This is a genomic window from Pseudomonas sp. HY13-MNA-CIBAN-0226 (genome assembly GCF_040310305.1).
Taxonomy (GTDB): Bacteria; Pseudomonadota; Gammaproteobacteria; order Pseudomonadales; family Pseudomonadaceae; genus Aquipseudomonas; species Aquipseudomonas gregormendelii.
In genome coordinates this window covers 56,310-112,744 of record NZ_JBEOPS010000010.1, presented here as the reverse complement: position 1 = coordinate 112,744, position 56,435 = coordinate 56,310, and the positions used below count along the sequence as shown (strand labels likewise).

52 protein-coding genes (2 of these 52 cut by a window edge) are annotated in these 56,435 nt (G+C 61.2%); 22 read left to right on the top strand and 30 right to left on the bottom strand.

Annotated features, from left to right (window positions below; all coding sequences use genetic code 11):
- From AAEZ05_RS13045 to AAEZ05_RS13000, 10 genes are all read right to left on the bottom strand, one after another.
- Window positions 1-757, bottom strand: the beginning of a protein-coding gene (locus tag AAEZ05_RS13045; RefSeq protein WP_045057980.1) for a multidrug efflux RND transporter permease subunit. The gene continues 2,270 nt to the left of window position 1, outside the view; the window shows 757 of its 3,027 coding nt (coding positions 1-757); it begins with the start codon at window positions 755-757; the stop codon falls past the left edge of the window.
- A gap of 13 nt (window positions 758-770) precedes the next feature.
- Entirely contained in the window at window positions 771-1,919 is a 1,149-nt protein-coding gene (locus AAEZ05_RS13040) for an efflux RND transporter periplasmic adaptor subunit (protein ID WP_350647696.1), read from the bottom strand.
- A 201-nt stretch (window positions 1,920-2,120) separates the two neighbouring features.
- Complete coding sequence (locus AAEZ05_RS13035; RefSeq protein ID WP_205891669.1) at window positions 2,121-3,221, bottom strand: DUF1513 domain-containing protein; 1,101 nt, start codon at window positions 3,219-3,221, stop codon at window positions 2,121-2,123.
- Window positions 3,222-3,235: 14 nt separating this feature from the next.
- The gene (locus AAEZ05_RS13030; RefSeq protein WP_045057977.1) at window positions 3,236-4,300 is read right to left on the bottom strand and encodes an imelysin family protein; all 1,065 of its coding nucleotides are present in this window, start codon (window positions 4,298-4,300) and stop codon (window positions 3,236-3,238) included.
- Between the two features lie 27 nt (window positions 4,301-4,327).
- Window positions 4,328-5,755, bottom strand: a complete 1,428-nt coding sequence (locus AAEZ05_RS13025) for a di-heme oxidoreductase family protein (protein ID WP_350647693.1) — start codon at window positions 5,753-5,755, stop codon at window positions 4,328-4,330.
- A gap of 248 nt (window positions 5,756-6,003) precedes the next feature.
- On the bottom strand, window positions 6,004-7,341 hold the full coding sequence (locus AAEZ05_RS13020; RefSeq protein WP_350647691.1) for an imelysin family protein: 1,338 nt from the start codon (window positions 7,339-7,341) through the stop codon (window positions 6,004-6,006).
- Window positions 7,342-7,465: 124 nt separating this feature from the next.
- Window positions 7,466-9,517 (bottom strand): putative bifunctional diguanylate cyclase/phosphodiesterase, encoded by a 2,052-nt coding sequence (locus AAEZ05_RS13015; protein ID WP_045057974.1) that lies wholly within the window; start codon window positions 9,515-9,517, stop codon window positions 7,466-7,468.
- Window positions 9,518-9,798: 281 nt separating this feature from the next.
- Complete coding sequence (locus tag AAEZ05_RS13010; RefSeq protein WP_008034365.1) at window positions 9,799-10,395, bottom strand: superoxide dismutase; 597 nt, start codon at window positions 10,393-10,395, stop codon at window positions 9,799-9,801.
- Window positions 10,396-10,572: 177 nt separating this feature from the next.
- Window positions 10,573-11,175, bottom strand: coding sequence for a LysE/ArgO family amino acid transporter (locus AAEZ05_RS13005; RefSeq protein ID WP_045057973.1), 603 nt, complete (start codon window positions 11,173-11,175; stop codon window positions 10,573-10,575).
- A 6-nt stretch (window positions 11,176-11,181) separates the two neighbouring features.
- Window positions 11,182-11,583, bottom strand: coding sequence for an ACT domain-containing protein (locus AAEZ05_RS13000; protein WP_045057972.1), 402 nt, complete (start codon window positions 11,581-11,583; stop codon window positions 11,182-11,184).
- Between the two features lie 96 nt (window positions 11,584-11,679).
- Here AAEZ05_RS13000 and AAEZ05_RS12995 point away from each other — a divergent pair, with 96 nt between their 5' ends.
- The 4 genes from AAEZ05_RS12995 (at window position 11,680) to AAEZ05_RS12980 (ending at window position 15,517) form a co-directional block, all read left to right on the top strand.
- On the top strand, window positions 11,680-12,573 hold the full coding sequence (locus AAEZ05_RS12995; RefSeq protein ID WP_045057971.1) for a LysR family transcriptional regulator ArgP: 894 nt from the start codon (window positions 11,680-11,682) through the stop codon (window positions 12,571-12,573).
- Between the two features lie 54 nt (window positions 12,574-12,627).
- Window positions 12,628-13,620 (top strand): NAD-dependent epimerase/dehydratase family protein, encoded by a 993-nt coding sequence (locus AAEZ05_RS12990; RefSeq protein ID WP_350647689.1) that lies wholly within the window; start codon window positions 12,628-12,630, stop codon window positions 13,618-13,620.
- Between the two features lie 106 nt (window positions 13,621-13,726).
- A complete protein-coding gene (locus tag AAEZ05_RS12985) occupies window positions 13,727-14,596 on the top strand; it encodes an ATPase (protein WP_045057969.1) in 870 nt (289 codons plus the stop codon).
- Between the two features lie 72 nt (window positions 14,597-14,668).
- Entirely contained in the window at window positions 14,669-15,517 is an 849-nt protein-coding gene (locus tag AAEZ05_RS12980; RefSeq protein ID WP_205891673.1) for a cache domain-containing protein, read from the top strand.
- Window positions 15,518-15,576: 59 nt separating this feature from the next.
- Here the strand turns inward: AAEZ05_RS12980 and AAEZ05_RS12975 are convergent, their stop codons facing one another.
- Window positions 15,577-17,094, bottom strand: a complete 1,518-nt coding sequence (locus tag AAEZ05_RS12975) for an MDR family MFS transporter (RefSeq protein WP_350647686.1) — start codon at window positions 17,092-17,094, stop codon at window positions 15,577-15,579.
- Window positions 17,095-17,170: 76 nt separating this feature from the next.
- A complete protein-coding gene (pobA, locus tag AAEZ05_RS12970) occupies window positions 17,171-18,355 on the bottom strand; it encodes a 4-hydroxybenzoate 3-monooxygenase (RefSeq protein ID WP_502947769.1) in 1,185 nt (394 codons plus the stop codon).
- Window positions 18,356-18,544: 189 nt separating this feature from the next.
- Between pobA and AAEZ05_RS12965 the strand changes: the two genes are divergently transcribed.
- Complete coding sequence (locus AAEZ05_RS12965) at window positions 18,545-19,441, top strand: helix-turn-helix domain-containing protein (protein WP_045057965.1); 897 nt, start codon at window positions 18,545-18,547, stop codon at window positions 19,439-19,441.
- Window positions 19,442-19,450: 9 nt separating this feature from the next.
- On the opposite strand, the gene AAEZ05_RS12960 is transcribed toward AAEZ05_RS12965, so the two are convergent.
- Together AAEZ05_RS12960 and AAEZ05_RS12955 are read right to left on the bottom strand one after the other, a co-directional pair.
- The gene (locus tag AAEZ05_RS12960; protein ID WP_163019474.1) at window positions 19,451-19,627 is read right to left on the bottom strand and encodes a hypothetical protein; all 177 of its coding nucleotides are present in this window, start codon (window positions 19,625-19,627) and stop codon (window positions 19,451-19,453) included.
- A gap of 182 nt (window positions 19,628-19,809) precedes the next feature.
- Window positions 19,810-20,724: a LysR family transcriptional regulator gene (locus AAEZ05_RS12955; protein ID WP_350647682.1), complete on the bottom strand. Its 915-nt coding sequence runs from the start codon at window positions 20,722-20,724 to the stop codon at window positions 19,810-19,812.
- A 113-nt stretch (window positions 20,725-20,837) separates the two neighbouring features.
- Here AAEZ05_RS12955 and AAEZ05_RS12950 point away from each other — a divergent pair, with 113 nt between their 5' ends.
- The gene (locus AAEZ05_RS12950; RefSeq protein WP_350599930.1) at window positions 20,838-21,716 is read left to right on the top strand and encodes an MBL fold metallo-hydrolase; all 879 of its coding nucleotides are present in this window, start codon (window positions 20,838-20,840) and stop codon (window positions 21,714-21,716) included.
- 181 nt (window positions 21,717-21,897) lie between these two features.
- Here the strand turns inward: AAEZ05_RS12950 and AAEZ05_RS12945 are convergent, their stop codons facing one another.
- Window positions 21,898-22,779: a LysR substrate-binding domain-containing protein gene (locus AAEZ05_RS12945; RefSeq protein ID WP_350647680.1), complete on the bottom strand. Its 882-nt coding sequence runs from the start codon at window positions 22,777-22,779 to the stop codon at window positions 21,898-21,900.
- Between the two features lie 159 nt (window positions 22,780-22,938).
- Between AAEZ05_RS12945 and AAEZ05_RS12940 the strand changes: the two genes are divergently transcribed.
- From AAEZ05_RS12940 to AAEZ05_RS12915, 6 genes are all read left to right on the top strand, one after another.
- Window positions 22,939-24,576, top strand: a complete 1,638-nt coding sequence (locus AAEZ05_RS12940; protein WP_350647678.1) for a 5-guanidino-2-oxopentanoate decarboxylase — start codon at window positions 22,939-22,941, stop codon at window positions 24,574-24,576.
- On the top strand, window positions 24,573-26,021 hold the full coding sequence (locus tag AAEZ05_RS12935; RefSeq protein ID WP_350647676.1) for an aldehyde dehydrogenase family protein: 1,449 nt from the start codon (window positions 24,573-24,575) through the stop codon (window positions 26,019-26,021). The genes AAEZ05_RS12940 and AAEZ05_RS12935 overlap by 4 nt, the downstream gene beginning before the upstream one ends.
- 214 nt (window positions 26,022-26,235) lie before the next feature.
- A complete protein-coding gene (locus tag AAEZ05_RS12930; protein ID WP_350647674.1) occupies window positions 26,236-27,339 on the top strand; it encodes an extracellular solute-binding protein in 1,104 nt (367 codons plus the stop codon).
- Between the two features lie 156 nt (window positions 27,340-27,495).
- Window positions 27,496-28,404: an ABC transporter permease gene (locus AAEZ05_RS12925; protein WP_350599933.1), complete on the top strand. Its 909-nt coding sequence runs from the start codon at window positions 27,496-27,498 to the stop codon at window positions 28,402-28,404.
- Window positions 28,401-29,249 (top strand): ABC transporter permease, encoded by an 849-nt coding sequence (locus tag AAEZ05_RS12920; protein ID WP_045058275.1) that lies wholly within the window; start codon window positions 28,401-28,403, stop codon window positions 29,247-29,249. The genes AAEZ05_RS12925 and AAEZ05_RS12920 overlap by 4 nt, the downstream gene beginning before the upstream one ends.
- Before the next feature lie 13 nt (window positions 29,250-29,262).
- On the top strand, window positions 29,263-30,318 hold the full coding sequence (locus tag AAEZ05_RS12915) for an ABC transporter ATP-binding protein (RefSeq protein WP_045058274.1): 1,056 nt from the start codon (window positions 29,263-29,265) through the stop codon (window positions 30,316-30,318).
- A 169-nt stretch (window positions 30,319-30,487) separates the two neighbouring features.
- Here AAEZ05_RS12915 and AAEZ05_RS12910 read toward each other — a convergent pair whose 3' ends face one another.
- Window positions 30,488-31,417, bottom strand: a complete 930-nt coding sequence (locus tag AAEZ05_RS12910) for an AraC family transcriptional regulator (RefSeq protein WP_205891682.1) — start codon at window positions 31,415-31,417, stop codon at window positions 30,488-30,490.
- A gap of 334 nt (window positions 31,418-31,751) precedes the next feature.
- Between AAEZ05_RS12910 and AAEZ05_RS12905 the strand changes: the two genes are divergently transcribed.
- Together AAEZ05_RS12905 and AAEZ05_RS12900 are read left to right on the top strand one after the other, a co-directional pair.
- A complete protein-coding gene (locus AAEZ05_RS12905) occupies window positions 31,752-32,105 on the top strand; it encodes a putative quinol monooxygenase (RefSeq protein WP_045058272.1) in 354 nt (117 codons plus the stop codon).
- A 41-nt stretch (window positions 32,106-32,146) separates the two neighbouring features.
- Complete coding sequence (locus tag AAEZ05_RS12900) at window positions 32,147-32,377, top strand: hypothetical protein (protein WP_045058271.1); 231 nt, start codon at window positions 32,147-32,149, stop codon at window positions 32,375-32,377.
- 15 nt (window positions 32,378-32,392) lie between these two features.
- On the opposite strand, the gene AAEZ05_RS12895 is transcribed toward AAEZ05_RS12900, so the two are convergent.
- Window positions 32,393-33,022 carry a flavin reductase family protein gene (locus AAEZ05_RS12895; protein WP_350647672.1) on the bottom strand — a complete coding sequence of 210 codons (630 nt, stop codon included), beginning with the start codon at window positions 33,020-33,022 and terminating at the stop codon, window positions 32,393-32,395.
- A gap of 219 nt (window positions 33,023-33,241) precedes the next feature.
- Here AAEZ05_RS12895 and AAEZ05_RS12890 point away from each other — a divergent pair, with 219 nt between their 5' ends.
- Complete coding sequence (locus AAEZ05_RS12890) at window positions 33,242-33,997, top strand: COG4705 family protein (RefSeq protein WP_350647670.1); 756 nt, start codon at window positions 33,242-33,244, stop codon at window positions 33,995-33,997.
- A gap of 99 nt (window positions 33,998-34,096) precedes the next feature.
- Here AAEZ05_RS12890 and AAEZ05_RS12885 read toward each other — a convergent pair whose 3' ends face one another.
- The 4 genes from AAEZ05_RS12885 to AAEZ05_RS12870 all read right to left on the bottom strand — a co-directional run bounded on the left by AAEZ05_RS12885 (window position 34,097) and on the right by AAEZ05_RS12870 (window position 40,441).
- Window positions 34,097-35,416, bottom strand: a complete 1,320-nt coding sequence (locus AAEZ05_RS12885; RefSeq protein ID WP_045058268.1) for an MFS transporter — start codon at window positions 35,414-35,416, stop codon at window positions 34,097-34,099.
- Window positions 35,417-35,725: 309 nt separating this feature from the next.
- A complete protein-coding gene (mifR, locus tag AAEZ05_RS12880) occupies window positions 35,726-37,051 on the bottom strand; it encodes a two-component system response regulator MifR (RefSeq protein WP_350647668.1) in 1,326 nt (441 codons plus the stop codon).
- Window positions 37,036-38,811 (bottom strand): sensor histidine kinase, encoded by a 1,776-nt coding sequence (locus tag AAEZ05_RS12875; RefSeq protein WP_350647666.1) that lies wholly within the window; start codon window positions 38,809-38,811, stop codon window positions 37,036-37,038. Before AAEZ05_RS12875 ends, mifR begins: the two co-directional genes overlap by 16 nt.
- Before the next feature lie 106 nt (window positions 38,812-38,917).
- Window positions 38,918-40,441, bottom strand: coding sequence for a fumarate hydratase (locus AAEZ05_RS12870; RefSeq protein WP_045058265.1), 1,524 nt, complete (start codon window positions 40,439-40,441; stop codon window positions 38,918-38,920).
- A gap of 353 nt (window positions 40,442-40,794) precedes the next feature.
- Here AAEZ05_RS12870 and AAEZ05_RS12865 point away from each other — a divergent pair, with 353 nt between their 5' ends.
- Together AAEZ05_RS12865 and AAEZ05_RS12860 are read left to right on the top strand one after the other, a co-directional pair.
- On the top strand, window positions 40,795-41,901 hold the full coding sequence (locus tag AAEZ05_RS12865; RefSeq protein WP_045058263.1) for a GGDEF domain-containing protein: 1,107 nt from the start codon (window positions 40,795-40,797) through the stop codon (window positions 41,899-41,901).
- The gene (locus AAEZ05_RS12860) at window positions 41,894-42,829 is read left to right on the top strand and encodes an iron-sulfur-binding ferredoxin reductase (RefSeq protein WP_350647664.1); all 936 of its coding nucleotides are present in this window, start codon (window positions 41,894-41,896) and stop codon (window positions 42,827-42,829) included. Before AAEZ05_RS12865 ends, AAEZ05_RS12860 begins: the two co-directional genes overlap by 8 nt.
- Window positions 42,830-42,918: 89 nt before the next feature.
- Here the strand turns inward: AAEZ05_RS12860 and pyk are convergent, their stop codons facing one another.
- Window positions 42,919-44,370: a pyruvate kinase gene (gene pyk / locus AAEZ05_RS12855; RefSeq protein ID WP_045058261.1), complete on the bottom strand. Its 1,452-nt coding sequence runs from the start codon at window positions 44,368-44,370 to the stop codon at window positions 42,919-42,921.
- A 157-nt stretch (window positions 44,371-44,527) separates the two neighbouring features.
- Between pyk and AAEZ05_RS12850 the strand changes: the two genes are divergently transcribed.
- Window positions 44,528-44,908 carry a tetratricopeptide repeat protein gene (locus tag AAEZ05_RS12850; protein WP_045058260.1) on the top strand — a complete coding sequence of 127 codons (381 nt, stop codon included), beginning with the start codon at window positions 44,528-44,530 and terminating at the stop codon, window positions 44,906-44,908.
- 237 nt (window positions 44,909-45,145) lie between these two features.
- Window positions 45,146-45,505, top strand: coding sequence for a PilZ domain-containing protein (locus tag AAEZ05_RS12845; protein WP_045058259.1), 360 nt, complete (start codon window positions 45,146-45,148; stop codon window positions 45,503-45,505).
- Between the two features lie 15 nt (window positions 45,506-45,520).
- On the opposite strand, the gene AAEZ05_RS12840 is transcribed toward AAEZ05_RS12845, so the two are convergent.
- Genes AAEZ05_RS12840 through AAEZ05_RS12815 form a run of 6 tightly spaced genes read right to left on the bottom strand, consistent with a single transcriptional unit; the run spans window position 45,521 to window position 52,237 of the window.
- The gene (locus tag AAEZ05_RS12840) at window positions 45,521-46,852 is read right to left on the bottom strand and encodes a DUF58 domain-containing protein (protein WP_350647662.1); all 1,332 of its coding nucleotides are present in this window, start codon (window positions 46,850-46,852) and stop codon (window positions 45,521-45,523) included.
- Entirely contained in the window at window positions 46,849-47,850 is a 1,002-nt protein-coding gene (locus AAEZ05_RS12835; RefSeq protein WP_122840238.1) for an AAA family ATPase, read from the bottom strand. The genes AAEZ05_RS12840 and AAEZ05_RS12835 overlap by 4 nt, the downstream gene beginning before the upstream one ends.
- Entirely contained in the window at window positions 47,850-49,013 is a 1,164-nt protein-coding gene (locus AAEZ05_RS12830) for a DUF4350 domain-containing protein (protein WP_350647660.1), read from the bottom strand. The genes AAEZ05_RS12835 and AAEZ05_RS12830 overlap by 1 nt, the downstream gene beginning before the upstream one ends.
- Window positions 49,010-50,551 carry a DUF4129 domain-containing protein gene (locus tag AAEZ05_RS12825; protein ID WP_350647658.1) on the bottom strand — a complete coding sequence of 514 codons (1,542 nt, stop codon included), beginning with the start codon at window positions 50,549-50,551 and terminating at the stop codon, window positions 49,010-49,012. Before AAEZ05_RS12825 ends, AAEZ05_RS12830 begins: the two co-directional genes overlap by 4 nt.
- A complete protein-coding gene (locus tag AAEZ05_RS12820) occupies window positions 50,538-51,515 on the bottom strand; it encodes a stage II sporulation protein M (RefSeq protein WP_350647656.1) in 978 nt (325 codons plus the stop codon). Before AAEZ05_RS12820 ends, AAEZ05_RS12825 begins: the two co-directional genes overlap by 14 nt.
- Entirely contained in the window at window positions 51,512-52,237 is a 726-nt protein-coding gene (locus AAEZ05_RS12815; protein WP_045058254.1) for an RDD family protein, read from the bottom strand. Before AAEZ05_RS12815 ends, AAEZ05_RS12820 begins: the two co-directional genes overlap by 4 nt.
- 181 nt (window positions 52,238-52,418) lie before the next feature.
- On the opposite strand from AAEZ05_RS12815, the gene sbcB reads away from it, so the two are divergent.
- Window positions 52,419-53,849: an exodeoxyribonuclease I gene (gene sbcB / locus AAEZ05_RS12810; protein ID WP_350647654.1), complete on the top strand. Its 1,431-nt coding sequence runs from the start codon at window positions 52,419-52,421 to the stop codon at window positions 53,847-53,849.
- A 99-nt stretch (window positions 53,850-53,948) separates the two neighbouring features.
- Here the strand turns inward: sbcB and mvaT are convergent, their stop codons facing one another.
- Window positions 53,949-54,326, bottom strand: a complete 378-nt coding sequence (gene mvaT, locus AAEZ05_RS12805) for a histone-like nucleoid-structuring protein MvaT (protein WP_007933316.1) — start codon at window positions 54,324-54,326, stop codon at window positions 53,949-53,951.
- A gap of 336 nt (window positions 54,327-54,662) precedes the next feature.
- Between mvaT and purU the strand changes: the two genes are divergently transcribed.
- Window positions 54,663-55,511: a formyltetrahydrofolate deformylase gene (gene purU / locus AAEZ05_RS12800; RefSeq protein ID WP_045058252.1), complete on the top strand. Its 849-nt coding sequence runs from the start codon at window positions 54,663-54,665 to the stop codon at window positions 55,509-55,511.
- Window positions 55,512-55,597: 86 nt separating this feature from the next.
- Window positions 55,598-55,804, top strand: coding sequence for a hypothetical protein (locus AAEZ05_RS12795; RefSeq protein WP_045058251.1), 207 nt, complete (start codon window positions 55,598-55,600; stop codon window positions 55,802-55,804).
- Here AAEZ05_RS12795 and gpgF read toward each other — a convergent pair.
- Window positions 55,791-56,435, bottom strand: partial view of a glucosaminyl phosphatidylglycerol flippase gene (gpgF, locus tag AAEZ05_RS12790; protein ID WP_350647652.1) — the 3' portion only. Its footprint extends 351 nt past the window's final position; the window shows 645 of its 996 coding nt (coding positions 352-996); the start codon falls outside the window, past its right edge — the gene reads right to left on this strand; the stop codon is at window positions 55,791-55,793. The two genes, AAEZ05_RS12795 and gpgF, sit on opposite strands and share 14 nt — an antisense overlap.

Here is a 56,435-nt window from a genome sequence, read left to right as displayed (position 1 = left end):
CGCGGCTGTCGCCGTCGATCTTCAACGCAATCGCGGCGAAGGCTTCAGCAGACTTGAGCTCGGTGTTGGCGTTGATGCTGGTGACTACATACTCGCCTTTCACTTCACCGGCGGCGGAAAGAAAGTTGTATTGCCGAACCGCGTTGGTCACGTCGCTGGCGGTCAGGCCGAAGCCGGCCAGCTTCACCGGGTCCAGCCACAGGCGCATGGCGAACACCTGGTTGCCGAGAATCTCGGCTTCGGCCATGCCGGGCAGGGTGGCCAGCTTCGGCTGGATCACCCGCGACAGGTAGTCGGTGATCTGCGGGTTGTTCAGTTCCTTGCTGAAGAAGCTGATGTACATCAAGGCCGAAGCGTCGGCGGCTTCCTTGCTCAGCACCGGGTCTTCAGCGTCCTGGGGCAGCTGGTTCTTGACCTCGTTGGCCTTGGCCAGCAGTTCGGTGAACAGGCGGTCGCTGTTGGCGCCGATGCGCGCATAAATCGAGATGACCGAGAAGTTCTGGCGACTGACCGAGGTCATGTAGTCAATGCCTTCGGCGCTGGCCAGGCTTTGTTGCATTGGCTGGGTGATGTAGCCCTGGATAGTTTCGGCGTTCGCCCCGGGGTAGGCGGTGGTCACCGTGATCAGTGCGTTTTCCATCTGCGGGTACTGGCGCAGGGGCAGTTTGCTCCAGGCCTGGAAGCCCAGCAGCACAATCAACAGGCTGACCACGGTGGCGAGCACCGGGCGGCGGATGAACGGGTCGGTAAAAGCCATGGGGATTCCTTGATCAGTCCGCGCGCGGCGTGCTGTTCTGCTCGGCTAACGTCTTGTCGTCGCTGATTGCGATGGGTGCGCCGTTGTCCAGTTTGATCTGGCCGGCGGTGACCACTTTTTCACCCTTTTGCACACCTTTGTTAATTATCACCAGGCCGTCGCGGCGCTCGCCGGTTTCGATGAAACGCCGCTCGGCGATGAGGATCGGCTGATTCTTGTCGTCTTTCTCGACTGTGCCGTCTTCGGCTTTTTTCTGCGCCACCACGTACAGCGAGTTGCCGTAGAGGGTATAGGTGATAGCACTCTCCGGCACGACGATGCGCAGCTGCGGATCCGGCAGCAGGACCTGCAGGCTGGCGAACATGCCTGGCAGCAGCTTGCCCTCGGGGTTGGCCAGGGTGGCGCGCACTTGCACGTTACGGGTGGTGTTCTCGACTTTCGGGTTGATCGCGCTGATGGTGCCGGGGAACGTCTGGGCCGGGTAGGCGGAAACCACGATCTGCACCGCCTGGCCCGCCGCGATTTTCGGTACCGATTGCTCAGGCAGGAAAAAGTCGACGTACAGGCTGGTAAGATCCTGCAAAGTGGCGATCACCGTGCCGCTGGCCACATAGTCGCCAACGTCCACCTGGCGGATGCCGATGGTGCCGCTGAAGGGCGCAAGAATGCGCTTCTTCGCCAGTGAAGCCTTGAGCTGATTGACCGTGGCCTTGTTCTTCTTGAACACGGCAGAGAGCCTGTCGAACTCGCCTTTGGAGATGGCCTGGCTGCCCACCAGCTGGCTGCCGCGGTTGTAGTCGACCTGGGCCAGCCCGAGGTCAGCCTGTGCGGTTTCCAGCAGTGCGCTTTCGACGGCGCTGTCGAGTTGCACAATCGGCTGGCCGGCCTTGACCTTCTGTCCAGACTCAAACTGCACCTCGGTGACGGTGCCGGCGATTTCCAGGCTCAGGTCTACGCCCTGCAGCGCCTTGAGGGTGCCAACGGTAGGCAGGCGGGCTTGCCAGGGCTGCTCGGTGGCGGTGGCCACGGCGACGCTGGTCGGCGGTTTAGGCGCAGAGAAGCCTTGGATCATCGTGTAGATGGAGAAGGCCTTGTAGGCAGCCAGGACCAACACGATCAACAGCACAACACCCAACATGATCAGCATGCGACGGCGCAGCATATTTCCACTTCCTTGGAGAAAATCAGAGCATACAGATCGGCACATTACTCCGAGTGGCGGGGGGATTCCAACTGATAGAACTTACAGGGGGTACGGCTTTCGACGGGCGTTGGCCTGAAAAGATCGCAGCCTTCGGCAGCTCCTGCAGGGTGTGCGCATTCCAGTGCAGGAGTTGCCGAAGGCTGCGATCTTTTGGCGTTATTACGTCATCAGGTGCAGATGGTTATCCCAGAGCCCTGCAGGCAGTTCCAGGGGTTTTGCCAGCAGGTCCGCCTGGCGGCAGTCGTAGTACCGGCAGCGGCCCTGGCCCGAGGTCACGACAAAACCATCAGCCACCGCACCGACCCCGGCGCAATCTGGAAGCGGCGCATCCAGGCGCACTTCGCCGCTGTCCAGGTCCCAGATGAAAAAGCGGTTGCCCCGTGGCGCAGTCAGCGCCACCAGGCGCAAGTCACTGTGCACCGCCACGCTTGCGGTGTAATGACCCATCGCCTGCAACTGGTGTTCAGGCACAGGGAACGCCACGAATGGCTGGCCGGGCCGCTTGATCGCCAACAACTCCGAGGATTCGTGGGACGGTCCCATGAATTGCTGGCCGGCGACGATGGTGCCGTCGTTGGCGATGCCCAGGTGTCGCACGCTGTTCATTTGCTGGGCGAGGGTTTCCTTGCTCAGCAGGGTCCCGTCGCGTTGCATCAGCACCAGGCTCGGCTCCATGGCGTTCAGATTCATCTCGACCCGGCTCTCGGCCTCGGTGCGAATGCCGCCGTTGGCCACCACCAGGGTCTCGCCATCGGGCATCCATGACACTTGGTGCGGACCGATACCGTGGGTAGAGATCTCGCCGCTGTGGACCAGACGCTGGCCCTCGAAACGGTACACCCCGAGCAGGCCTCGACCGGGATCGGAGGTATCGTTTTCGGTGGCGTACAGCCAGTCGCCGCTGCTGTGGATCACTGCGTGGCCGTAGAAGTGCCGGTTGGACAGCGAGGTCACGGTTTGCAGCACAGTGCCGTCGCGCAGGTCGATCAGGTAACTCTCGGTACCTGGGCGACGGGCCACGAACAAGGCCATCGGCTCTGTCGGATGATTGATGATGTCATGGCAACGCTGGCCAACCTGCGTGGCGAACACCTGCGTGCCGTCCAGACGATAACCGACCGCATAGTGCTTGCCATCGGTATCGTCCCGCGCCGAGAGCAGCAGAGGGCTCTTGTCCTTTTGCTTGAACAGCGTCCAGCCGCCCAGTGTCACTGCTCCCAGCAGCAAGCTACCTAAAGTCAGAGCCTGACGTCGCAGCATCGCAGTCGCCCTCATCAGTCACCGTCGTTGGCGTTAAAGCCCAGTTGGATGCCCAGCGCCTTGGCCAGTTCGCCTTCGTGCAGGCGATGGACGACGTTGAGGCTGTCGTAGATATCGTTGAGTTGCTGGCGACCGGCGTCGTCGCCAAGCATTTCGGCCAACGTGCGCTGATTGCTGGCGAACAGTTTCAGGGATGCAGCGTAAGCGGCGTCGATCTTGTCGGCCAGGGGTTTCTGCTCGCTCGGCAGCAGGCCGCGCAGGCCTTTGTTGTCGACACCTTCCCAGACGGTCTTGGCGGCGGCAAGGCTGGCTTCCAGACCACTGAGGGAGGAATGGCTACGCCATGCATCGGCCTGGAACGGTTGTGGCACGCCTTTACTCTGGCGGCCCATCGGTGTGCCGAGTTTTTTCTTCAGGCTGTCGAGGGCGGTCACCTGCACTCGCAGCAGATCGGCGATGGCCTCATGGGAGTCGGCGTAGCGCTGGTTGGGGAATTTGCTCATTTGCGCGAGCATGCCGTCGGTGTTGTTCCAGCTTTTGAGAATGTCTTCGGCCAGCAGTTTCTGATGTTCGCCGATCGCCTTGAGCAATGGGCAGTATTTGGCTTTCTGCGCATCGTTGGCAACGTCAGGCTTGCTGTCGAACAGGATGTATTCGTAGGCCGACAGTCCTTGCACCACAACACTCGACTTGGCGAGGGTAGCTGCGTCGATCTGCGGCTGCGCGGTGACCAGTTGCTCGACCTGCCGGCCGACCAGGTTTTTCTTGTCCGGCCAGAACTGCACGGACCAGGCACGATTGCCCTCGGCCAGGGGGCCGATCAGCAGCGGCTGCAACTCGGCCCAGGCCTTTTGCGCATGCAGGAAGTCCTTGCGTGCCGTGTCGAGATTTTCCTTGCCTTCGCAGTAGGCGAGGGCACTGACAGCCAATTGGCGATCGGCTTCCACCCAGCGGGTGTACGTTGGCAGGATCACCGATTTGGCGATTGCCGCCGACGTGACGGCCTGCGGGTCCTGCGGGGAGCAGGCGCCCAGGGCGAGGGCGGCAAGACTGGTGAACAACAATTTGGGACGGAACATGTAAGGCTCCCGCTGAGTAGACGCTTATTAAAGGGAATTCAGGAACGCCAGCAACGCAGCGCGCTGCTCGGCGTTGAAAGACAACACCTGTTGCTGCGCCGCCTTGGCTTCGCCGCCATGCCAGAGCACGGCTTCGAGCAGACTGCGGGCGCGGCCGTCATGCAAAAACTGGGTATGGCCACTGACCGCCTGCGTGAGGCCGATGCCCCACAACGGCGGGGTGCGCCATTGGCGGCCACTGGCCTGGAATTCGGTACGGTTGTCGGCAAGGCCTTCGCCCATGTCATGCAGCAGCAGGTCGCTGTAGGGGCGGATCACCTGATTGGCCAGTTCAGGTTCTGCGGCCGTCGCTGCGGTGGTGTATTTGGGGGTGTGGCAGGACTGGCACCCGGCCTGGAAAAACAGGCTCTTGCCCGCCAGCACCTCGGGCGCGCTGACATCACGACGGGCTGGAACGGCCAGGTTGCGGCTGTAGAACAGCACCAGGCGCAGGATGTTGTCGCTGACTTCCGGCTCGCCATCGGGGCCATTACCGTTGGGCGCCTGCCTGCACGCGGTTTGCGCGTCGGTGCAGTCATCGATGGGCTTTAGGCTGGTCGTGAGGCCCATGTCACCGGAAAACGCGTGGACGTTCTGCTGATTCAGATTCGGTTGCCCGGCTTTCCAGCCAAATCGACCCAGAACGGCTTTTTGCTGCACGTCGTCCCAGACCCAATTGGGCTGTCCGCTGATGCCCCGGTTCTCCTTGGCCTGCGCTTGGGCGTTGGCCAGGATGGCGGCTTGCGGGATGGCTTCGAGCAGGCCCAGGCCGATCATCGGCGGAGCGACCCGTGCCGAGAAGCGCGTGTCGGGGTGCATCGGGCCGTAGCCGAGCTGGCTGATCTGCAAACTGGGTTTGCGCAGCTCGATCTCAGTGCCGTCCTTGAAACGCACAGGCACTGGTGTGTAATCGACTCGCACCTTGCCTTCGGGAACCACGCCCGGTACTGACATGTCCTGCAACTGACCGCCGTAGACGGGCTCCGGGACCACGCCGAGCTGCTCAATGACCTTGGCATAAGCCGGCGCATCCGGGATCGACAGGCGCACCAGCATTGACACGGCATTGGCCGCACCCGGCGTGGGCGGGTGGCCGCGACCGTCCTTGATGTGGCAGTTCTGGCAGGCGTTAGTGTTGAACAGGGGCCCCAAGCCGTCGCGTGCGGTGGTGGTCGAAGGGGCGATCACCCAGGGGTTGCGGAAGAAGCTGTTGCCGACGCTGAAGTCCACGCGCCGTGAGGGCGCAAGGTTGGCGGAGGGCAGGGAAAAGGCATTCTGATCTGTCTTGCGCACAGTCGCGCTGCCACCGGAACGGGCTTCACCGGGTTCGGCCTTGGTAAAACGCGGGGCGTCATCGCAGGCACTCAGGCACAGGGCCAGAAACAGTGCGGATAAGCGAAGAGGCAGCGAGAGCATCAGACATCCTGCAGAACGAGCAAAACACGGGCGCAAAGTCTAACAGGGCGGTGAAGATTGAATAAGAGGAATTATCGTTTGGTTGATGTGGCGCAGGAAAAGATCGCAGCCTTCCGCAGCTCCTACGGGTTTACGCCGATCAATTTAGGAGCTGCCGAAGGCTGCGATCTTTTATGGACTAGCGCACAACATTAAGCGAAAACAAAAAAGGCGACCCTGAGGTCGCCTTTTGATCCAGCCAGCGTTGATCAGAACTCGTGATCAGCGTTGTCCGGGTTCAGGTCGCTGATGCCCAGCTTGCCAGCAGCGGCTTCGATCGAACCGGTCTGCTTGACCAGCGAAGCGATGGCGTCGCGAACGATCTGGTTGCCGGCGGTGTTGCCGGCCGCGATCAACTGGTCGTAGTGCTCACCCTTGTTGGCGTGGTCGACGATGACCTGCATCTTGGCTTCAGTGGCTTCCAGGTCAGCTTTCAACGCGCTGTCGGCAGCCGGATCAGCCTTGGCCACCAGGGACGACAGGCTCGCGCCGGTCATCTTGGTACCGTCGACGCGGGTGTATTCGCCCAGGTATACGTTACGGATGCCTTTGGCGTCGTAGAACTGCGAGTTGTGGGTGTTATCGCTGAAGCAATCGTGCTCGTCTTCAGGGGAGTTGGCTTCCAGGGAAACCTTCATGCGCTCGCCCGCCAGTTCGCCCAGGGACAGGGACCCCATGCCGAACAGCATTTTGCGCAGGCCGGTTTCACCCGGCTCGGCTTCCAGCGTCGCGCGGTAGTTGTCGGTCACGTTCGGCTTCCAGTTGCCGACCATCTCTTCCAGGTCGCTGACCAGCAGTTGGGTCACGGACTTGAGGTAGGCACGACGACGATCGTTGTGACCACCGGTGGCGCCAGTGCCTTCGAGGTAGTCGGAAGCCGGACGGTTGCCAGCGCCAGGGCCGGTGCCGTTCAGGTCCTGGCCCCACAACAGGAATTCGATGGCGTGGTAGCCGGTGGCGACGTTGGCCTCGGAACCGCCCAGCTCATTGAGGCTGGCGAGTTTTTCCGGGGTGATGTCCTTGACGTCGATCTTGTCTTCGCCGACCTGAACTTCAGTGTTGGCGATGATGTTGGCCGTCGCCCCCGGGTTGCCCAGTGCGTGCTCGTAGGACTTGTCGACATAGTCGATCAGGCCTTCGTCCAGTGGCCAGGCGTTCACCTGACCTTCCCAGTCGTCGATGATGGTGTTGCCGAAGCGGAATACTTCGCTCTGCAGGTAAGGTACGCGAGCAGCTACCCAGGCAGCTTTGGCCGCTTTCAGGGTGTCGGCGTTCGGCTTGGCGAGGAAGGCGTCGACAGCGCTCTGCAGGGTTTTCGCGGTGGATTCGGCATCGCTGTAGACGGCGAAGACGATGTCGGCGTAATGCGCGACAACGGCTTTGGCGGCGGCTTCGTCGACCTTGCCGGCAGCAGCAGGCGCCGGGGCTGTGGCAGTGGCGGCTGGAGTCGGCGCCGGAGCGGCAGCTTTGTCTTTGCCTTCGCCACAACCGGCGAGGGAAATAGCGATGGCCAACAGACTGGCGGTAGCCAGAGGCATACGAATCATGGCGAACATCCTGCTTCGAGAAGGGGGTGGAATGGCGCAGCAAGCGCGCAAAACTGCGACATAATGCAAATCTTTCGCATTATCTGTAAAGGGTTGTGACTGTAAATATTTCTTGTTCACGCACCTACAGGATCACAGCATTGCTGCGCTGCGCCTGCTTGAGGTAGGCGCTCAACTCTCGCGCCGGCAATGGCTTGCTGTAGAAATAGCCCTGCCCCTCGTGGCAACCCTCGGAGATGATGTAGGCCTCCTGCTCTGCCGTTTCCACGCCCTCGGCAATCACCTGCATGCCCAGGCTTTTGCCCAGCTGGATAATCGCCCGGACGATCGTGGCATCGTCGTCATCGTCCAGCAGGTCCTGGACGAAGCTCTTGTCGATCTTGATCTTGTCCAGCGGCAGGCTCTTGAGGTAACTGAGCGACGAGTACCCGGTACCGAAATCGTCGATCGCGATCAACGCGCCGGAGCGACGCAGGCTCAGCAGGTGCTGGGCGGCGGTGCTGATGTCTTCCATCAGGCCGGTTTCCGTGACTTCCAGTTCCAGGCTGCGCGGTGGCAGGCGGTACATCTGCAGCAGGTTGTTGACCACCCTTGGCAGTTCGGCGTGGTGCAATTGCACGGTGGACAGGTTGACCGCCATGCGCAGGTCGATGAAGCCTTGGTCATGCCAGTCGCGTAGTTGCTTGCAGGCTTGATCCAGTACCCACTCGCCGATGGCGATAATGGTGCCGTTCTGCTCTGCCAGCGGGATGAACAGGTCTGGCGGGACCAGGCCGTGCTCGGGATGCTGCCAGCGAATCAACGCCTCGACACCCACCACGCGGTTTTCCCGGTAGCTGATCTGGGGTTGGTAAACCAGATAGAACTGGTCGCGGGCCAGGGCATCGCGCAGGTCTTTTTCCAGCTCGCGACGGCGGCGCATCTCGGTGTCGACGCTGGCGATGTAAAACTGGTAGCGGTTGCGCGAGCGGGTCTTGGCCAGGGTCATGGTCTGCTCGGCTTTCTGCAGCAGCTTTTCAGTGCTGTCGCCATCCTCGGGAAACAGGGTGATGCCGATGGTCGCGCGCAGGCGAATTTCCTGATGATCAAGAGCAAACGCGGCTTCGAGATCGTCGAGAATGCTCTGGGCCAGTTCCGCCGCTTCATAGGGCTGTTCGATGTCGGCCTGGACCAGGGCGAACTGGTCGCCGCCGAGACGGGCCAGTGCGCCAAGGCGTCCGCTATGGGCCCGCAGGCGATCGGCAAGGGCCAGCAACAGTTGGTCGCCGGTCTGGTAGCTGAACTGTTCGTTGATACCCTTGAAGTCATCGAGGCCCACGCACAGCACCGCCACCCGGCGCTGCAACTTGCCGGCGTCCACCAGGATCTTGTCGAGTTGATGCTGCAGCTGCTGGCGGTTTGGCAGGCCGGTCAGGAAATCGTACTGCGACATGCGCAGCAGGCTGTTTTCCGCTTCGTGGCGCAGGTGCGTGTTGCGCTCGATGGACTCCAGCAACTGGTTGGCGGTGTTGATCCAGATACCCAGTTCGTTGTTCTCGTGCCCCTTGAGCTGGGGAATCTTGTGTTCGCTGGGTCGGTCCGGGTTGATTTCAGTCAGGTGCTCGATGATCCGCGACAGTGGTTTGGTCAGCAGCCAGTGATAGACCAGGTACAACACCAGGCCCATGGCCAGTGCCCGCAAGACCCCGGAGATGAAGATGATCACCGAGCTGACGATAAACCCCTGGCCATAGGTGGCGGTGTCGAGGGTGATACTCAGGTCGCCGTAATACTCGCTGTACGGGCCGCGCCCCACCAGTTGCGTGGTGAAAGTGCGTTCCTTGCCAAGAATCAGGTCAGTCAGCCAACGGCTCTCGGAATGCTGCAGGTCGCGGGATTTCTGCGCGAGCATCGCCTCGTTGGGATGGCCGATGGAGGCCTGGCGCACGGCGTCGTCCTGAAAAAGACCTTCGATGACCTGCATGCCCATCTCGCGGTCCAGGCTGTAGACGGCCTGGGTGGAGGGGTCACGAAACATGTCGAGGATGCGCTCGGCATCATTGGCCACGGCCTGGCGTGTCTTATAGGCATCGAAGACGATCTGCGCGCAGCTCAAGACCACGCCGACGATCAATGCCGACAGGAGCACGACCCGGAGCAACTTCACCGACAAGCTGTTCTTGAGTTCCAGCTTCAAAAGGCTATTCCTTGTTCCGTGCGGGTAGCATCAAGTTGCCATGAGTATTGGCAATCCCGTGATGGCAGTCAAAGGGACATTCATCCGCGGGAGATTTTGCCTGCTGCCTGGCGAAAATGCAGTTGCCTGAGGTTTTCTGCTGATCAGCACTGTGTCGTCAGGCGGGCCCTGGAACTTGAGGGCGGCTGGATGATTTTTTCCACGGGTCGATGTTAGACCGGTCTTTTGCGCACCCATAAAAAAACCCGGCCGAAGCCGGGTTTTCTTTACCGGTGTCGATCTTAAGCGGTGAAGGTTTTGCCTTCGAACTGCTCAGCCACGAATTTCCAGTTGACCAGGTTCCAGAACGCTTCGACGTATTTCGGACGAACGTTGCGGTAGTCGATGTAGTAAGCATGTTCCCAGACGTCGCAGGTCAGCAGCGGGGTATCGCCATTGGTCAGCGGGTTGCCGGCGCCGATGGTGCTGGCCAGGGCCAGGGAACCGTCAGCCTTTTTCACCAGCCAGCCCCAACCGGAACCGAAGGTGCCGATGGACGTCTTGCTGAACTCTTCCTTGAACTTGTCGAACGAACCGAACGAAGCGTTGATGGCTTCAGCCAGGGCGCCGGTTGGTTGACCGCCGGCGTTTGGCGCCAGGCAGTTCCAGTAGAAAGTGTGGTTCCAGACCTGAGCGGCGTTGTTGAAGATACCGCCCGAGGAAGACTTGACGATTTCTTCCAGGGTCTTGCCTTCGAACTCGGTGCCTGGCACCAGGTTGTTCAGGTTCACGACGTAGGTGTTGTGGTGCTTGTCGTGGTGGTATTCCAGTGTTTCCTTGGAAATGTGCGGCTGCAGGGCATCGTGTGCGTAAGGCAGCGGCGGCAATTCGAAAGCCATGATGATTCTCCTAATCAGGTCAGTTGCGGTGAGCGCAAGGCCGATCACGGGCGGCCAGACAAGCGCCGGGGAGTTTGTACTCTTTGCGGCGCATCGGACCGGATCATAGCACCGGGGGTGCGGCATAACCACGCAACAACTGTGTGGGATAGAGGTTCCAGAGCCTTTTGGAATAAATCAGGGGCTGGTGATGAGTTGCACCGCTACCGTGAACATCATCACCGCCACCAGCAGGTCGAGGATCCGCCAGGTACTCGGCCGGGCCAGCCACGGCGCCAGCCATGCGGCGCCCAGTGCCAGAGTGAAAAACCACAGCAATGACGCGCTCGCTGCGCCCACTACGTAAGCGCCCGGTTCGGTCTGCTGCGCGCCGAGCGAGCCGATCAGCAGGACGGTGTCCAGGTAGACATGCGGGTTGAGCAAGGTCACGGCCAACGCGCTGAGCATGACCGCCCGCAGCGAACGCACGGTCTGGCCCTCGCCCTGTTGCAGGCTCTGTTTTGAACAGGCCCGGCGCAGCGCCAGGCTGCCATACCAGAGCAGGAATATCGCGCCACCCCAACGGGCTACCGCCAGCAAGGTCGGGTTGTGCGCCAATACCGTCGCCAGGCCAAACACTCCGGCGGCAACCAGCAATGCATCACACACCACGCACAATGCAGCGACCGGCAGGTGGTGTTCACGCCGCAGGCTCTGGGCCAGCACAAACGCATTCTGGGTGCCGATCGCCATGATCAGCCCTGCGGCCACTAGCAGGCCGTTGACATAGCTTTGCCACATTGATGGTTACTCCGCGTTAGCTGCCAGGTCCCGCAACACGCCCATGGCGCGCTCTGCATCGGCCTGGCCGACGAATAGATGGTCGTGGTAGTAACCTGCGATCACATTGCAACTGATTCCGGCCTGTCCCAGTGCGGTTGCGAAGGCCGCTGTCAGGCCGACGGCCTGCAGCGCCGAATGCACGTTCAGAGTGATCCAGGCGGCGACGTAGTCAAAGTGCAGGCCGGCTTTTTCGGCGTGGCGACGCTCCAGGATCACCGTCAGCCCTTCTTGCTCGCGAAAGCTGCCGATCAACTCAAGACCTGCCGGCAGCTGGCTGTCGTGAAGGGTACAGAAAACGTATTCGCCGGCGTTGAGTTGCGGGCTCATGCTGCGCAGCAGGGTTACCAATGAAGTTTCGCCAGCCATGTGGGTGATCCTTGTCGAAGAGTTCTTGCTGGCCATTCTCCCCGTGGAAGCGGTATAAGAAAAACCAATCTTGCTGATCGCTCATTAGGAAAACTGATGTTTGACTATAAATTACTGTCAGCCCTGGCAGCTGTGGTTGAGCAGGCCGGCTTCGAACGCGCCGCACAGGTGCTGGGTCTGTCGCAATCGGCGATTTCCCAGCGCATCAAATTGCTCGAAGCCCGGGTCGGCCAGCCGGTTCTGGTGCGGGTCACGCCGCCGGCGCCTACCGAGATCGGACGGCGCCTGCTGAACCATGTGCAGCAGGTGCGGCTGCTGGAGCGCGACTTGCAGACCCTGGTGCCGGCGCTGGACGAAGAAGGCCTGCCGGAGCGTCTGCGCATCGCCCTCAATGCCGACAGCCTGGCCACCTGGTGGGCCGCCGCCGTCAGCGATTTCTGCGCCGAGCAACACCTGCTGCTGGACCTGGTGGTTGAGGACCAGACGGTTGGCCTCAAGCGCATGCGCGCCGGCGAAGTGGCCGCCTGTATCTGCGCCAGTGAGCGCCCGGTGGCGGGCGCGCGCAGCGTGTTGTTGGGTGCGATGCGCTACAGGGCCCTGGCCAGTCCCGCGTTCATTGCTCGGCATTTCCCGCAAGGGGTGCGCGCAGGTCAGTTGGCGAAGACCCCGGCGCTGGTGTTTGGGCCGGACGATTTCCTGCAGCATCGCTACCTGGCTTCCCTGGGTGTCGATGGGGGTTTCGAACACCATTTGTGCCCGTCCTCCGAAGGTTTTATCCGCCTGACCGAAGCCGGACTTGGCTGGGGCCTGGTGCCTGAACTGCAGGTGCGCGAGCAACTGGAACGCGGTGTGTTGCTCGAGCTGTTACCAGATAAGCCCATCGATGTGCCGCTGTACTGGCATCATTGGCGCAATGGCGGGCAGTTGCTGGGGTTACTGACCGAACAATTGGTGCGTTCATCCAGGCAATGGCTGGTGCCGTTGGACTGACGGGCAGCGTCAAGGCTTACGCATTACGCAAAATGAAACACATCGGAGCACTACATGAAGATTCTGGTCACCGGCGCAAGCGGCTTCATTGGCGGGCGCTTTGCGCGTTTCGCCCTGGAGCAGGGCCTGGACGTACGGGTCAATGGTCGCCGGGCCGAAAGCGTCGAACACCTGGTGCGCCGTGGCGCCGAGTTTATCCAGGGTGATCTCGGCGACCCGCTGCTGGCCCGTGACCTGTGCATGGATGTCGACGCTGTGGTCCATTGCGCCGGTGCCGTGGGGTTGTGGGGCCGTTATCAAGATTTCCACCAGGGCAATGTCCAGGTCACCGAGAACGTGGTCGAAGCCTGCCTGAAGCAGCGGGTGCGGCGCCTGGTGCACCTGTCTTCGCCCTCGATCTATTTTGACGGCCGCGATCACCTTGGTCTGACCGAAGAGCAAGTGCCCAAGCGCTTCAAGCACCCCTACGCGGCGACCAAGTACCTGGCCGAGCAAAAAGTATTTGGCGCCCAGGAATTTGGTCTGGAGACCATCGCCCTGCGTCCGCGATTCGTGACCGGCGCCGGTGACATGAGTATTTTTCCGCGGCTGCTGAAAATGCAGCGCAAGGGGCGGTTGTCGATCATCGGCAACGGTTTGAACAAGGTGGATTTCACCAGCGTGCAAAACCTCAACGAAGCCTTGCTCAGCAGCTTGCTGGCCACGGGCTCGGCGTTGGGCAAGGCCTACAACATCAGTAATGGGACCCCGGTTCCGCTGTGGGATGTGGTCAATTACGTGATGCGCAGGATGGACGTCCCGCAGGTCACCCGCTACCGTTCCTATGGGCTGGCCTACAGCGCTGCCGCGTTGAATGAAGGCGTATGCAAGCTCTGGCCGGGCCGCCCCGAGCCAACCCTGTCGCGCCTGGGCATGCAAGTGATGACCCGGGATTTCACCCTGGACATCAGCCGCGCGCGGCATTATCTGGATTACGATCCAAAGGTCAGTCTCTGGACCGCCCTGGACGAGTTCTGCAGCTGGTGGAAGGCCCAGGACATCCGCTGACGGGCTCGTCACTGAACCGAGTTGGGGGTTCAAGGTCAATCGATGCGGTTGTGGGGGGTATACTGCGCCGCATCAAGCCATCACCGCGTTCACAAAGGTTGACTCAATGTCCATGCGTAACGATGCCAACGACGACTTCGATGTACCGAGCTTGCGTGCCGACAGCCTCGACGACGATGATTTTGTGCCTGCCGCGCGTCATTCCGGGCACTCGCGCACGCCCCCGGTGGTCAAGGTCAAAGGTCCGAGCACCGGTCCTCTGTGGGCACTGGTCGGTGCTTTGTTCATCGCCTTTGGCGGCCTTGCCTGGTGGAGCTTCCAGCAGATTTCGCTGATGGAGCAACAGCTGGTGGCGACCCAGGAAAGCTTTGCTCGCATCAGCGAGGAAGCGGCAGGGCGCCTGCAGGATATTTCCGGCAAGGTGGTCGCCAGCCAGACCAACGTATCCAGTGACAGCGAGGCGTTGAAGCTGCAGATCAGGCAGTTGGAAAGCAAACTCCTGGATCAGGGCAAGCAGCAGCAGGGCGTTGTCGGCCAGACCACCGAACTGGACAAGCGCCTGGCGCAGATGACGGCGCAAACCGCCGAGCTCGACAAACGCCTGGTCGAGGCGAGCGCGCAAACCACTGAACAGCAGAGCGCCAACACCCAGTTGCAGGCCCAGGTCAAAGCCCTGAGCAGCGAACTGGCAGCACTGAAAAGCGCCCCAGCCGATACCAGCAAGGTCGACGCCCAGCTCAAGAGCCTCGGTGCCGATATCGCTGCATTGAAGAAGCAGGGCAATCCAGGCGCGGCCATCGACCGCCTGGAACAGGACATGATCGTGCTCAAGGCCCAGCAGGATAATCGTCCACCCGCCAGCGCCAGTGGCAATACTGCCGAATTCGATGCGTTCCGCACTCAGGTCAGCCGCAACATCAACACCCTGCAGGCGCAGATCCAGAATCTGCAAAAGCAACTCAACGCCCGACCGTGAGGACGCCGTGCGCTCCTTGGCGGCTGTGCTCGTCTACGCTGCTTGAACACCAACAGGAATGAGGAACGCGCAATGGGGGTTTGGCATAAATTGATGTTACTGGGGGGGCTGCTGTTGTTAGGCCTTGGCCAGGCACAGGCGGCCGGCACGGAAAAAGACGACAGCCAGGCCGCCAAGGCTCTGCTGGAAAAGGCCTTGGCCTACTACCATGAGAATGGCGACAAGGCGTTTGCCGCCTTCAGTCGCCAGGGTGAGTTTGTCGACAAGGACCGTTATGTGTTCGTGGTCGACACCAAGGGCGTCATGCTCGCCAGCGGCGGGCCTTCTTCGGCGTTGATCGGGCGGGATGTGTCGGATGTGCTCGGGCCGGATTTGCAGAAAGCCTTCAAGGACGCGTTGAAAGTGCCTGAGGGCAACGGCATTCAGCAGGCCGAATATCGCTGGCAGAACTGGTCCGACGGCAAGGTCGAGCGCAAGCACGTGTTCTACCAGCGTGTCGGCCAGCGCATTCTGGCAGTGGGCTATTACCTGCCTCGCGCGTCAGCGGAGCAGGCCATGGCGTTGCTGAACAAGGCGGCCGGCGATCTGGCCAAGGATGAGAAAGGCACCCTGAGCGCGATCAATTCGCTCAAGGGCGGGTACCTGCAGGATGACCTGTATGTATTCGTGGTGGACCTGGACACCGGTCGTTACGTTGCCCATGGCACCAACCTGCGCTTGATCAATACCGACTTCAGCAAGATCAAGGATCCCGAAGGCAAGCCGGTGGGCGAGCCGATCCTGGCGTTGATCGCCAAACAGGATTATGGCGAATACGAATATCGCTGGAAGAACCCGGTGACTGGCAAGGTTGAGGCCAAGCATGCGTACCTGAAAAAGGTCGGGCATTTCCTGGTGGCTGTGGGGTATTACAGTCCATAAGATCAAAAATCAAAAGATCGCAGCCTTCGGCAGCTCCTACGAAACTGCGATCTTTTGCTTTAACGAGCCTTATCGTCCCGCCCGCGCAATAACAGGTTCGGCATCGCAATCGCCGCCGCCAACCCCAGCAGTGATACCGCCGCACTGACCATCAGCAAGTGCCGAAACGTCAGCAGCAACTCTGCCCGCAGGGCATTTTGCGCATCCCCCGGCGCGGCGTTCAAACCGTCCAGCAGGACATTTCCCGAACCGCCTTCGCCAATCAGCGTCGAGCTGCCCAGGTGGGCGAAGCTTGAGTCCTGCAACAGCGCCAGCAGCAATGCCGACATCAAGGCTACCCCCACCGCGCCACCCAGGGAGCGGAACAAATTGGTCGTGCTGGTGGCCACGCCAATGTCCCGCTGTTCTACCGAATTTTGCGTCCCCACCAGCGAGGTCGGGAATTGCATGCCGCCCGCAATACCACTGAGCAACATGAACAGGCTGCTCCAGATCATCGCCTGGGGCGGGCTGAACGCCATGCCGAGAATTGAAATCGGCATCAGCGCCGCGCCGGTCAGGATCATCGGTTTGTAGCGTCCGGTCACCGAGGTGCGACGACCGGCAAAATAGGCGCCTATCGGCAGCCCCATGGCCAGCGGTAACAGGTGCAGGGCGGCACTGTCGGCGCCTGCACCGGTGACGCTCTGAAAGCGCAGGGGCATCAGGACGATCAGCGAGATCGCCTGGAAACTGGTGAAGAAAATCGTGCACCAGCAGAGCAGGGCATTGCGGTTGGCAAACAGGTGCATCGGCAGCAACGGTTCCCGCGCCCGGCGTTCGTGCCAGACGAACAGCCCCAGTATCACTACCGCACACGCGAGCAGCCCCATGACTTCGAGGCTGTTCCAGGCATGGCCCTGGCCGACTTCGGTAATGCCGAGCAGCAAGGCCGTCAGGCCGATAATCATCAGCACGGTGCCAAGGTAATCGATCACCGGTTTGCGCTGCGGCACCGGCAGACCGACCAGGGTGCGATGGGCGACCACCAGGGCGCCCACTCCCAGTGGCAGATTGATCAGGAACACCCAGCGCCACGACAGGTACTCGGTCATGTAGCCACCCAGCACCGGTCCGGCGACACTCGCCACCGCGTACATGCTACTGAAATACCCCTGGTAGCGACCGCGTTCGCGCGGCGGCACGATGTCGCCGATGATCGCCTGGCTGACCGAAATCATCCCCCCGGCACCAATGCCCTGGAGAATTCGCGCCAAGACCAACTGCTCCATGCTCTGGGCCATACCGCAGAACAGCGAAGCCAGCGTGAACAGCCCCATGCCGAACAGCATCAACTTGCGGCGCCCGTACAGGTCGCCGAGCTTGCCGTAGATCGGTACGGCCACCGTCATGGCCACCATGTACCCGGAAATCACCCAGGCCAGCAGGCTGACATCCTTGAATTGTGCGGAGATGGCCGGCATCGAGACTGCCACGATGGTCTGGTCCAGCGCGCCAAGGAAGATCGCCAGCATCAGGGCAATCAGCACGCTGCGAATCGCCGGTTTCGGCGCGTCGGGCTGGGTGAGGTGGGTCACGGTAAAACCTGCGGCAATGGATGATCCGCAGGCAAGAGGCGAGCGGGAATGCTCGCCAGTGTAAGTCGATAGCAGGCTATTCGATAGGCTCGTAGGGAAGGCCGACGTAATTTTCTGCAATGGTCTTGCGACCGGCTTCGGAGTCGACGAAGTACGCCAGCTCTGATTCGGCGATGCGCTGGCTGAAACCGTCGTGGTCGTCGAAGCGGTGCAGCATCGACGTCATCCACCAGGAAAAACGCTCGGCCTTCCAGACCCGTCGCAGGCAAATTTGCGAGTACTTTTCCAACAGATCGAGGCGGTCTTCGCGGTACACCTTCAGCAGAATATCAAACAGCGTACTGACATCGCTGGCCGCCAGGTTCAGGCCTTTGGCTCCTGTGGGTGGGACGATGTGCGCGGCGTCGCCGACCAGGAACAGTCGCCCGTACTGCATCGGCTCGACCACAAAACTGCGCAGCGGCGCGATGCTTTTCTCAATGGACGGCCCGGTGACCAGCGTTTCGGCCAATTCCGCTGGCAGACGGGATTTGAGCTCCTCCCAGAATCGCTGATCGGACCATTGCTCCACCGTCTCCCCGGTGGGCACCTGCAGGTAATAACGGGTGCGGGTTGACGAGCGCATGCTGCACAGGGCGAACCCGCGTGGATGGCGGGCATAGACCAGCTCTTCGTGCACCGGCGGGGTGTCGGCGAGGATGCCCAGCCAGCCGAACGGATAAACCCGTTCGAAAATCTTCAGGCTGTCGGCGGGGATCGATTGCCGTGACACGCCATGGAAGCCGTCGCAGCCGGCGATGTAGTCGCAGTCGAGTCGATAGCTCTCGCCGTCTTTTTCAAACGTGACGAAGGGTTCAGCGGTCTTCATTGCATGGGGAACGACGTTCTCGACGCCGTAGAGGGTCGTGGCGCCTGCAATCTGACGAGCGGCCATCAGGTCGCGAGTGACTTCGGTCTGGCCGTAGATCATCACGGTTTTTCCGCCGGTAAGGGCGTGCAGATCGATGTGCACCTGGCGACCGTCGAGCGACAATTCAAAGCCGTTGTGGATCAGCCCTTCGGCATCCATGCGTTGTCCCGCACCGGCCTTGCGCAGCAGCTCTACCATGCCCTGTTCAAGCACCCCGGCACGGATGCGCCCGAGGACGTAGTCCGGGGTCTGGCGTTCCAGGATGAGGGTGTCGATTCCGGCGTTGTGCAGCAGCTGGCCGAGGAGCAATCCGGATGGACCTGCACCAATGATGGCGACTTGGGTTTTCAGCGTTTTCATTGTTTTTATGGCTCGCAAGCTGCACTCGGCCAGGGCCGGTGAGTAATTGTTATGGATCGAGTGCTTGCATTTTTCACTTGCGAGTCTGTCAATTGAAGGTGAAAACTGAGCCGATACCTGTACATTCTGCCAATCGGTGCGATTATCGCCCGCTACCATCTCCGAGGCCTGATTGAAGTTATGAACAAGCCTGCCCTGCCTTCCATTCCGGTGTTCAAGCTTTACGGAGAAAGCCTGGACTGGCCCACCCCGGATCTGTTGCATTGTGAAACCATATCCAAACGCAGCCGTGAGCATCAGTGGGAAATCAAGCCCCATCGCCACGCTGATTTGTGCCAGTTGCTCTTCGTCTTCCAAGGTCAGGCAGAGCTTGAGATCGAAGGGCAACGCACACTGCTCACAGAGTCGGCGATCCAGATCCTGCCGCCTTTATCCGTGCACGGCTTTCGTTTTTCCGAGGACGTCGAAGGGTTTATCGTCACGCTGGCTGCGCCGCTGGTCGCGCACCTGCAGGCGCAGCTGGGCAGTTCGATGAATGCCCTGGGCCAGGCCGAGAGTTATCCGGCGGGCAAGGACAGTGAATATCTAAACAGCCTGTTTACTGCGCTGCAGGACGAGTACACCGGTCATCAACCGGCGCGGGAAATGCTTATGCATTCGCTGGTCAGCGTGATCATGGTGTGGGCCAGCCGCCAGGCCCTGCAGCGACGGTCTGCCAGTCAGCGTCCGCAGCGGGCGCGCGAGTACCTGAACGGCTTTATTCAGCTGGTGGAAGAAACCTATCGCCAGCATGTCAAGGTTGAAGACCTGGCGCATCGGCTGGGCATCTCTGTTTCCCACCTCAACGGCACTTGCCGCGAGTTGGCCGGGCAACCGGCGCTGCAGATCATGCACGAGCGCCAACTGCTCGAAGCCAAGCGCCTGCTGACCTATACCAGCATGACGATCTACGAGATGTCCGACGTGTTGGGGTTTTCCGATCCAACCAATTTCACCCGGCTGTTTCGACGTCGGGTAGGCATTTCGCCCAAGGCGTTTCGCGACCGTTTAAAGGCCGATCAGGACAACGAAACCTGACGCCTTTCGTCAGCGAAGGGCGTTGAGGGTGGCGTTGTGGGGAATACAGCGCTCGAAGTTGCAGCTCGCAAAATCGCGGGGCAGCTGCCGCAGCTGTTCGACCCGCCACGCAGCGGTGCCATAAAGCGCCAACGTTGCTGCGCAGGTGACAAAAATGGCGAGGTATCTTCTTGTTTTGATGTTCATGGCGCTCACCTCTGAACGACTACCCGGGGGTACTACGTTGAGCATAGTAGGAGCTGCCGAAGGCTGCGATCTTTTGATCTTGTATTTGCTTTTGATCTTCCAAAGAGCGCCACCCACAGCTGAAAATCAACAGATCCTCCGATCAAAAGCCCCCCAACTGCCCCCCAAACCCCCGCCAGCCCCTACAGTCGATCCAACTCGACATCCCACACCGGCTCTTGCGGAAACCGCAGCACCAGGAAATCCAGCATGCAGCGCAACGTCGTCGGCATGTGCTTGCGGGACGCGTACACCGCGTAGATGTTCATCTGCCGCGGTTCGGCTTGGGGTAACAAGCGGATCAACTCGCCACTGACAATGTGCACGCCCGCCTGGTAGCTCGGCAACATCGCCACCCCGGCGCCGGCCAGGGTGGCGCGCAGCAGGGTGCTTGCCTCGTTGGCGCTGATGTTGCCCTGCACCGTCACCGACTGCGACTCGCCGTCCTGCTCGAAGTGCCAGAGGCTTTTGCCGAAGTAGGAGTGGGTCAGGCAATTGTGTTCGCTCAAGTCCTCGACCCGCTGCGGCGCCGGGTGCTCGTGCAGATACGCCGGAGAGGCGCAGATGACCGAACGGCAAACTGTCAGCCGCCGCGCGATCAGGTTCGGGTCCAGGTCGTTGCTGGTGCGGATGGCCAGGTCGATGCGTTCGTCCACCAGGTTGACCGTGCGATCGAGCATCTGCAGGTCGATGCTGACGCCAGGGTAGCGCTTGACGAACGCCGCCATGGCGTCCGCCAATTGCGCCTGGCCGAACGAGGTGCTGACGCTGATGCGCAGCAAACCACGGGGCGCCTCGTCCGGCTCGGTGACCGCCGCCTGCATGTCGCTGGACAGCTCGAGCATTTGCCGACAGCGCGGCAGTATCTCGCTGCCCGCCGCCGTCAGGCTCAGTTTGCGCGTGGTACGGTGCATCAGCCGCGCGCCGACCCAATCCTCCAGCTCCGCCAGATAACGTGAGACCACCGGCCGCGAAAGGTCCAGTTGATCGGCTGCAGCCGACTGGCTGCCGAGGTCGACCACCGAGACGAACACCCGCATTGCTTGAAGTCGATCCATGATTTGCCCGATTTTAGAAACAAACTATGTCGCAGCATCGCATTTTTTGTACCAGTGCAGGCAACTAAGCTCTGTCGGATCGCCACATACGGCAATCGGCATCGGAGCCCTACATGATCGGTTTCACTTCCCTCAAACGTATTCTGCTGGCCAGCGTCACGTTCGGCCTGGCAGCCCACGCCCTCGCGGCGCCCCTTACGCTGGACGTCTACAACCCGGGTACCGAGGCTATTTTCCCGGTCAGTTCGGTGCTCGTCAGCGGCGAGAAAGACGCGGTGCTGGTGGACGCGCAATTCGGCAAATCCCAGGCCGAACAAGTGGTGCAGAAAATTCGCACCAGCGGCAAGCAACTGACCACGATCTACATCAGCCACGGTGATCCCGATTACTACTTTGGCCTCGACACCCTGACCGCCGCGTTTCCGAAAGCCCGGGTGCTGGCGTCGCAGGCGACTGTGGATCACATCACGCAGACGGTCGACGCAAAACTGGCCTTCTGGGGGCCGAAAATGGGTGCGGATGTGCCGGCCAAAACCATCGTCCCGCAGGTGCTCAAGGGCGACAGCCTGATGCTTGAGGGGCACAAACTGCAGGTGATCGGCCTCGACGGCAGGCAACCGGATCGCAGCTTCGTGTGGATCCCGTCGATCAAGGCGGTGGTAGGCGGCGTGGTGGTGGCGCAGAACATCCATGTGTGGATGGCCGACACCCAAACCCCACAGTCCCATGCCGATTGGCTGGCGACGCTGCAGTCCATCGAGACGCTCAAGCCGCAGACTTTGGTGCCCGGCCATTACCTGGGCGAGAGCACCCGGTCGCTGGCGGCTGTGCAGTTTACCGCTGACTATATCCGGGCCTTCGACGAAGAAACCGCCAAGGCCAAGGACTCGGTTGCGCTGATCGCCGCCATGAAAAAACGTTACCCGACCCTGGGCGAAGAGAGTTCGCTGGAGCTCAGTGCCAAGGTCGCCAAGGGTGAGATGCAGTGGTAATACGCTAACCCTTGCACCTGTAGGAGCTGACGAGTGAAACGAGGCTGCGATCTTTTGATCTTGATCTTGATCTTGATCTTGATCTTGATCTTGATCTTGATTTTAGACGCCAAAAGATCGCAGCCTCGTTTCACTCGACAGCTCCTACGCAGCTCCTACGCAGCTCCTGCCGGCTTTTGCGTTACCGCGACTGAGCCTGCTCCACCAACCACCCCATCAGCTCGCGCAGCTTGGGCGACGGCTCGGGTTTCTGCGGGAACACCAGGTAGTAGGCCAGACCGGTTTTAACCTTCAGCGCGAAGGGCATCACCAGCCTGCCCGCGCTCAGGTCATCCCCGATCAGCGACCAGTCTCCAATCGCCACGCCCGTCCCTTGGGACGCCATCGACATGGCCAGGTCCAGGGTTTCGAAATGCTGGCCCTTGCCCACGTTGTTCAAGCGTATCCCGGCGCTGGCCAGCCAGGCTTTCCAGTCGCGTTCGTCCCGGGTGGGGTGCAACAGCAAATGCTGTTGCAGGTCATCCGGGGACTGCAACGGTACCGGGCCTTCGAGCAGCGGCCTGGAGCAGACCGGGGTCAGTTGTTCGTCGAACAGGTGCAGGGAGGCCAGCGCATTGTCCGGTAGCGCTCCGTACATCACTGCGGCGTCGAACTGTTCGCGATGAAAATCCACTCCGTGCTTCACCGTGGTGGTCAACTCTACCGGCACGTCCGGACGCTCCCTTTGCCACTGCAACAGCCGTGGCAGCAACCAGCGCATGACGCAGGTCGGCGCCTTCAACTGCAGGGTCTCGCGCTTCTCACCGATCTGGTCCACGGCTTCGTCGATCAAGCGGAAAATCTTCTGCACCCGCGGCAGCCATTCGCGCCCCTGCGCCGTCAACTCCAGGCCCCGGGCCTGGCGAATGAACAGCTCATAACCCAGATGATCCTCCAGCCCGGCGACTTGCCGGCTCACCGCGCCCTGGGTGATGTGCAACTGCTCGGCGGCACGGGTGAAGTTGCAGCACTGCGCGGTGATCAGAAAAGTGTGCAGCGCCGGCAGGGGAGGCAATCGTTTCATGGGGATCCAAGGTATGACGTAAGGACATGGCTAGTATGACTTTTTATCCATTGTTGAGGCGACGTGTCGCCCGTTCCAATGAGGCCATCCCTGGACCTGCCCACGCATCATAAACACTGCGCAGGTCCGGCGTCTCAAACGAACAGGAAGGGCAATGACATGGCGACGTGTGGCGAAGTATTGGTCAAGTTACTCGAAGGTTACGGGGTCGAGCAGGTGTTCGGCATTCCCGGGGTTCACACCGTGGAGCTGTACCGTGGGCTGGCCCGTTCGAGCATCAACCATGTCACTCCGCGTCATGAGCAGGGCGCCGGTTTCATGGCTGACGGCTATGCGCGCACCAGCGGCAAGCCCGGTGTGTGCTTCATCATCACCGGCCCTGGCATGACCAACATCACCACTGCCATGGGGCAGGCCTACGCCGATTCGATCCCGATGCTGGTGATCTCCAGCGTGCAATCGCGCAGTCAGTTGGGCGGTGGCCGGGGCAAGCTTCACGAGCTGCCAAACCAGAGCGCGCTGGTGGCCGGGGTGGCGGCGTTTTCCCATACGCTGATGTCGGCGGCCGAGCTGCCAGGCGTGTTGGCCCGCGCCTTTGCGTTGTTCCAGGCGGGTCGTCCGCGCCCGGTGCATATCGAAATTCCGCTGGATGTGCTGGTCGAGGAAGCGGATGACCTGCTCGCCAGCGTGCCGGTCACTATTGATCGTGCGGGTGCATCGCCGAGCGCGATCAGCCGCATGACCGCGCTGCTGGCCGGCGCGAAACGCCCATTGATTCTTGCCGGTGGCGGAGCCATTGATGCCGCAGCCGAGCTGACTGAACTGGCCGAGTTGCTCGATGCGCCCGTGGCCCTGACCATCAATGCCAAGGGCATGCTGGAGTCCGCGCATCCGTTGCTGATCGGCTCGACCCAGAGCCTGGTCGCCACCCGTGCCCTGGTCGCCGAGGCCGACGTTGTGCTGGCCATCGGCACCGAGCTGGCCGAGACCGATTACGACGTGACGTTCGCCGGTGGTTTCGAGATTCCCGGTGCACTGTTGCGGGTGGACATCGACCCCGACCAGACCGTGCGCAACTATCCGCCACAGGTCGCGCTGGTGTCCGATGCACGCAACGCCGCGCAGGCACTGTTGAGCGCGCTCTCGCACAAATCCCTGGCCGAGCGCCGTGCCGATTGGGGCCAGGTGCGTGCTGCGCGTCTGCGCGACGACCTGGCAGCGACCTGGGACGCGCCGACCCTGGCACAAACCCGCTTCCTGGAAACCGTGCTGCACGAGTTGCCGAATGCAGTGTTTGTCGGCGATTCGACCCAGCCGGTGTATACCGGCAACCTCACGTTCAACCCGGAGCGCCCGCGCCGCTGGTTCAATTCCTCCACCGGCTACGGCACCCTCGGCTACGCCTTGCCGGCGGCGATTGGTGCCTGGCTCGGTGGCCGCGTCGAGGGCGGCGCGCGCCCTGCGGTGGTGTGCCTGATCGGTGACGGCGGCCTGCAATTCACCTTGCCGGAACTGGCCAGCGCCGTAGAAGCGCGGACCCCGGTGATCGTCCTGCTGTGGAATAACCAGGGCTACGAAGAGATCAAGAAATACATGGTCAACCGCGCCATCGAACCGGTGGGCGTGGACATCTACACACCGGATTTCATCGGCGTGGCCAAGGCTCTGGGCTGTGCCGCCGAAGCGGTGAAGGGGGTCGAGCAACTGCGCACTGCGCTGCGCGTCGCTGCTGACCGGCAGGGCCCGACCCTGATTGAGATCGATCAGGCGCAATGGATGCAGGCGGTGTCGAAATGAGCCTGCCGACAACTTTGCACGGCCTGTTTATCAACGGCCAATGGTCTGCCGGTCCGGAACATCTGCGGGTGATCAATCCGTCGACCGAGGCCCTGCTGACAACGGTTAATGGTGGCGACTCAGCTGCCGTCGATCAAGCCGTCACTGCCGCCGCCGCAGCCTTCCAAAGTTGGTCGCAGACCAGCGGCGCCGAGCGCGGTGCGATCCTGCGCAAGATCGCCGCAGGCGCGCAGGCCAGTCGTGAGCAGTTGATGCATTTGCAGTCGAGCAATAACGGCAAGCCACTGTTCGAAGCCGCCATCGACGTCGATGACGTCATCGCCACTTTCGAGTACTACGCCGGTCTGGCCGAAGGCCTGGACGCGAAACAGGACAGCCCGGTCGAGTTACCAACAGACGATTTCAGCGCTCGAGTACGCTCGGAACCTTGCGGTGTGGTCGGCCTTATCGTGCCGTGGAATTTCCCGATGGTCACCACCGCCTGGAAGCTCGCGCCGGCCCTTGCCGCCGGTTGCTGCGTGGTGCTCAAACCGTCCGAAGTAACGCCCCTGCCAGAGCTGGAGCTGGCGGCGATCATTGCCCGTTCGGGTCTGCCCCAGGGCGTGTTCAACCTGGTCTGCGGCACTGGGCTGGCTGTCGGCGCACCGCTGTCGGCGGACCCGCGCATTGCCAAGATATCCTTCACCGGCAGCAACGCGGTAGGGGTGCAGGTGATGCAGCGCGCGGCGGAAACCGTCAAGGGCGTGAGCCTGGAACTGGGGGGTAAATCCTCGTTGCTGGTGCTGGCTGATGCCGACCTTGAGCTGGCGGTGGAAGTGGCGTGTGGCGGCGGGTTTTTTAATGCCGGACAAATGTGTTCGGCCACCAGCCGTGTGTTGGTCGCCGATGAACTGGCGGATGAGTTTCTCATTCGCTTGAAGGCTCGTGCCCAAGCCATTCGTGTAGCGGACCCGTTCGATCCGGCGGTGGAAATGGGCGCGCTGGTCAATCAGGCGCAATACCAGCGGGTACTCGGCCACATCGACCGTGGCTTGAGCGCTGGCGCGAAGCTGATCTGCGGCGGCAATCGCCCGGCGGACCTTCCACGAGGCTATTTTTTGCAGCCGACGATCTTCACCGACGTGCCCCAGGGCAGTGCGCTTTGGTGTGAAGAGATTTTCGGCCCGGTCATTTGCGTGCGCAGTTTCGCCTCCGAAGGCGAGGCGATTGCCCTGGCCAACGATAGCCAGTTCGGTCTGGTGGCCAGTGTCGTCACGCGCAATGCCGAAACGGCGGATCGCGTCGCGAACGCCTTGCAGGCGGGGCTCGTGTGGATCAACGCGCCACAGGTGATCTTTGCGCAGGCTGCCTGGGGTGGTTACAAGCAGAGCAGCATTGGCCGCGAATTGGGGCCGTGGGGCTTGCAGGCTTTCCAGGAAATAAAACACGTCATTCGAGCCATCTGATCGCTCGAATATGGTGAGTGCGTGCCTCTTGTCGAGGCATGTGCTGATGTTATGGCTTCGATGAGTTTTTATCGATAGTCAGGTGTTTTGCACGACCTCAGGATGAACTCGCTGGTTCCGCCAAGCCCCGAAAATACGAGGGATAACGCTGATCCGGACGCGGATGCAACAGTTTCGACCTGCCTTATACCTACAAAAACAAAGGGAGTCCGTAATGGGCGAGCATGATCTGAACAGACGTCAATTCATCAAGACCGTGGGCGTAGCCTCGGTAGCCGCGGCGGCCATGAGCATGCCGTTCATCAAGGCCAATGCCAGCGACACCCGTTTCCAGGGTAAAACCCTGCGCCTGTTGACCTGGTCCGACGACACCGGCCTTGCCGCGCTGCGCAACATCGCGGCGACCTTTGAAGACAAATACGGCTGCAAGGTCATCGCTGACCGTACCGGCAGCACCTCGGAAATGGTCGCCAAACTCAAGGCTGGCGGCGATCGTGCGCAGTACGACATCATCACCCTGGCTGGCGTTGGTGCCGAGGGCCTGGCGGCGGCCAACCTGCTGGAAAAACCTGACCTCAACCGCATTCCCAACCTGGTCGATGTGCCGGAAAAATACCGCACCGGTGCCAGCGGCCACGGGATTGGATACCTGCTTTGGTGCAACAGCCTGGTCTACAGCACCCGCACCATCCAGCAAGCGCCGGACAGCTACGCCGCCCTGTGGGACGCCGACCTGTCGCCGAACATTTTCCTGCCGCCGCCGAACTGGACCGAAGCCATGGACCTGATCATCATCGCCGCCAAACTGGCCGGTGGTGACGAGCACAACATCGAGCCGGGCTTCAGGAAGCTCGCAGAGCTCAAGGACCGCGTGGTGACGCTGGGCGAGAACCCGAACCAGATCGCCGAGCTGTTCCGCACCGGTTCCCTGGACATGGGTGGCCTGTATGCGCCGGCTTTTTTCCCCAAGCAGATCCGCGATCCGGCCTACGGCCTGGGTGCTACCTTTGGCATGAAAGAAGGCTTCTACACCGACCTGATGCTCTCGGTGATGCCGAAAAATCGCCCCGGCGATACCGACCTGGCCTACGCCTTCATCAACCACTCCCTGGACCCGCTGGTGCAGGGCAAGATGGCCGAGGACATTTACAACGGCCCGGTCAACGCCAAGGCGATCATCTCCGCCGAGGCCCGCAAGAGCCCGTACATCCTCACGCCGGAGCAAATTGCCGAGAAGGCGATCATGCACGACAACGCCTTCCTGGCCTCTGTGCATGACCAATGGATTCGTCGCTACACGGAAATCTTTTCTTCCTGATCTGCCATACGACCTGCAAGGCACGGTCCCCTGCAGGCGCTGCCGCAGGCTGCGATTTTTTGACTTTGATTTTCAGGATCAAAAGATCGCAGCCAGCGGCCGCTCCTACCGGGGTGGTGCACCAGATCGTCCTGTGCAATTGACGAGACCCTAGCCATGGAACACCAACCCCTGACCCACCCCGGCAACATCGCGGCATCACCGCCAAAACGCGGCGTGTCACCCACCGCCCGCGCCTGGCTTTTTCTCACGCCATCGATGCTGTTCCTCGGCGTGCTGATTGCCGCCAGCCTGCTGGTACTGCGCATGAGCGTGGGCACCAAAGGCGCGGAATGGACCGGCTTCAGCCTGGCCAGCTACGCGCAGTTGCTGGAACCTTACTACCTCAAATCCTTGCTGCTGACCCTGCGCCTGGCGTTGATCAGCGCGGCGATTGCCGTGGTGCTGGCGATCCCGGTGGCCTACACCATGTCACGCCTGACCTCTCCCTTGGTGCGGCGAATTTTCCTTGCAGCAGTGTTGCTGCCCTTGCTGGTCAACCTGCTGCTGCAAAGTTATGGCTGGCTGGTGATCCTCGGGCCTGGCGGAATGCTCAATCAGGCCTTGATGGGCCTGGGTCTGATCAAGCGTCCGATCATGTTGCTCTACAACCAGAACGGCGTGCTGATGGGGCTGGTGCAAACCGCCTTCCCGCTGGCCGTACTGCCAATCGCCAGCGCCATGCGCGGAGTCGCCCGCACCTACGAAGAGGCGGCGGCCACCCTCGGCGCCAGTCGCTTGCAGGTGTTCCGCCAGGTGGTGCTGCCGATGAGTCTGCCGGGCATCATCACCGGCGCAACGCTGGTGTTCGCCTACAACGCCAGCAGCTTCGTAGTGCCCCTGTTGCTGGGTGGTCGGCGCGTGCCGATGCTGGCGGTGATGGTCCATGACCAGATCGCCCCGCTGATGAACTGGCCCGCCGCCTCCGCAGCCGGGGTGGTTCTGATTGTCACCACGCTGCTGATCATGACCCTGTCGGAATATTTCACTGGCCGGCGTCGGCGCAGGATGGAGGCTTCGCAATGAGCACTGTGATCAACAAGCGTCATACGTTACTGCCGGGCGATACCGGCAAGTTTGCCGGCGTGCTGTCGGGCTTTATCCTGCTGCTGGCGGTGCTGCCGATCCTGACGATGATCGTCATGTCATTCAGCGGCGCCTCAAACCTCGACTTCCCACCCAGCAGCTACAGCCTGCAGTGGTACAAGGCCGCCTGGAACAGCTTTGTCTCGCCCGACTCCAGCGATGTGCTGAGCCTGGGCAAAGCCATGACCACCAGTCTGATGGTGGCTTGCCTGACCATGGTCTTCGCCACGATCATCGCGGTGCCTGCAGCCTATGCGCTGACCCGTTGCGAGTTCCGCGGCAAGGCCGTGGCGCTGCAACTGATGTCGTTGCCGCTGGTGTTTCCCATGGTGGTACTGGGCCTGGCCTTGCTGCTGGTTTTCGACAGCCTGCCGTTCCAGATGACCACCTCGCGCCTGGTGATTGCGCACGTGATCCTGGCATTACCCTTCGTGGTGAAGAATTGCACCGCAGCGATGCTGTCCATCGGCACTGAGGTCGAAGAGGCTGCGCAGATGCTCGGCGCGTCGCCCACCCGGGCGATCGTTGACGTAGTGGTGCCGTTGATGAAGTCGGGAATTCTCGCGGGGATGCTGCTGGCGTTCATCGTCTCGTTCAACGAGTTCACCGTGACCTACTTCCTCTACACCATCGATGTCATGACCGTGCCGATCTGGATGTACAGCCGCACCGTGTCATCGCTTGACCCGACTGTCTTTTCCTTTGCCGTGCTGATCGTGCTGATCGACTTCGTCCTGATCTGGGCGTTGGAGAAGCTGGTGGGCGAGGGCGGCGTTTCCTTTTGATTTGAGGTGCAACATGACTGGTCTGATTCTGGAAAACGTCGAAAAACACTACGGCTCGGCCTGCGCGGTAAAGGATGTGAACCTGCATTTGCCCGAGGGCAAGCTGGTGTGTTTTCTCGGCCCCTCGGGCTGCGGGAAAACCACCCTGCTGCGCATGATCGCCGGGCTCGAAACCCTCTCGGGCGGGGAGATCCGCCTGGACGGTGAAGACATCGGCCACACCCCGGCGCATCTGCGCAATTTCGGCATGGTGTTCCAATCCCTGGCGTTATTTCCGCACATGACCGTGGGGGAGAACATCGCTTACCCTTTGAAGCTGCGTGGGGTCAGCAAGGCTGATCAACAGGCGCGGGTGGTGGAGTTGCTGCAGCTGATTCAGTTGCAGGAGATGATTGATCGCCCGGTGTCCAAGTTGTCCGGCGGGCAACGCCAGCGCGTGGCGATCGCCCGGGCAATTGCCTCACACCCGAAAATCCTGTTGCTGGATGAACCGCTGTCGGCGCTGGACGCCAAGCTGCGGGAATCGATGCAGGTAGAAATCCGCCAACTGCAACAGCGCCTGAACATCACCACCATCATGGTCACCCACGACCAGCGTGAGGCCATGACCATGGCCGATATCGTCGTCGTGTTGGGCGAGCATCGGGTACAGCAGGTAGGGACGCCCATCGAGATTTACCGGCATCCGGCCAACGAGTTCGTTGCCGACTTCATCGGCTCGGGCAACATTTTTCCGGCTACGGCGCTGGGCAATGGCAAGGTCGGTTTGCCCGGTGGGGACGCCCTGCAAGTGCCGATCTGCAGCAGCATAGTGGCGGGGGCGAAGGTCAAGATGCTGATTCGTCCCGAGGACCTGCAGCTGTCGCAGCCCCAGGCCACGGCGGGAAACCGTCTGCTGGGCAGGGTGACGTTCGTGCGCGACATCGGCGCGACGATTGAAACCACGGTGGAGTGTTCGGGGGTGTCGTTTACTGCCTTGAGTACGCCTTGCCAGGGCTTCGGCCTGAGCATAGGCAACCCGGTGTCGGTAACCCTGCCGGCCGAGGCGTGCCGGGTGCTCGGCGCCTGATCCTGACTCGATGGCGGCCTTTGCGGCCTCATCGCGGGCAAGCCCGCTCCCACAGTGATTTTTGGTGTTCACAGAACCTTTGGCTCTCACAGTGATTTGTGGCGTTCACAGAACCTGTGGGAGCGGGCTTGCCCGCGATGAGGCCAGTGGCCACCCATCACTATTTGGATTACACCGACAACCGCAACCGCGCCAGATCCCTTAACGGCGGCGCACCGAACAGCCGGCTGTATTCCCGGCTGAACTGCGACGGGCTCTCATACCCCACCCGATACCCCGCCGCCGACGCATCCAGCCCTTCGGCCAGCATCAACCGCCGCGCCTCCTGCAAACGCAGCTGCTTCTGATACTGCAGCGGACTCATCGCGGTCATTGCCTTGAACCGGTGATGCAGCGTCGACACGCTCAGGTTTACTTCCTTGGCCAGGTCATCGATGCGCAACGGTTGCTCGTAATTGCCATTGAGCCATTTGATCGCCTGGCTGATGCGATGGCTCTGGCTGTTGGCAATGGCAATCTCATACAGGCGATGCCCCTGCGGGCTGCGCAGCAGGCGGTAGAGAATCTCGCGGCGAATCAGCGGCGCAAGCATGCCGATGTCCTTGGGTGAATTGAGCAGGCGGGCCAGGCGCAGCACGGCGTCGAGCATCGCGGTATCGATCTGCTCCACGTACAGGCCGCGCCCCGTAGGGCGGGTCGGCACGCCAAGGGGGCCGGCGTCGGCAATCAACGCGGTAATTTCCGCTGGGTCGATATCCAGCCGCACGGCCAGTATCGGTTCTTCGCAAGTGACATTCACCACCCGCCCACTCAGCGGCATCGAGACCGACACCACCAGGTAATTCAGTGGGTCGTAATTGAAAAACTCATCGGCCAGGCGCACCTCTTTTCGCCCCTGGGCCATGATGCACAGTGCCGGTTGCGCGAGCACCGGGGCAAAATCGTGGGACTTGCTGTGGCGCGACATGAACAGCGAGCCGACGGCCGTGGCATAGGTGCCATCATCCAGCGTGTTGCGGCGAATGATAGCGGCCAGTTCCGCCCGCTGTTTTTCCATGTCGGCGTCCAGCGGGGCTTCAAAGTGATCGAGCGACGACATGCACGGCATCCTCGGCGAAGTGGTGGGATGAGCAGAGCTTAAATTTGTGCAAGGAACAACGGTAGACACATCCTGCGAAATGCTTGCCTGATTCTGCACCGGGCTCAAGTGTTTCACGGTGGCGGCGGGCGCTAGCCGGGCAAACTTGCTCGAAAGTCATATTTCAATGCTGTGACAGCATTTACAGGTTGTTACAGGTTCCCGGAGAGGCCTGGCAGGATCGTGCAACAAGCCGGCAGGAATCGACTAACCGCGTCGTCCCTGGCGCGCTTAACCTTTGATCCTGTCGCAGCCCGTCCCACGGCTGCCACTTGAGTACCTGGGAGGGTTGAACATGTCTACGCAAATTCCCGTCAGCCATATGGCCTTTGTTCGTGCTCGTGCCGGGCGTTCGGTGGAACTGGGCGCGCGTCTCAGTGCCCTGATAGAACCGTCGCTTACTGCACCGGGCTGCCTGAGCTTCGCCTTGCAACATTCACAATGCGATCCGCAGTTGTGGCTGGTGTCCGGTTTCTGGCTCGATCAACAGGCCATGACGGCCTACTTCAGCACCCCGGCCATGCAGATTTTTGCTGAGTTGGTGGAGGACCTGGTGGTCAACAGCCTGGATTTTCATACCTTCGAGCAAGTATCAGCCGCCCAGGCGCTCGGACAGACCCAGTCCTGGGTACACAAAATGGCGGGTTGAGGGTTTAATGACGGCATTCTCAATCAGCCAGGATGCCCGACATGGCACGTAAAGCCTTTGAAACCTTCGAAGCCGTATCGGCCGTTGTCCCCCGCGAGGGCGGTTACTACGCGGCGATTGCCACCAAAGCCATCGGTAGCTCGGGCGCACCGCGCTTCAACAAGCTGCTGGAAGAACAGACCTTCAAGACCGCCAAGGAGGCGGACGAGGCTGCCGCCATGCAACTGACGCACCTCAAGGGCGTCGGTGAAGACGGCGAACTGATCTGGTAGTCATCTGAGCAGTAGCTACCTGGTCGCCCCTGGGCGGAACATCTTGAACAGTGCCTCCGGCCCCAGCTGGAAGTAATCCGCCGTCCCGCCGCCGCGCAGTATCGGCTCTGCCGCGGCGGTGTCGTACACCCCATCCTTGAGCAGCCATTTGGCAATGTGCACGGCCACCACTTCGCCGAGTATCAGCCAGCTGGGCACCACATTGCCGTCAGCCCGTTGCAGCTGAATGATCTGCGTTACCTTGCATTCAAAGGACACCGGGCTTTCAGCGACCCGTGGCACCTGGATCACTTTCGAGGCCACGGGTGTCAGCCCGGACAACTCGAATTCATTGACCTCAGGCCCGACCATCGCGCAGCTCTGATTCATCTGCTCGGCCAATGGACGAGTGGCCAGGTTCCAGGCGAATTCGCCGGTCTGCTCGATATTGTTCAAGCTGTCTTTGCGCCCGACGCTGGAGAACCCGATGATCGGCGGAATGTAGTTGAAGGCGTTGAAAAAACTGTAGGGCGCCAGGTTAAGGCGGCCGTTGGCATCCTGCGACGAAATCCAGCCGATGGGCCGCGGCCCGACGATGGCGTTGAACGGATCGTGGGGCAGGCCATGGCCGTTGGCAGGTTCGTAGAAATGAATGTCGTCGGGCATGGAGTAGCGTTCCTGTAGGAGCGAGCTGGCTCGCGATAATCTGTCGGTCAAAAGCAATGTATCTGACACAGCATCACGAGCAAGCCCGGTCGCCATAAAATCTTCCCATTTGCGTAAGTGACAGATTTTTCATAAAGCACCTACCTATTTTTCACCAAGCCCCCGCCAGTCTGCGTGCAAAACCAAGAAACGACCACGCACGCTGGAGCGCTATCCTCGATGAATAAACTTCCTCAAATAACCCTGGCATTCTGGGTGATGAAAATCTGCGCAACGACCTTGGGGGAGACCGCAGGCGATTTGCTATCGATGACTCTCAATGTCGGCTACGCCATCAGCTCGCTGATTCTGATCAGCGTATTTGTGCTGACGTTGATCACTCAGCTGTTGTCCAAGTCTTACAAACCGGTGCTGTACTGGATCGTGATCCTGTCGACCAGCACGGCCGGCACCACGATGTCGGACTTTATGGATCGTACCCTGGGTCTGGGCTACGCCACCGGTTCGATGATTCTGATTGCCATCCTGGTTGGGATTTTTGCCGCCTGGCGCTTGAGCGGTGATTCACTGAATGTGACCAAAGTGCAGACCTTGCGCGGCGAAATGTTTTACTGGATGGCGATCCTGTTTTCAAACACCCTGGGCACGGCACTCGGCGATTACCTGGCCGACGACTCGGGCCTGGGTTTTGCCGGTGGCGCGCTGTTGATCGGCTCGACCATTGTGATGGTGGTGCTGCTCAAATACTTCACCAGGATTTCGTCAGTGTTGCTGTTCTGGGTGGCATTTGTCCTCACCCGGCCGTTCGGGGCGACCCTAGGTGACTTCCTGACAAAACCGCACGAAAAGGGGGGGCTGGATTTCGGTACGATTGGCTCCTCGCTGGTGTTGGCGGGGATTCTGATGGTGATGATTGCGGGTGCTTCCTACGCGCAAAACAAGTACGCGAAGCCGGCGGCTGCCGAGTTGAGCTGATAGATTTTTGGGGGGCTCCATCGCAATGCCGCCCGGAACTCACAAGCTCCGGACGGCGTTTCGACGAAGAGGCCGGTGCAGCCGACCTGAATGTGACGGTCAGTCAGTGGTGATGCGTGAATGCTTGCGGGTGTCTTTCATGGTGATGTACACCAGCAACGACACTGCAATACACCCGGTCACGTACCAGTAGTAGCCGGTTTCCATGCCGCTGCTCTTGAACCACAGCGCGATATATTCAGCGGTACCGCCGAAGATCGACACGGTCAGCGCGTAAGGCAAGCCAACACCCAGTGCACGGATTTCGGTCGGGAACAGTTCGGCTTTCACGACCGCGTTGATCGAGGTGTAGCCGCTGACGATGATCAGCGCCGCCATGATCAGGAAGAACGCGCCCCACCAGCTCTGCACGGTGTGCAGGGCGGTCAGGATCGGCACGGTGAACAGCGTGCCAAGGACGCCGAAGGCGATCAGGATCGGCCGGCGACCGACTTTATCCGAGAGCCCGCCTACCAGCGGTTGCAGGCACATGAACAGGAACAGCGTGGCTGCCGAAATCGTGGTGGAGTCGGAGATGCTCATACCGACCGTGTTCACCAGGTACTTCTGCATGTAGGTGGTGTAGGTGTAGAACGCCAGCGTACCGCCCATGGTCAGGCCGACCACGGTGAGCAGTTCCTTGGGGTGGCGCATCAAGGTGCGCATGGCGCTTTCCTTGGCCTTTTCTTTCTTGGTGAAGGACTCGGTTTCTTCCATGCCGCGACGCAGGTAGAGCGCAACCACGGCACACAGCGCGCCGATGGCGAACGGGATGCGCCAGCCCCAGGCATACAGTTCCTCGGTGGTGAGGACGTTCTGCAGGACGATCAGTACGCCCAGCGCGATGAGCTGGCCGGAGATCAGGGTCACGTACTGGAAGCTCGAGAAGAAACCGCGACGCTCCTTGGTCGCCATCTCGCTGAGGTAAGTGGCCGAGGTGCCGTACTCGCCACCGACCGACAGGCCTTGCAGCAAACGGGCGAAAATCAGCAGGATCGGCGCGCCGATGCCGATGGTTTCATAGCCCGGGCTCAGGGCGATCAGCAGTGAACCGAAGCACATCAGGTAAACCGAGGCCATCAACGCCTTTTTACGACCAACCTTGTCGGCGTACAGGCCCATCAGCCAGCCCCCGATCGGACGCATCAGGAAGCCTACGGCGAAAATCGCGGCGGTATTAAGCAGCTGTGCGGTGGTATCGCCTTTAGGGAAAAAGGCTTTGGCGAAGTACAGCGAGAACGCGGCGTAGACGTACCAGTCGTACCACTCGACCATATTGCCGACCGAACCGCTGAAGATCGATCTGATGCGACTGGAGGTGGTTCTGGTCTTGGCCGGCACGGCAGCCGATCCTGCGGGCAGGGTGTTGGAGTTATCCATCGAAGGATCCTTAATCTAATTGTTGTATTGGAGCGCATTGAAACGCAGCCTGCGGGGGCTATAGCAGGAGCTGTGCCAACGGGGGGAGGCCCGGTTTAGAGGGGTTTGGACGGGTGCGTAAGCGGATTTCCGCTTATTGGAGAATGGGGGTGAGCGGAAAATCGCTTATCAGCTTGTAGATGTATATTGGCAGCAATGGCCTCTTCGCGGGCAAGCCCGCTCCCACAGGGATCAAGGTGGACCACAGATATGTGCTCGGCCACAAAACCTGTGGGAGCGGGCTTGCCCGCGAAGAGGCCGATCCAGGCGCTACAAAAACATCTCGCGAGTCAGCCCATGGCGCTGCATCTTTTCATTGAAGGTGCGGCGCGGCAGTTGCAACTCTTCGAGCACCGCTTTCACATCGCCTTTATGCCGGGTCAAGGCCGCCCGCAGGCAGTGTTCTTCGAAAGCCTCCTGACGAGCCGCCAGTGACTGCCCCGGTTCGCTGCCCACCGGTGCCGGCTCATCGAGCCCCAGCACCTGGCGCTCGGCCACGTTGGCCAATTCACGGACGTTGCCGGGCCAGTCATGGCTGAGCAAGTGGCTCAATTGCGCGCCGGTCAGTGGTGGAAATGTGCGGCCCAGGCGATCGGCGGCGCTCTGGGCGAAGGTTTCGAACAGCAGCGGGATGTCCTCGCGCCGGTCTCGCAGCGGCGGCAGGCGCAGTTCGGCGACGTTCAGGCGATAGGCCAGGTCTTCACGGAAGCGTCCGGCCCGGGCTTCGTCCAGCAGGTCGGGCTTGGTCGCGGCGATGATTCGCAGGTCCACGCGAATGCTCTGGTTCGACCCCAGGCGCTCGAGTTTCTGTTCCTGCAGCACTCGTAGCAATTTCACTTGCTGGGCCAGTGGCATACTTTCGATTTCATCGAGAAACAGCGTGCCGCCGTCGGCATATTCGAGCTTGCCGATGCGCTTGCCCTGGGCGCCGGTGAATGCGCCACTCTCGTGGCCGAACAGTTCGGCCTCGAACAGTTGCTCGGGGATCGCTGCGCAATTGAGCGCCACAAAGGGCTTGGCGGCCCGTGTCCCGAAGTCGTGCAGGCAGCGAGCAACCAGCTCCTTGCCACTGCCGGTTTCACCGCGGATCAACACATTGACCGGCAATGCCGCCAGTTCCAGCACTTGCCGGCGTAACGTCTGCAGTCCTCGGGATACCCCCAGCAGTGTGGCATCGAGCTTGGCGCGGTTGTCGGCCTGTTCATGCAGGGCGCGGTTTTCCAGCACCAGCCGGCGTTTGTCGAGCGCGCGTCGCAGGCTGCCGAGTAACGTCTCGGGGCTGAAGGGTTTTTCGAGGAAGTCGTAGGCGCCGTCGCGCATCGCGTCCACGGCCATCGGCACATCGCCGTGGCCGGTCAGCAGGATCAACGGCAAGTCGGCATCGCGCCGCTGGACCTCGGCCAACAGCTCCAGGCCTGTCATACCGGGCATGCGCACGTCGCTGAGGATCACCCCAGGAAAGTGCCGGGGCAACTGCGCCAGGCACTCTTCGGCGCGACTGAACAACTGCACTTCGAAGCCTGACAGGCTCAACCATTGTTCGACGGCGCTACGAATGCTGCTTTCGTCGTCGACGACGATTACTGAGTTGAGCATGGGCCCTGGGCATCCTGGTCGATCGGCAGGGTGAGGGTGAAAGCGGCGCCGTTACCCTGGTTGGCCGCGCTCAGGCGGCCGCCGGATTCGTGAGCGATGGCAAAGGATACGGCCAGCCCGATGCCCAGGCCATCGCCCACGGGTTTGGTGGTGAAAAACGGATCGAAGACTTTTACCAGGTGTTCCTCGGCAATGCCGCCACCATTATCGGACACGGTCAGGCGCCACAGCTTTTCATCTTCTTCCAACCGGATTTCCAGGCGCTTGCAGGGCTTGTCGTGCATCGCGTCGAGGGCGTTACGTAATAGATTGATCAGCACCTGCTCCAGGCGAATCGAATCACCACGCACCCAGGCCGGGCGCGTCAGGTGCAGCACCGTGCTGACCTGTTCCTCGCGCAGGCGGGTTTCGAGCAGTTGCAGCGCCTGGTCCACCACAGTCGCCAGGTCCAGGCGTTCGCGCAGGCCGCTGGGGCTCTTGCGGGCAAACGTCTTGAGGTGGCCGGTCAGGGCAGCCATGCGCGTCAGCATGTCGTCCACCGGCTTGAGTGCCTTGTAGGCGTCATCTACCCGGCCGTGGTCGAGCAACAGGCGCAGGGTGGCCAGTTGCATGCGCTGGGCGGTCAGCGGCTGGTTGATTTCATGGGCCAGGGCGGCGGACATCTGGCCCAGGGCGGCGAGCTTGGCCGACTGCACCAGGCCATCCTGAGCGGTGCGCAGGTCGCGGGTGCGTTCTTCGACCAGGCGCTCGAGCTCTTCGCGACTGCGCTGGCGGATCTTGGCCAGACGCCAACGCTGATTGAGAAATAGCAGCAGGAAAACCAGCGCCAGCCACGACCCGGCTGCAGCCAGTGCGGCAGTGCGGCTGTCTTCAAAGGGCACCTGCGGGCGACGCAGCAGATGCAGGGTCCAGTCTTCGGCGGCCAGGGGCAGGGATTCCCACAGGTAGTCAACTTTGCCATCCGGGCCATCGACCCGCGCCAGGTGACTGTTGTCGTCGAAACTCTCCAGGGGCTGATAGTCCAGCTGTTTCAGGGGCTGCTTGTCGTACTGGCGGGTGGCCTTGAGTTCGGCGTGATCGCTGTCATTCAGTGGTTTGAGCAAGCGATAACGCCAGCCTGGCTGATTGGCGATGAAGATCACGCCGCGGGCATCGCTGACCAGCAAAGTATCGCTGCCTTGGCGCCATTCACGCTCCAGCTCGGGAAACTCGAGCTTGACCACCATGGCACCGAGGAAACGCCCATCGTCGGCAGTCACCGCACTGGACAGGAAATAACCGGGAATCCCGCTGGTCACCCCCACTGCATAGAAGCGTCCGGACCCCAGGATGCGGGTCTGGCTGAAGTAGGGGCGAAAGCCGTAGTTGTGGCCGACGTAACTGCTGGGCAGGCGCCAGTTGCTCGCGGCCACGGCGAGGCCGGTTTCATCGAGCAGTTCCAGGGTCGAAGACTCGGCGGCGCCGTTGATCTTTTCCAGCTTGCGGTTGAGCAGGTCCTGCTGTTGGGCCGTCAATGGTCCATCGAGTGCCGAACGCAGCTCAGGGTCCAGGGCCAGCACAGCGGGCAGGGCGCGGTAGCGTTCGATCAAGGTGTGCAGCGAGGTCGCGTACAAACCCAGCTGCTGGTTGGCCCGGGCAGCGTCCTCCACCAATGCCTGGCGCTCGGCATGGCGCATGGCCAGGGTGGCGGCGATGACGGCGCCGGCAACGATAACGAGGGAGTAGAGCGTCAGGCGCAAGGGGCGAGAGGACTCGAACATGCTGGGCGTTACACAACGGGACGGTGGGCGCGCACCATAGCATGAGCCATAAAAAAGGCGACAGGAGCATGACCCCTGTCGCCTTTGCCAGACGTGTCTGAAAGGCTTACTGCACTTCTACCGCCAGGCTTTCACTGATCTTTTTCTGCCAGATGGCAGGACCGGTGATGTGTACCGATTCACCCTTGCTATCCACTGCAACGGTTACCGGCATGTCTTTAACGTCGAACTCGTAGATCGCTTCCATGCCCAATTCGGCGAAAGCCACCACGCGGGACTTCTTGATGGCTTGCGCCACCAGGTAAGCCGCGCCGCCCACTGCCATCAGGTAAACGGCTTTGTGGTCCTTGATCGCTTCGATGGCGGTCGGGCCGCGCTCTGATTTGCCGATCATGCCCAGCAGGCCGGTTTGCTCGAGGATCTGGCGGGTGAACTTGTCCATCCGCGTTGCAGTGGTCGGGCCGGCAGGGCCAACGACTTCTTCGCGCACCGGATCAACCGGGCCGACGTAATAGATGAAGCGACCCTTGAGGTCCACCGGCAGGGTTTCGCCCTTGTTCAGCATCTCGACCATGCGCTTGTGCGCAGCGTCGCGGCCGGTGAGCATCTTGCCGTTGAGCAGGACCGTTTCGCCCGGCTTCCAGCTCTGCACTTCTTCCGGAGTCAGGGTGTCGAGGTTGACGCGACGAGCCGACGGGCCGGCTTCCCAGACGATTTCCGGGTAGGCGTCCAGCGGTGGCGCTTCCAGCGAGGCCGGGCCGGAACCGTCGAGCACGAAGTGCGCGTGACGAGTCGCGGCGCAGTTCGGGATCATGCACACCGGCAACGAAGCGGCGTGGGTCGGGTAGTCCATGATCTTCACGTCAAGCACGGTGGTCAGGCCGCCGAGGCCCTGGGCTCCGATGCCCAGCTGGTTGACCTTCTCGAACAGCTCCAGGCGCATCTCTTCGATACGGTTGGACGGGCCGCGCTTCTTCAGCTCGTGGATGTCGATGGATTCCATCAACACTTCCTTGGCCATCACCGCAGCTTTCTCGGCGGTGCCGCCAATGCCGATGCCGAGCATGCCCGGTGGGCACCAGCCGGCACCCATGGTTGGCACGGTTTTCAAGACCCAGTCGACGATCGAGTCGGACGGGTTGAGCATGGCCATCTTCGACTTGTTCTCGGAGCCGCCGCCCTTGGCCGCCACGTCCACTTCAACGGTGTTACCCGGAACGATGGAGTAGTGGATAACTGCCGGGGTGTTGTCTTTGGTGTTCTTGCGAGCGCCTGCCGGGTCGGCGAGGATCGAAGCGCGCAGGACGTTTTCCGGCAGGTTGTAGGCGCGACGTACGCCCTCGTTGATCATGTCGTCCAGGCCCATCGTGGCGCCATCCCAACGTACGTCCATGCCCACGCGGACGAACACGGTGACGATGCCGGTATCCTGGCAGATCGGGCGGTGGCCGGTGGCGCACATGCGCGAGTTGATCAGGATCTGTGCCATCGAATCACGGGCCGCTGGCGATTCTTCGCGCAGGTAGGCTTCGTGCATCGCCTGGATGAAATCCACGGGGTGGTAATAGGAAATGAACTGCAGGGCGTCGGCAACGCTCTGAATCAGGTCGTCTTGCTTGATCACGGTCATGAGTCGCGCTCCTCTTAAAGACGGGAACATTCAATAAGGTGCTTGCAGCTTGGGTGAATCGGTCGGTTGCAAGCACCTTTCAAGGCACGCCGGGGCTGCTGGCGCGACGCTAAAAAGGCGCGGCAGTATACCGCGCCTCGGTTTGGTAAACACCCGCCAGAGGTCATTCGTTGGTCGCATAGGATGCAGGCGTCATCGAAGGCAGGATTGACCAGCAAGTCGAGTCATGGTTTTGACGCCATTTTTTCGATCTTAGAATTGATTGGTCATTTATCAGGCTCGCCACTAAAGTGGCATCCGGACTGTAGAGTAGGACACTCAAACAGCGTTTTTTTCGCACGGTGAGTCAACGATTGACCCATAACGCCATCCAACGACTTTTACTCAAACGCTTCGCCCTCGCCGCCGGTACCTATGCCCTGGCCTTGCTACTACTGTGGCTGGCTTTTTTTACCGGTCATTACGATGCGCCCCTTGCCAGTGTGGTGATTGGCAGTGTGCTGGTGGTCATCACTCAGGTGGCACTGTTCGGGTACTTCTATAGTGGCCGCAACCTGCGCCTTGCCGACCCCAGCCTGACCGAAGCACAAGTGCTGCTGGGCCTGGCCTGGCAAACCTGGCTGATTGCCCACCTGGACGATGCCCGGGGCACGTTCCTGGTCTTTTATGTGTTGATCCTGCTGTTTGGCCTGTTCCATCTGTCGCGCTACGCGTTCATTCGTTGCGCGCTGTTGGTGTTCTTCAGTTTCAGCGCTATCACCCTGTGGGACGGTTACCATTTTCAGTTGGCTGACCCGGCTCTGGCCATCCTGCAGGTTTGCCTGCTGTTTATCGTGCTGGTCTGGCTGGTGTTTTACGCCCGTTATGTCCAGGCCTCGCGACAACGCATGCGCCAGCGCCGTTTTGCCTTGCAGGCGCACCAGGACACCCTGCGCGGAATGATGCGCCAGCTTGAAGACCTGGTGGCCACCGATGAACTGACCGGCCTGTTCAACCGTCGGCACTTCCTGCGCCTGGCGACCCGCGAGTTGAACGCGATGGATGCTGATGTCGTGCACGGCCTGGCACTGATCGACCTGGATCACTTCAAACGAATCAATGATGTCCACGGCCATGCTGCCGGCGATCAGGTGCTGCAGGCGTTTGCGGCGGTCGCCAGCGCCTGTCTGCGCGAAGGTGACGTGCTCGCCCGCTATGGCGGCGAAGAGTTCGTGGTGCTGCTGCCCGACTGCAATGCCGAGCGTCTGACTTCATGTTGCGAACGTTTGCGCATCGCCTTTACCGACGTCGAGCTGATCGGCATCAGCGTTACCCACCTCAGCCTGTCGGCCGGGATGACATTACTGGAGTTGGGTGACGATCTTGACGATGCCTTGCACCGCGCCGACCAGGCGCTTTATCGCGCCAAACGCGACGGGCGCAATCGCTGCGCGGCGGCATGGGAGAACGCCGATGCCTGAGTTGCGCGTGGGCGAGCGGCGGTGGTCGGTCGCGCCGGGCAGCAACCTGCTCGACGCGTTGAACAGCAATGGCGAGGCCGTGCCATATAGCTGCCGCGCCGGCAGCTGTCACGCGTGCCTGGTGCAGTGCCTGCAAGGGCAGCCCAGCGACACCCGGCCCGACGCCCTCAGTCCCGAGCAACGCCAGCAGGGCTGGCGGCTGGCCTGTCAGTGCCAGGTGGTGGAGGATTTGCAGGTGCATACCTTCGATCCACAGCACGATGGTCGCCCCGCCGAGGTGAGTGCGATCGATTGGCTCAGCGCCCATGTGTTGCGCCTGCGCCTGGTGCCGCAACGCCCTCTGCGTTACAGCGCCGGGCAGCATCTGGTGCTGTGGGCGGGACAAGTCGCACGACCCTACTCGCTTGCCAGCCTGCCTCAGGAAGATCGATTCCTGGAGTTTCACATCGATTGCCGGCAACCGGGCGCGTTCAGCGATGCCGCCCGGCTGTTGCAGATCGGCGATTCGATCCGTCTTGGCGAGTTGCGCGGCGGGGCCCTGCACTACGATGCGGACTGGCACGAGCGCCCGCTATGGCTGTTGGCGGCGGGCACTGGGCTGGGGCCGTTGTTCGGCATCCTGCGCGAGGCATTGCTGCAGGATCACCAAGGGTCCATCCGCGTGATTCACCTGGCCCACGACCCCAGCGAGCACTACCTGGCCAAGCCGCTACAGGCCATGGCCGCCACCCGCGCGAACCTCAGCATCGAGCTGTGGACCCCGGCGGATCTGCCCACGACACTGGCACAACTGCGCCTGGTTTCCCGGCAGACCCAGGCCTTGCTATGCGGCGGCCCCGACAGCGTTGATGCCTTTGCCCGGCGCCTGTACCTGGCGGGACTGCCGCGCAATCAACTATTGGCCGACGCCTTTCTGCCTCGCGGTTGAGTGCTGCTGCCTGGCGGTGGCCCATCAGATACCCCAAAAAAAGGCCCCCCAGCGCGAACTGGGGGGCCTCCTTTTTACTGGCTGAAGTCTCAGACCATCGGGTCGCCAACGTGCAGGATCTTCATGCCGTTAGTGCCGCCAATCGTGTGGTAGCTATCGCCTTTGGTCAGAATCACCCAGTCGCCTTTCTCCACGACACCGCGCTTGAGCAACTCGTCGATTGCAGCCTGGCTGACTTGCTCAGGCGGCAATGATGCCGGGTCGAACGGTACGGTGTAGACGCCACGGAACATGGCGGCGCGGGCCTGGGTTTCACGGTGCGGTGAGAACGCGTAGATCGGTACCGAGGAGCGGATGCGCGACATGATCAGCGGCGTGTAGCCACTTTCGGTCAGGGCGATGATCGCCTTCACACCCGGGAAGTGGTTGGCGGTGTACATGGCTGCCAGCGCGATGCTCTGGTCGCAGCTTTCGAAGACCTTGCCGATGCGGTGGCTGGAGGTCTTGCTGGTCGGGTGCTTTTCAGCGCCGATGCAGATGCGCGCCATGGCCTGTACGGCTTCCAGCGGGTAGAGACCGGCAGCACTTTCGGCAGACAGCATCACGGCGTCGGTGTAGTCGAGCACGGCGTTGGCCACGTCGGACACTTCGGCACGGGTTGGCATCGGGTTCTGGATCATCGACTCCATCATCTGGGTCGCCACGATCACGGCCTTGTTGTGGCGGCGAGCGTGCAGGATGATTTTCTTCTGGATACCCACCAGCTCGGCGTCGCCGATTTCCACTCCGAGGTCACCACGGGCAACCATCACCGCGTCGGAAGCCTTGATCAGGCCGTCGAGGGTTTCATCGTTGGCCACGGCTTCGGCGCGTTCGATCTTCGCCACCAGCCAGGCGGTACCGCCAGCTTCGTCGCGCAGTTGGCGCGCGTATTCCATGTCTGCGGCGTCACGCGGGAAGGACACAGCGAGGTAATCAACCTCCATTTCAGCAGCCAGCTTGATGTCGGCTTTGTCTTTCTCGGTCAGGGCCGGTGCAGTCAGGCCGCCACCGCGACGGTTGATACCTTTGTGGTCCGACAGCGGACCGCCAATGATCACGGTGCAGTTCAGTTCGGTGGCGGTCGCGGTGTCGACGCGCATCACCACGCGACCGTCGTCGAGCAACAGTTCGTCGCCCACGCCGCAGTCCTTGACCAGGTCCGGATAGTCGATGCCGACGATCTGCTGGTTGCCTTCGGTCAATGGATGGCTGGTGGAGAAGGTGAATTGATCACCGATCTTCAGCTCGATCTTCTTGTTGGCGAATTTGGCGATACGAATTTTCGGGCCTTGCAGGTCACCCAGCAGGGCGACGAAGCGGCCGTGCTTGGCAGCGAGGTCCCGCACCAGCTTCGCGCGAGCCTTGTGCTCGTCGGGGGTGCCGTGGGAAAAGTTCAGGCGGGCGACGTCCAGGCCAGCCAGAATCAGCTGTTCTAGAACTTCCGGCGAGTTACTGGCCGGGCCAAGGGTAGCGACGATTTTGGTACGACGGACGGACATGCAAAGACTCCTGAGTTCAAGCGCTGAGTGAGGCTACTATGCTCTTGGGTTGTAGTCATTGTTCCCGTGCACTACTTATTCGTTTGTCTGTTGAAACGAACATTGCTGAAGATTTTCGCCGACGGGTCGATACAGAGTTCAAGACAGGAGAACCCTCATGCGATTCGTGCTCATAGCCGCCCTGGCCCTCAGTATCACGGGCTGCACCCGTTGGTCGATGAACCATCATTTAAATAACGCCTACAGTGCCTATGACCGCGGCAATTGCGAGCAAGTGACGCTCGAACTGTCGAAAGTCGAACGCGCCAGCCGCGCGCGGCCTTATGTATGGCCGGAAGTGTCGATGTTGCGCGGATTGTGCCTGGAACGGCAGAAACTGTTTGTCGATGCCGCGCAAACCTATCAATTCATCCTCGCATCGTACCCGCAAAGCGAATACGCGTTCCGCGCCCGTGCCCGCCTGGAGACCCTGCAGTCACTGGGCCATTACCCGCTGCGCAGCACCAACACCGGCGCCGTGCGGGCGACGCGTTTGTGATTACAGTTGTCATCCTAAGCCTGGCTCACCGCGTGGGGTGAGCTATAGTCCAAGGGCTCGGGTCTGGGGCCCTGTCTCCAGGTCGGCGCCACACCTGTGATCGGTCCAAGTAAGCGGCAGCGGTGCCACGGACTGTTGCACCAGGATCGGGGAGAGCGTACCCATTGCCCACGCAGGCGGGTCCGTTCCGAAGCATTAGTGCGGCCCTGCTTAAGGGCCTGGCATAGCGAATTCAGCATGTTCACCGACCGCCGGATCGAACGGCATCAGCTGCCGTATTTTCTGAGAGTGTTTAACAGCGTGACAGACAAACCCATCGGATTTCTGGGTAACGTGTCCGAGGACGGGCTGATGTTGATCAGCCAGTTGCCGATGATGGTCGGCGCCGATTTTGATTTGCGCCTCAAAATCCCGGCCACTGATGGCAGCCAGCAGATCATCGATGTGCGGGGATGTTGTCTTTGGTGCCACGAAGACGCGACGCCGCATCATTACGATGCCGGTTTCAGCCTGCAGCGAACGCCTGCGGAATATGGCTATCTGGTCAGCGCACTGAGGCAGTACTTCAGTTTCCAGCCGTTACCGGCCTCGGCCTGACAGCAAGCGCAAGCTTCAGGTGCTGCCACTGCGCTTCAGGCTTAAATAGTGCGTCACCAGCGCCGCGCCCAGGTCCCCCGGGCGCACATCCACCACCGGTACGCCATGGGCGCTCAGTCCCTCGTGGAGCTGCGCCCGTGAGTTCATGTAGTCCACCGTGCCGCAGTAGGTGAGTGATTCCTCGAGCGTCTGTACCGGAGTCTGCAGCACGCGGTCGAGCACCTCTTCGCGCAAGCTTGCCAGCAGCACCCTGTGTTGTTTGCCCAAGCGTTGAACGGCGCTGAGCAAGCCTTCATCGTCCTCGTCCCGCAGATTGGTGACCAGCACCACCAGGGCGCGGCGTTTCTGCCGGGCCAGTAGCTGGCTGGCGGCTGCCTGGTAATCCGCAGGGCGCTGGGTGGTGTCCAGGTCATAAACTGCATTGAGCAACACGTTGAGCTGGCCGCTGCCTTTGACCGGCGCCAGATAGTTCGGCTGGTCGCTGGCAAAGGTGCACAGGCCCACGGCGTCGCCCTGGCGCAAGGCGATATAGCTCAACAGCAGGCAGGCGTTGAGGGCGTGATCGAAGTGCGCCAGCTCGCCGTCCTGGCTGCGCATGCGCCGACCGCAGTCGAGCATGAAAATGATCTGCTGGTCGCGTTCGTCCTGGTACTCCCGGGCAATCGGCGTGCGCTGGCGCGCGGTGGCTTTCCAGTCGATCTGGCGTAGGCTGTCACCTTCGCGAAACTCGCGCAGCTGATGAAACTCCAGGCCCAGGCCCCGGCGTTGCCGCTGGCGCACGCCGAGCTGGCTGAGCCAGTTGTCCACTGCCAGTAGCTGGCCGCCGTAGAGGCGGGCGAAGTCGGGATAGACTCGGGTGCTGTCGATCACGGGTAACAGGCGCTTGTGCGTCCACAGGCCCAGTGGACTCGCCAGATTGATTTCGCAGTGTTCGAAACTGAAGTGGCCGCGCTTGAGTGGGCGCAGACGATAACTGAGCTGGCTGCGATGTCCCGGTTGAAGTTCGACCGACAGTGGCAGGTTCTCGACGCTCAGGCCATCGGGAGCGTGGTCATGCAGCTCAAGGGTTTGTGAGTGTGCTGAGTCATGTTCGACCTCCAGTCGCACGTCGCTCCAGCGCCCCAAAGCCAGGCTTGTGGGCATATGCCGGGTGATCCGCGGCGAGGCCTGGCGTTTGACGCGCATGGCGTCGAGTATCGCCAGCATCAGCAGTGCCAGGAGCAACCCCCAACTGATCGACGCCAGACTGGCGGGCAGCGCGACGCCGAGCGCGCGTAACGCTCCGAGCGCGATACCGATGGCCAGCAGCAATGCCAGCCAGATCAGCAGCAGGCGCGAGGGTTTCACAGCCGGGGTGCCGGCACTTGATCGAGCAACTGCCTGAGCACCTGGTCAACGTCCAGGCCTTCGATATCCAGCTCCGGGGCAATGCGCACCCGATGGCGCAGTACCGCCAGGGCGCAGCCTTTGATGTCATCGGGGATCACGAACTCGCCGCCGCGCAACAACGCCCGCGCCCGGGCACAGCGCACCAGCGCGATGGATGCCCGTGGCCCGGCGCCGAGGGTCAGGCCCGGCCAGCTGCGGGTGGTGCGCGCCAGGCGAACGGCATAGTCGAGCACCTGGTCATCCAGTGCCAGGTCGCTGGCAATGCGCTGCAGGGCAAGCACGTCCTTGGCCTGTAAAACCGTGCGCAAAGGCTGCACGTCGAGCATGTCGGCGCGGGTCGAGCGGGTGACCTGGCGCACCATGTCCAGTTCCTGGCTGGCGTCGGGATAATCCATGCGCACCTTGAGCATGAAGCGGTCCAGTTCCGCTTCGGGCAGAGGGTAGGTGCCTTCCTGCTCGATCGGGTTTTGCGTGGCGAGCACCATGAACGGTTGCGCGATGGGCAGGGCGCGGCCTTCGAGGGTGACCTGGCGTTCCTGCATGGCTTCCAGCAGCGCCGCCTGCGTCTTGGCCGGGGCGCGGTTGATTTCATCGGCCAGCAGCAGGTTGGTGAACAGCGGACCCTTGCGCAACTTGAACTGTTCGGTCTGCAGGTCGTAGACCGCGTGCCCGGTGACGTCGCTGGGCATCAGGTCCGGGGTGAACTGGATGCGCGCAAATTCACCGCCGAAGCAACGGGCCAGGGCGCGCACCAGCAGCGTTTTGCCCAGCCCCGGCACCCCTTCGAGCAGGACATGTCCGCCCGCGATCAGGGCGGTCAGCACGTCATCGATCACTGAATCCTGGCCGATCAGTGCCTTCTGCAACTCAGCCCTGACCGCCTGGGCCAGCTGGCTGGCGCGCAGGCGTTGCTGGGCGGCGTGGCTTGGCGTTCCAGGTTCTGGCTGTTCACTCATCATAAGGCGTTCCTCAAGGATTGCAGGTGGGCCACCTGGCGGCTGAAGTCGGCGCTGTTGAGCCGCTGCTTCGGTCGCGGGCTCATGGCCTGGCTGATAGCGCGTGTGGGTTGGCCGGTCAGGCGTGACAGCACCAGCCATTGTTCGGCGACGCCGAGTTGATCAAACCCCTGGTGACGGCGTCGCACGCGCCGCAGGATGTCCTGTCGCAAGGCTTGCAGCAGGCTCTGCTGGCCATTGCGGCGCAGCATGAAAGCAGCGCTTGCGCGCAAGTGTTCCTGCAGTTGGCGGCGCGCTGGTGCAGGGGTTTCCTGCAACGGGCCATGGCGTACGCCCGCGTGCCAGCAGCCCAGGCCGATCAGCGCAATCAACGCCACAAGTGCCTGGGGGAAATAGCGCAGCAGCAGGGTCACCAGGTTGTCGTGATCGGTATTGAACACCAACGTCACCTGCGTATCGGCGGTGAGGTACCAGAGCAGCCAGGCATTGTCGTACCGGTCGATGGCCGGGTTTTTCCACAGGTCGGCGTCGGTAACCACCACGATCGAGCCCAATCCGTGATTGAGTTGCATCATGTGCGTGGCCTTGGCGCTGTTGGCCCAGGCCTGCGCCAGGTTGTGCGGGTCTTCGAGATGAAAGGCGGTGTCGAAACCGGCGTAGGCCGGCCCTGCGTCATCTTCCAGGTAAAGCTTGGTGAGTTTGGGGTAGGGGTCATCACCGGGCGCAGTCGGCGGATCTTTCAGGTCTTTGCTCAGGGATTGATGCAGCTGTACGCGGTCGAGCAGCAGGTCGTTGCTTTGCCCGGTCCTGTCATCCCACAGGGACTCGGCGACGAACACCAGGCGCCCGCCTGCACGGGTCCAGTTCATGATCTGGTCGACCTGCCTGGGCGTCATGTTGTACCGGTCGCCGAACAGCAACAGGCTGTGCTGGCGCGGATCGAGCGAGGGCAGGATGTCGAGGCCATTGGCGTGGCCGACGCTCAGGCCCTGTTTGCGCAGGAAATGTTCGGCTGCCAGATAAGGGTTGGCCAGCGCTTCGGGCGCGGGACCGTGATCGATCTGCTCCTGATAAGGCGTGGCCTTCAGATACAGGTAGATAGCCAGGCACGCCAGCAGCACCGCGATGATCGTGCCGAGCACCAGGCCGTAACCGCGTTTCAACGCGAGGCTCCCGGGCCGAACAAGGCACGCCAGCCGTCACACAACTGCTGTTGTGCCAGTGTGGGAGGCACGCGATGCCCGTAGGCCATGTTCTGCCAGTGGCCGGTAAGGCTTTTACTGAAGGCGGCCAATGCCGGCTGGTTCAATTGTTCGATACGCTGCAGCACCTGGCCTTCGGTGTCGGCCGGTTTCAGCGGCATGTTGAAGTCGTGCAGCAAGTGGCTTAGCAGGGCACGATAGATTAAGCCCAAGGCTTCTCGGGGTTGGGTCTGCCATAGCAGTTCGGCACTGGCGGCAATGTCGGCGGGCAAGGTTTCGCGGCCAAGGTCGAGGCCGAATGCCTGCCGGGGCGGCGCCCGCAGTGTTTTTCGGTCTGTCGGCGGACGACGGCTGACGAAGGCCTGCAGCCAGTCGCGGTAATGCCAGATCAACAAGCCCGCCGCCCCGATCACTGCGCCCCACAGCAACGCTTCGAGCAACGTCGCCACTGCGCCAAAACGCTGGGCGTCGAGCAGCTCGAGCAATGCCTTGAGCCAGCCAGGGGTGGGGTCATCATCAGCGTTCCCAGGGCCCGCTTGCTCTTCGCCGAAGCGATAGCGGGTCACGGTTTCCCTGTTCTTGAACGGCGGGTTATCGACGATTGCCTTGATGCTGTCCCGGGAGGCCTGACTGGTCAGGGGTTGCTCCAGAAGGCGCGGGCTATCAGGGGAAACGGCCGGCTCTGCGGCCCAGGCATCTTGCATCGTGGGCATCAGTAAAAAACTCGCCAGCATTACAACGGCGGCAGTGCTCAGGCGCTGGCGCAGTCGGCGAAACACCAGTTCGAGGTCCCAGGCTTCCAGCAGCGTGCGCCGGTTCAGGTACAGGCTGAAACCGCAGGCTACATAGATCGGTTCCCACACGATCAACACCAGCACGTAAAAGAGATTGCTCATGTGTTCGAGCCACCCCCAGTCCTGCTGACTGGCGGAAATCAAGGCTTGCCAGCCCCAGTCGACTTCAATCTGTTGCGGCAGCAGCAGATAGAACAGCACCATCAGGCCAATCCACAATGCGCTCTCCAGGTGCACGCCGATGATCGTCAGCCAGCGCGCCGCATTGGCGTCGCGCTGCATCAGGACTTGCAGGCGCTGTTCCCTTGCCTGGCCATCGAGGCCTTCGAGTTGCATGACCGGCATCAGGAAACTGCGGCTCAGGCTCAGGCGGCGCCAGGTCAGGCTGGCGATTAACTGAGGCTTTAGCAGCCGCGGCCATTGGCGCAGCGCCTGTTTTAATGTCGGTGTTTCACCGAACAGTGCTGTCGAAAGGATGAACAAGGGCAGGCGTTCGAATGCCGGTTTCAACCACCAGAAGATGAACACGGCCAGGGTGGGTGAATCCCATAGCAGCACACTGAGCAGCGCAAACACCGGCAGGGTCACGATGGCCCAACTGGTCATCAGCAAGCGGCGATGACGCTGGCTCAGCAGCACACCCAGGTCCATGGCTTCCCAGGTTCGGCGGGGGCGAATCACGACCGTTGCATCACTCAGGCGCATGGCACGTCCGTCCGGCAAACAGTAGATACGCGCTGACCAATGACCAGAGCACGGCGCCGACCAGGTACTTGATGGCGGGTGCCGGCCCGGTCATCGATGACCAGTACGCTTCGATAAAGGCGGCAATTACCAGAAACAGCATCACCCCGCAGATCAGCCCCACGCTTGTCCTGGCCGCCGTTCGCAAGGCCTCGGCGCGCCTCAGCCGTCCCGGCGCGATCAACGCCCAGCCCAGTTGCAGGCCCGCAGCACCCGCCAGCACGATGGCTGTGAGTTCAAAGGCGCCGTGCCCGATCACGAACGACCAGAAGGTTTGCCCGAAGCCGATATGGGTCAGGTGGCCGGCCACCGCGCCGATCATCAAGCCGTTGAAGACCAGGAAAAACGCGCTGCCAAGGCCAAACAGCAACCCGCTGGCGAAGGTTTGAAAGGCGATGCCGATGTTGTGCATGATGTAGTAGCCGAACATCACCCAATCCTCGCTGGCGGCCCGTTCCGGCGTGCGCCCCAGCTGACCGGATTCGGGGTTATACATTTCCTGCATTTGCCTGACCTGCTCCGCCGGAATCAGGTTGTAGATCAGCTCCGGAATCCAATACACCAGCAGCGCAAAGCCGATCAGACTGGCGAAGAACAACAGGCCTGCCGCGAGGACGAAGTGCCACTGCTCGCGCACCAGTCGCGGAAAGCCGGCCAGGATAAACGCCAAGGCCTTGGCTCCCAGCTGGCCGCGTTGGCGGTACAGTTGCTGATGACCACGCAGGGCCAGTTGCTGCAATGAGTCAACCAGGAAGCTGCTGTAGCCACGCTCACGGGCCAGCGCCAGTTGATGGCACAGGCGACGGTAGTCCGCAGGGAAACTGCTCGCGCCGGAGGTTTTTTTGCCCCGTTCCAGGCCGTCGAGCGTCAGGGAAAATCGATCCCATTCAACCCTGTGGCGGTTCTCGAACAGACTCTGCTTCATGCCGGCCCCATCAAGCCGCGGGCAATCCCGCCGAGTTCGGCGACGGCCTTCGGTGCGTGGAGTTGCAAGGGTTGGGCGACGATGGCGGCCAGCTCGTCGGCCCGTGCTGCAGAAAGGTCACCCTGGCGTTCGGCAAATCCGAGGATGGCTCGCTGCTCGGCCAGGGTAAGGGTCACCACGGGACGACGGGGTTCGACGTCAGGCAGCGCCGGGCGCTTGAGCGGTTGTTCGCGGTAGATCACCAGCGTGCCGGCGGCGAGGTCGCCCAGGCGTTTGAAGGTAGGGTGTTGCAGGCAACTGATCGCGCCCAGGGCATAGCCGAAGGGCAGCATGTCAACGAACCGCAGCAGGTTGCGCAACAGCGAGGCGGACCAGCCGACCGGGGTGCCATCGTCCTGTACGACGCGCAACCCCATCCACTGCTTGCCCGGCGAACGGCCCTGGTTGAGCACTTCAAACAGCACCATGTACCACCAGCTCACGACGAACAGCAGGATCGAACCCAGGCCAGCGCCGAGCTTACCCAGAAAAGACAGCACGATGAACAGCAAGCCGAGGATCAACCCGCGCAAGGCCAGGTCGATGGAGAAAGCCAGTACACGTACCACCAGCCCGGCCGGACGCAGTGGCAGGTCGATGCCCTCTGGCGTCTCGACCTGATGCCGCGTGTCCAGTGGCGGTGACAGCGTCGCTTTCCTTGGCAGTGCCGGGGTCTCGAGCATGGGCAACCTTGATGTAGCCTGTTCGGGATTCGATCGACTGGATGCTAACAGCCTCCCGGGGGGAAACGACATCACAATGTAATACCCCGTATGCAACTCGCGCTGCCCGAATCACATCAGCACTGGCCGCAGCCTTGCTTGAACGCCTAGACTTTGCCGATCTTCAGTTCAGGAACAGCCCGTGACTTCCATCTTCTGGTACGACTATGAAACCACCGGCATCAATCCGCGCTGCGATCGCCCGCTGCAAGTTGCCGGCATCCGCACCGACTTCGCGCTGAATGAAATTGACGAGCCGGTCAACCTGTACTGCCAGCCCAGCGAGGATATCCTGCCGCATCCTGCCGCCTGTGCGATCACCGGCATCACGCCCGGGTGCCTGGCCGAGCGAGGTCTGAGCGAAGCAGATTTCATGACCCGGGTGCACGCGCAACTCGCCGCACCGGGAACCTGCGGCGCCGGCTACAACACGTTGCGTTTCGACGATGAAATGACCCGTTACAGCCTGTACCGGAATTTCTTCGACCCTTATGCCCGCGAGTGGCAGGGCGGTAACAGCCGCTGGGACCTGATCGACGTGGTGCGCGCCGCCTACGCCCTGCGCCCCGATGGCCTGGCGTGGCCGACGGACGAACAGGGAAGGGTGACACTCAAGCTCGAACGCCTGACGGCAGCCAACGGCATCGACCACGGCAACGCCCACGAAGCGCTGTCGGACGTGCGCGCCACTATCGCCCTGGCGCGGCTGATCCGGCAAAAGCAGCCAAAACTTTACGACTGGCTCTTTCAGTTGCGCGGCAAGCAGAAGGTGCTGGATCAGATCCGTCTGCTGCAACCCATGGTGCACATCTCCGGGCGCTTCTCGGCGGCGCGCAACTATGTCGGGGTGGTCTTGCCCCTGGCGTGGCACCCGAAAAACAAGAACGCCCTGATTGTCTGCGACTTGCACCTCGATCCCCAATGCTTGCTCGATCTGGATGCCGAAGCGCTTCGCGAGCGCCTGTATACCCGCAGCGATGATCTGGCCGAGGGCGAATTGCCGGTGCCGTTGAAGCTTATTCACATCAACAAGTGCCCGGTCGTAGCGCCCTTGTCGGTACTGCGTGAGCAGGATCAGCACCGCCTTGGGCTGGACATGACGCTTTATCAGGCGCGTGCGCTGCGGCTAAGTGACGCACAGCAAGTTTGGAAAGATAAAGTTCAGGCGATCTATGCCCGCGAAGGTTTTCCTTCCAGTGATGACCCGGAACAACAGTTATACGATGGTTTTATCGGCGATCGGGATCGGCGTTTGTGTGAACAAGTCCGGGCGGCAGATCCCGCCCAACTGGCACAACAGAAGTGGCCGTTCGATGATGAGCGCCTGCCTGAATTATTGTTTCGATATCGCGCGCGCAACTTCCCTGACACCCTGAGTTTCGAAGAACAGGAACGCTGGCAGATATTCTGTCGGCAGCGTTTGTCCGCACCTGAGTGGGGCGCGCCCAATACCCTCAACTCTTTTGCAGAGGCCGCAGCTCAACTGATGCTTACTGCCACGCCGGAGCAATGTGCAGTGCTGGATGAGTGGCAAAAATATGTCCAGGTATTACGGGTTCGTTTGAACCTTTGAAAACGAACATGCCCGGTGTTGAATGCCGGGCATAAAAAAACGCCAGCATTTAGCTGGCGTTTTTTTTGGCGCGGATCAGTCTGCGCCACGCTCTGTGGCTTAGCCCAGCAGAGTCGCCCAGCCTTCAACCACGTCACCGCCCCACTTGGCTTTCCACTCTTTCAGAGTCTTGTGGTTGCCACCTTTGGTTTCGATGACTTCACCGTTGTGCGGGTTTTTGTATTGTTTAACTTTGCGAGCACGCTTGGTGCCAGTAGTTTTTACTGCGCCACCGCGTGGAGCCTTGGTTTTGGATTCCGGGTCCAACAGCGCAATGATGTCGCGCAGGGACTTGGAGTACTCGCCCATCAAGGTGCGCAGTTTGCCTTCGAATTCCAGCTCGGTTTGCAGTTTGTCGTCTTGGGACAGATTCTTCAAACGGGCTTGCAGCTCTTTGATAGCTTCTTCGGTGGCGCGATATTCGTTGATCAAGGACATGATGACTACCTTATGATGGACGCTGGATAGCAGGTGACAGTGCGCCAATAATAGTCAGGGTGTTTCATCAAGTAAACATTTAACCGAAGTTTATTTAATTCACTTACGATGAGTAGGCATTAAATTGTGCGGGCAATTAAATACTCTGAACCTGTCTTCGCCCATCTTCACAATTGCCGCTTGAATATCGCCTGTCAGACCACCATCGCGCGCAGCGGAACGGTTGCCGGAGCTGTTTCCCCGGGCCAGGCGCAACACCCGCCATCATCAGTACTGCAGTTTTGCTGCGTAATCGCTAGAATGGCGGCCTTTGCGAAGTTCTGGAGTTTCCCCCCCATGCGCACTTTTCGGCTGGTGATTGCTTGCCCGGACCGCGTCGGTATCGTTGCTAAAGTCAGTAACTTTCTGGCGTCACATAATGGCTGGATCACTGAAGCGAGCCATCACTCGGACAACCTCAGTGGCTGGTTCTTCATGCGTCACGAAATCCGTGCCGACTCGCTGCCTTTTGGTATTGAAGCTTTTCGCGAGGCCTTCGCGCCTATTGCCGAAGAGTTCTCGATGAATTGGCGCATTACCGATACCGCGCAGAAGAAGCGTGTTGTATTGATGGCCAGCCGTGAATCCCACTGCCTGGCTGACCTGCTGCACCGCTGGCACAGCGATGAGCTCGATTGCGAAATCTCCTGCGTGATTTCCAACCACGATGACTTGCGCAGCATGGTTGAATGGCATGGTATTCCTTACTACCACGTTCCGGTGAACCCGCAGGACAAGGAACCGGCATTCAAGGAAGTCTCGCGTCTGGTCAAACAGCACGATGCCGAGGTGGTGGTACTTGCCCGATACATGCAGATCCTGCCGCCGGAGTTGTGCAGCGAGTACGCGCACAAGGTGATCAACATTCACCACAGCTTCCTGCCTTCGTTCGTTGGCGCCAAGCCGTATCACCAGGCTTCGCTGCGTGGCGTGAAGTTGATCGGTGCCACTTGCCACTACGTGACCGAAGAGCTGGACGCCGGTCCGATCATCGAACAGGACGTGGTGCGTGTCAGCCATAGCGACAGCATTGAAGACATGGTGCGATTTGGCCGGGATGTCGAGAAGATGGTGTTGGCCCGTGGCCTGCGTTATCACCTCGAAGATCGGGTGTTGGTCCACGGCAACAAGACTGTGGTGTTCTGATAGCCGCACAACCTTGTTGAATTTCGAAGGGCCTGGGCGTTCAATCGCTGCAGGCCCTTTGTTGTTTTTGCAGTGAGGATTTGTTAATGGCTGATCCAATCGACAAGGCGACTTCCACGCCTCCCGCGACGTTGGGGGAGGGCTGTTTGAGTCGTTACGATCCCGATGACTTGAGTGCCGAGGATGGCACGGAGTTTCCAGGTGCGCGGGAGTTGTGGGAGACGTTGCATCCAGAGGACGAGGATTTGGGCCCCGTGGAAACTTCGGGGCAAACCACCCCTAAGCCTGCTTGAGCCTCATCAATTTCCTCAGCAGCGGTCGCCCCAGCAGCAAAAAGAACACCGGTCCTCCCACCACCAGGTAGAAGTAATAAGTCACGGCCCGCCAGATCAGAATGGCCGCCGCCGCCGTCGACTTGCCCACCATCGGCGCCAGCAACGCGGCCGAGGTCAGTTCTGTCGCTCCGGCGCCGCCGGGCAACAGGCTGAACTGCCCGGCGCTGAGAGACAGCATCTGGATCAGGAACGTCCAGGCCCACTGCAGGTCCGCCCCCAGGCCGTGCACGGCCAGGTACAACACGCTGTAACGCAAACCCCAATGCAGGCAGGTCAGTGCAAATACCTTGATCAGCGTCTGACGGGGAAGTTTCAGGGTGTCGGTGAATGCGGCGAGAAAGTGCAGGAGTTTGCGTGCCCAACGCAGGCGCGTTGAGGCTTTGACATTGAGACGCGCCAGCAGGCGGCCGCTCAGGCGGATCAGCAATCGGTGGTAGCGCGCCACCGCGACGCAACTGACCAGGCCGCCAAACATTGAAATGGCGCTGACCATCAATAGCCATTCCATTCGCTGGCTCAGGTGCTGGAACAGTGCGTAGATCAGGATCCCGCTCAGCGCGCACAGGAAGAACACCAGGTCACTGAGCTG

Excerpts from the sequence above, each read along its gene's own strand:
- AAEZ05_RS13030 (WP_045057977.1), bottom strand. The coding sequence starts at position 4,300 with ATGTTCCGTCCCAAATTGTTGTTCACCAGTCTTGCCGCCCTCGCCCTG.
- AAEZ05_RS13010 (WP_008034365.1), bottom strand. The coding sequence starts at position 10,395 with ATGGCTTTCGAATTGCCGCCGCTGCCTTACGCACACGATGCCCTGCAG.
- AAEZ05_RS12885 (WP_045058268.1), bottom strand. The coding sequence starts at position 35,416 with ATGGATAACTCCAACACCCTGCCCGCAGGATCGGCTGCCGTGCCGGCC.
- AAEZ05_RS12820 (WP_350647656.1), bottom strand. The coding sequence starts at position 51,515 with ATGAAGCAGAGTCTGTTCGAGAACCGCCACAGGGTTGAATGGGATCGA.
- AAEZ05_RS13040 (WP_350647696.1), bottom strand. The coding sequence starts at position 1,919 with ATGCTGCGCCGTCGCATGCTGATCATGTTGGGTGTTGTGCTGTTGATC.
- AAEZ05_RS12960 (WP_163019474.1), bottom strand. The coding sequence starts at position 19,627 with ATGAACATCAAAACAAGAAGATACCTCGCCATTTTTGTCACCTGCGCA.
- AAEZ05_RS12915 (WP_045058274.1), top strand. The coding sequence starts at position 29,263 with ATGACTGGTCTGATTCTGGAAAACGTCGAAAAACACTACGGCTCGGCC.
- pyk (WP_045058261.1), bottom strand. The coding sequence starts at position 44,370 with ATGTCCGTCCGTCGTACCAAAATCGTCGCTACCCTTGGCCCGGCCAGT.
- AAEZ05_RS12965 (WP_045057965.1), top strand. The coding sequence starts at position 18,545 with ATGAACAAGCCTGCCCTGCCTTCCATTCCGGTGTTCAAGCTTTACGGA.
- AAEZ05_RS13035 (WP_205891669.1), bottom strand. The coding sequence starts at position 3,221 with ATGCTGCGACGTCAGGCTCTGACTTTAGGTAGCTTGCTGCTGGGAGCA.
- AAEZ05_RS12995 (WP_045057971.1), top strand. The coding sequence starts at position 11,680 with ATGTTTGACTATAAATTACTGTCAGCCCTGGCAGCTGTGGTTGAGCAG.
- AAEZ05_RS12910 (WP_205891682.1), bottom strand. The coding sequence starts at position 31,417 with ATGTCGTCGCTCGATCACTTTGAAGCCCCGCTGGACGCCGACATGGAA.
- AAEZ05_RS12925 (WP_350599933.1), top strand. The coding sequence starts at position 27,496 with ATGGAACACCAACCCCTGACCCACCCCGGCAACATCGCGGCATCACCG.
- AAEZ05_RS13000 (WP_045057972.1), bottom strand. The coding sequence starts at position 11,583 with ATGGCTGGCGAAACTTCATTGGTAACCCTGCTGCGCAGCATGAGCCCG.
- AAEZ05_RS12950 (WP_350599930.1), top strand. The coding sequence starts at position 20,838 with ATGATCGGTTTCACTTCCCTCAAACGTATTCTGCTGGCCAGCGTCACG.
- AAEZ05_RS12940 (WP_350647678.1), top strand. The coding sequence starts at position 22,939 with ATGGCGACGTGTGGCGAAGTATTGGTCAAGTTACTCGAAGGTTACGGG.
- AAEZ05_RS12870 (WP_045058265.1), bottom strand. The coding sequence starts at position 40,441 with ATGACCGTGATCAAGCAAGACGACCTGATTCAGAGCGTTGCCGACGCC.
- AAEZ05_RS12920 (WP_045058275.1), top strand. The coding sequence starts at position 28,401 with ATGAGCACTGTGATCAACAAGCGTCATACGTTACTGCCGGGCGATACC.
- AAEZ05_RS12895 (WP_350647672.1), bottom strand. The coding sequence starts at position 33,022 with ATGCCCGACGACATTCATTTCTACGAACCTGCCAACGGCCATGGCCTG.
- AAEZ05_RS12795 (WP_045058251.1), top strand. The coding sequence starts at position 55,598 with ATGGCTGATCCAATCGACAAGGCGACTTCCACGCCTCCCGCGACGTTG.
- AAEZ05_RS12930 (WP_350647674.1), top strand. The coding sequence starts at position 26,236 with ATGGGCGAGCATGATCTGAACAGACGTCAATTCATCAAGACCGTGGGC.
- AAEZ05_RS12985 (WP_045057969.1), top strand. The coding sequence starts at position 13,727 with ATGTCCATGCGTAACGATGCCAACGACGACTTCGATGTACCGAGCTTG.
- AAEZ05_RS13005 (WP_045057973.1), bottom strand. The coding sequence starts at position 11,175 with ATGTGGCAAAGCTATGTCAACGGCCTGCTAGTGGCCGCAGGGCTGATC.
- purU (WP_045058252.1), top strand. The coding sequence starts at position 54,663 with ATGCGCACTTTTCGGCTGGTGATTGCTTGCCCGGACCGCGTCGGTATC.
- AAEZ05_RS12900 (WP_045058271.1), top strand. The coding sequence starts at position 32,147 with ATGGCACGTAAAGCCTTTGAAACCTTCGAAGCCGTATCGGCCGTTGTC.
- AAEZ05_RS12835 (WP_122840238.1), bottom strand. The coding sequence starts at position 47,850 with ATGAGTGAACAGCCAGAACCTGGAACGCCAAGCCACGCCGCCCAGCAA.
- AAEZ05_RS12905 (WP_045058272.1), top strand. The coding sequence starts at position 31,752 with ATGTCTACGCAAATTCCCGTCAGCCATATGGCCTTTGTTCGTGCTCGT.
- AAEZ05_RS12890 (WP_350647670.1), top strand. The coding sequence starts at position 33,242 with ATGAATAAACTTCCTCAAATAACCCTGGCATTCTGGGTGATGAAAATC.
- AAEZ05_RS12815 (WP_045058254.1), bottom strand. The coding sequence starts at position 52,237 with ATGCTCGAGACCCCGGCACTGCCAAGGAAAGCGACGCTGTCACCGCCA.
- AAEZ05_RS12845 (WP_045058259.1), top strand. The coding sequence starts at position 45,146 with ATGTTCACCGACCGCCGGATCGAACGGCATCAGCTGCCGTATTTTCTG.
- AAEZ05_RS12860 (WP_350647664.1), top strand. The coding sequence starts at position 41,894 with ATGCCTGAGTTGCGCGTGGGCGAGCGGCGGTGGTCGGTCGCGCCGGGC.
- AAEZ05_RS13025 (WP_350647693.1), bottom strand. The coding sequence starts at position 5,755 with ATGCTCTCGCTGCCTCTTCGCTTATCCGCACTGTTTCTGGCCCTGTGC.
- AAEZ05_RS12945 (WP_350647680.1), bottom strand. The coding sequence starts at position 22,779 with ATGAAACGATTGCCTCCCCTGCCGGCGCTGCACACTTTTCTGATCACC.
- AAEZ05_RS12850 (WP_045058260.1), top strand. The coding sequence starts at position 44,528 with ATGCGATTCGTGCTCATAGCCGCCCTGGCCCTCAGTATCACGGGCTGC.
- AAEZ05_RS12990 (WP_350647689.1), top strand. The coding sequence starts at position 12,628 with ATGAAGATTCTGGTCACCGGCGCAAGCGGCTTCATTGGCGGGCGCTTT.
- AAEZ05_RS12955 (WP_350647682.1), bottom strand. The coding sequence starts at position 20,724 with ATGGATCGACTTCAAGCAATGCGGGTGTTCGTCTCGGTGGTCGACCTC.
- mifR (WP_350647668.1), bottom strand. The coding sequence starts at position 37,051 with ATGCTCAACTCAGTAATCGTCGTCGACGACGAAAGCAGCATTCGTAGC.
- AAEZ05_RS12875 (WP_350647666.1), bottom strand. The coding sequence starts at position 38,811 with ATGTTCGAGTCCTCTCGCCCCTTGCGCCTGACGCTCTACTCCCTCGTT.
- AAEZ05_RS12980 (WP_205891673.1), top strand. The coding sequence starts at position 14,669 with ATGGGGGTTTGGCATAAATTGATGTTACTGGGGGGGCTGCTGTTGTTA.
- AAEZ05_RS12935 (WP_350647676.1), top strand. The coding sequence starts at position 24,573 with ATGAGCCTGCCGACAACTTTGCACGGCCTGTTTATCAACGGCCAATGG.
- AAEZ05_RS13020 (WP_350647691.1), bottom strand. The coding sequence starts at position 7,341 with ATGATTCGTATGCCTCTGGCTACCGCCAGTCTGTTGGCCATCGCTATT.
- AAEZ05_RS12825 (WP_350647658.1), bottom strand. The coding sequence starts at position 50,551 with ATGCGCCTGAGTGATGCAACGGTCGTGATTCGCCCCCGCCGAACCTGG.
- mvaT (WP_007933316.1), bottom strand. The coding sequence starts at position 54,326 with ATGTCCTTGATCAACGAATATCGCGCCACCGAAGAAGCTATCAAAGAG.